Here is a 57671-nt window from a genome sequence, read left to right on the forward strand (position 1 = left end):
CCTCCACAAACAAAAAAGAAGCAAAGTCCACCTCACACGGACTTTGCTTCTTTCAATCCACTATCCTCTACCTCGCATACACATGCTGCCCAATCGTCTTAATCACGTCACGCGAAAAAATCCACTCATCCGAAACGCCGCTCGGATTATAGTAATACGTCGCCCCTTCAGATGGATCCCATCCAAAGTACGCATCTTTCGCTGCTCGGTAAGAAGACGCATCAGGTGTGAGCCAATACTGACCATCATTTAGTGCAGTAAACGCATTCTGCTGAAAAATCACCCCGTATGTACTCCCTGGAAACGCAGAGGATTGAACGCGATTCAGAATAACAGACGCCACAGCAACCTTTCCTTCATAAATCTCACCGCGTGACTCACCGTGAACCACGTGCGCGATCATCTCAAGGTTACTCAGCATATTTAGCGTATTCGTACCGGCAACGCCATCTGCACTAAGTCCGAAGTCTACCTGGAAATCGCGAATTGCTTGTTCCGTCACTGAACCATAATAGCCCGTTGGTGTCGTATGGAAGTAATCCAGTTTCTCCAACACCCTTTGCATGTGCTCAACCTCTGATCCTCTCGAACCGGTGTCCATCATCGCAGCTGCATTGTCCTCTAAGAAGAATAAATAAAAGCAAGAAGCAAGAACAAGAGATCCAAGAACGTGTAGAAATTTCATTAGCAAACTCCTCTCCATAAGTTATTCCCCATTATAATACAGGAAAGGAAGGGAAGATATGGAACAGAGTACCTTTCCTAAAATAAATGAGCTAGCACTGATTATCTAGTGTTATCCAGATAAAGGGAGGGAAAGAGGGCTATGTTCTTATTTTTTAAAGGGGGTCAGGCTCGAGCCTGACCCCCCTTAAAGACAAAACCCTCAAAAAATCCACCCCACACGGACATCCCCCTCACTCTGAAGTGCTATCCCTACCAATTGTCCCATATACTGGTTGAGGGAAATCTGAGTTGCTAAGGGGGCAGAAAGGGTGGAGCATTGCACCAATTGCGGGAATAAATTAGAACGAAGTCAATTCTGTACAGCTTGCGGCCAGCCGGTACAACAAATGGAGAAGATCACGCCAACAAGAGTGAAAAGAAAAGGACCATACACAAAACCGTTGATAGGATTCGCTTTATTCATCCTCATTGGTCTACTTGTAGGCGGCGCATTCTATATGGGTAAGCTTGCTACAGAAAAGCCGAAGAGTAACGAGTCGGCACTAAAACAAGACGAAAGCTCCAAGAAGGAAGAAAAAACTGAAGCAAGCCAAACAAAAGAAGAGCCACAAGAAACATCAGAGCAAAACAAAGAAATCAATCAAGAAACCAAACCAGAGAAAAACATCACTGAAACAGAAGTGAAAATCACAGACATCGACAGCGCCATGAAAGAGCTTAACAACCTCTCGATTCAGGCAAACGGAAGAGAGATTTCCTTGGGGCAATGGGATATCACAAAGAACGATGGAAAACTCCTCATTCAAGCAAACGACATCCCATCTGCTAACCTAGAACACATATTTACCCTCTACGATCAACAGAATTTAGCTCCGATCAAAAAGTGGTCAATCGAAGTGCTGCAGGTTGCCTATGAATTAGAAAAACAAATGCAAATAGATTGGAACATCAGCGTCGGAAATGAATGCGTCGCTCAGTATCCAAAAACACTTCCATCAGCAGTTATTAGCGGGTACTCTGGCTCCTGCGGCTATTCCATTCCTGTGTTAGAAGCGTCCAACTGGGGAGAAATGACGTTATTTATTAATGAAAAAATGATGACCAAATACACCGCAGATCCAGTGTTTGATTACATCGAGAGCACAACTTCCTATCTCTTACCACACAGTGACGTTATCAAACTATCTGAAAGTGAACTCACTTCTTTCAATAAAGACGAACTTCGTTTAGCCAGAAATGAAATTTTTGCTCGCCACGGGTATGTCTTCAAATCGGATGAACTAGCAAGTTACTTCGCGGAAAAAACCTGGTATTTTCCGGATCCTTACTATGATGGCTCATTAACTAACGTTGAAGCGTACAACGTGAAGCTCATAGAAGATTTGGAGGAACTTTATTAGTGAGAAGCAGAAGAAAAGTAGCGATAATATCTGGCTCGATCCTTCTCGTTGGCCTCTTCCTATCCATATTTCTTTTCTCCTACAACGCGCAGGAGAGTGAAGTGGGTCAAACGCCAGCACAGCCGGCCTTTGAAGGAGATCAAACCAAAAAGACAGTAGCTCCTAAAAAAGAAGCCGAACCCAAAAGAGCACTATCTTCTCCCAGTCCTAAGAAAAACTTCACCATCGTCATTGATCCCGGTCACCAGCAGCTAGCCAATGACGATCAAGAGCCCGTTGCTCCAGGAAGCAAACAAATGAAGGATAAAGTTTCCTCAGGTACGAAGGGAGTTAGCACAGCAAAACCCGAGTATGAACTAACGCTCGAAGCAGCTCTGATTTTAAAAGAATACCTGTTAGAGCAAGGATTTAATGTTGTTCTAACAAGAATGGAGAATATGGTGGATATCAGCAACAAAGAAAGAGCAGAAATAGCAAACAAGCATCAAGCAGACTTATTTATCCGATTACACGCCGATGGATCAAATGATCGCAGCGTAAAAGGATTTCATATTCTGACTCCAGCTGAAGCTCATGCCAAGCATAAACAAAGTCTCGAAGCTTCCAAAGTTATCTTCAGCGCTGTTCAACGTAATCAGTCAATCGACACGAACGGCATTTCGTTCCGAAGTGATATCACAGGATTTAATTGGTCCCAAGTCCCGACAGTGCTGATTGAAATGGGGTTTATGACAAATAAGGAAGATGATCACAACCTCTCAAATCCAGCATATCTTCGCAAACTTATGACTCATATAACAGAAGGCATCGTTGCTTATAGCAAATAGAGAAGAGAGGAGGGGGGTCAGACCCGAGCCTGACCCCCCTCAAAGACAAAACCCAAACAAAATCCACCCCACACGGACAGTCAAATACGACTCAACATCAACCGCCCCTCGTAAAAAAAGGACAGTGCACCCGCACTGCCCTTTTCATTATCTATCTCAACTTACCACGCTCAACAAAATCTTACCCCACCCAAACAAAGCGATCCAGAGAGGAATACTTAATGAGACGCCCCATACCATACCGACAGCGAAGTTGCCTTCTTCCTGGTAGTGCATTTCCTCATCTCCCTTTTAGAAACCCTGATCATTTATTCGTAAAGAATCTATCACAACTGTGAAAGCATCCGAATGCAAAACTTGACTCTACTATACGCGATACCGCTATCAAAGTCTGTCGTTCCGCGGAAAAGAAAAACGCTAATTTTGTATCGCTTATATGATGATTACTAGTTTTAATATACCCACGAACGGGTACAAATATACCGAAATTAGCATATTAAAAGTTTGCCACCTAAAGGAACTTCTTCTTAGACACACCTAGTTTACAGATAATTAACAATCTTTCTATAGGCACTTCTTGAAATAAATGGTATAATCGCAAAATAGTTTACTAGAAAACGGAGGATTTGAAATGAAAGGGAAAGAGGTTCAAAACCCCATGTGGGATGAATTACAGCAATTTGTGCAGCAAGTTGAAGGAGAAGCGAAGCAGGCAGGCGAAGCAAAGCCGTACATAGACCAGATTCGAGATATCCTATCAAAGAACATGTCGCTATCTAAACTAGAAATCGAATAGCAAAAAGGAGGCCTCTTCCAAACGAATTGGAAGAGGCCTTCTTTTTCTAGTGTGCTAGCTTAGCTCAAGATGATCTTTCAATTTCTGCGTAATCGACTGCTTCTCTTGATCAGATACGATGTAATACCAGAGACCGTCGATCATTTCACCACTACCATCAATCTCGAACGTCTCCATGTTGTTACGCGCACCTTTATAATTCTTGAAAATATCATTCATTTCTTTAAACGTCATATTCGTCTTAACGTTGCTGCCGACTGCTTCAAGTAGGTCGTCAATCTTGTTAATGCTACCAACATTCGCACCTTTGTCGATGATCGCTTTAATAATCTCACGCTGGCGATCGTTTCGACCAAGGTCGCCTTTCGGATCTTCATAGCGCATGCGAGAGAAAGCAAGTGCTTCATCTGCATTTAAGCTTACTTCACCTTGAGGGAATGTATAGCCATCATAATCAAAGGCAAATGGGTTATCGACTGTCACACCGTTCAAAGCGGATACCACATCTTCGAATGCTTCCATGTTTACTTTAAAATAATAGTCAATGGGTACATTGAGGAAGTTCTCGACCGTATCCATCGCCATTTCAACCCCGCCATAGGCATACGCATGGTTCATTTTTTCTACTGTTCCACGACCGATAATTTCCGTTCTTGTGTCGCGTGGAATATTAAACATCATCATCGAATTGTCATTTGGGTTTACGGTGATCATAATCATCGTATCAGAGCGACCCTGGTCATTTTCTCGTTCATCAACACCCATTAAGAGAATCGATATTGGATCCTTTTCCTTTGTCTCTACTTTCTCCGTTCGGAGCTTTGAGGTTTCCCGGTTAATCGGCTCATGCATATCGCTTGCGGTGTCTTTCACAGAGTCATATAAGTAATAGGCGTAGCCACCACCGGCTACGACAAGAACGCCGAGAATCACGCCAACGATGATAAGGAACTTCTTCATTTTACATTCCATCTTTCCATAGAGTAGTTGTCTTCTTGAAAGGTTAAAAGTCTACCTTTCATTATAAGTCGAACTATTTTGTAAAGTAAATACCTTCCATAAAATCACTGATTCAAGATGCATGAAGTTTCATATTATGGTAACATCATTAAAAGACGTTCTTCAAAAAGAACACATTCACGTATCTTAAAAAAACATATATATACCGCTCAGAAAGGGGAGGAAAGCATGATTGATATCCACTGTCACATTCTACCGGGGATTGATGATGGCGCTAAAGATTTGAATGATAGTCTTGAGATGGCGCGTCAGGCGCAATCTCAAGGGATCACGCGCATCGTGGCCAGTCCTCACCATAAAAATGGAACCTTTGATAACAACTTTCAGGACATCGTGACAGAAGTAAATCGATTAAACAAAGAACTAACGAGAGAAGGTATCGACATCGAAATCCTTCCTGGACAGGAAGTGCGAATATACGGAGAGATGGAAGAGGATCTTGATGTGGATCTTCTCACAGTAAACAACTCAGGCGTCTATATGCTGATCGAGTTTCCATCAAGTCACCTTCCGCGCTATGCGAATAAGCTACTGTTTGACCTTCAGCTTAAAGGGATCGTTCCCATTATCGTGCACCCTGAGCGGAACAGAGAAATCATGGAAGATCCATCAAAGCTCTATCGTTTAATTAAAGAAGGTTCACTAAGTCAAGTAACAGCATCTAGCGTAACGGGAAGAATGGGCAAGAAGATAAAAAAATTCTCACTTGATCTGCTTTCACATAACCTCGCTCATTTTGTTGCATCAGATTCACATAACACCACAACGCGTCCGTTTGATTTAAGAGACGCATACGACGTGGTGGAAAAAGAGCTTGGCATGTCAAAACGGTATGAAGTACAGGAAAACCCAGAAGAAATGATCAAAGGTAAAATGATCGACAAAGACATCCCAGAACGAATCAAAAAGAAAAAGGTCCTTGGTCTATTTTAATAGCGAAAAAACACGAAAATCCGCTTATCTACAAAATAAGCGGATTTTCCTATGAAGAAATTTCGTGAAGTTTATGTAAAGGAAGCGTTTTCTTCGACAGTGTTCGACATGATTCTATGTATCTATCTTACTATTTACGATTTTAATGGTTTTAAGCTAAAAAAAACCCTAATTTTAACTGATTTTCTGTGTTATAGTAAAAACTGTAATTATTTCTGTATTAAAATAAATGACGATTGCGTTGGAGGCACCTTATGGAAGAAACGATTAGTTTAAAGGAAATATTTGAAGTACTCAAAAAGCGTCTTGCACTCATTCTACTTATTACTCTACTTGCTACAGCAACAAGCGGTGTTGTCTCTTATTTCTTTCTTACCCCAATTTATGAAACTTCAACCCAAATTCTCGTAAATCAAAAAGCAGATTCTGAAAATGGCTTTGATTACAACCAAATTAAAACAAACGTGGACCTGATTAATACATATAGCGTTATTATTAAAAGTCCAACGATTCTAGATGATGTAAAAGAAGATCTTTCACTGGATATGACAACAAGCGCACTTAACAATAAAATTTCAGTAAGCAATGCGCAAAATTCTCAGGTTGTTTCATTATCGGTTACCGATCCTGATCCGGCAGTAGCAGTCGATATAGCAAATACAACAGCAAGCGTATTTGAAAAAGAAATTAGCAACATCATGAACGTCGATAACGTTAGCATTCTTTCAAAAGCTGGCTTTGAAGGCACACCTTCTCCAGTGAATCCAAATCCGGTCCTAAACATGGCAATTGCATTAGTAGTAGGCTTAATGGTTGGTGTTGGACTTGCATTCTTACTTGAATACCTGGATAACACGATTAAAACCGAAGAAGATATTGAAAAAGTTCTTGGCTTACCAGTTCTAGGTACAATCGCTGTCATTGAAGATCGCGAAGCAGGTATCTCAAAGAAAAAAGGCAAAAAGACAGTAAGGGGTGAAGCAGTTGAGTCGTAAAGAGCGCGGAGCTGTTAAAGTTGACAAGGAAAGAAGTCTTTTAACGCACCAAAATCCAAAGTCACCAATCGCCGAGCAATACCGTACGATCCGTACAAATATTCAATTTGCTTCGGTTGAAGAAGACATGCGTACGATCATGGTCACTTCTTCTGGTCCAATGGAAGGGAAATCTACAACGATTGCGAACCTTGGTGTTGTGCTCGCACAGCAAGGAAAAAAGGTTCTGATTGCTGATACGGATCTTCGTAAACCAACAGTTCACTATACATTCCGCGTGATGAACACAAGAGGATTAACAAATGTGCTTACGCGTCAAGCAGAGTTAACGGATGTTACGACGGCAACAGAAGTACCGAATCTAGACGTGCTAACAAGTGGACCAGTTCCACCGAATCCATCTGAGCTTCTTGGTTCAAAAGCAATGGATGCACTAATAGAAGAGGCACTTTCGCACTATGACATTATACTCTTCGACTGTCCTCCTGTACTTGCGGTGGCCGATTCGCAAATAATCGCAAATAAAGTTCAGGGAACCGTACTTGTCATTAGTAGCGGAACGACAGAACGAGAAGCGGCAGTAAAAGCAAAAGAACGCCTCGATTCAGCTAAGGGAAAGCTGCTTGGGGTTGTGCTTAACCGTAAGAAGATGAAAGACGGTAGCTATTATTACTACTACGCGCAGAAATAAATAAGAAAATACTTCTTTAGAGAAGTATTTTTTTGGAACATTAGCGTGACTTAAGGCGCGTGTCATAAGTCACCGTAAGCGTTTATCAAAAGGGGGAGTGGTGAAATGAAGGGGACGGATCAATTACCTAAATCGATTCGAAAAGCCATTCGGTACATTAAGCAAGATGCACCAGATCAGAAGCTGCTAGAAATTCAGGGGTTATTAAACCGGTCCATTGAAGAGCGAATGACAAAATCAAAAGTGGGGTGCAAGTAAATGACTTATCGAAAGCGGTTATCGTCGTTAATCGTGATAGATTCATTGATTGTAGCTTGTGCGATTTTTATTAGTAGCTTTCTTTTAAATTATAATGATTTTCTTTCATCAAAACCGATTATCGCAAGCTCGATTGTACTCTTACTTGGTCATCATTTCTTTTCATACTATTACAAGCTGTACAAACGAGCCTGGCAGTATGCGAGTATCGGGGAGTTAGTCGTTATTTTCCGAGTCGTGACGTTCTCGATCGCTCTAGCAGCACTCGCGCAGTTCGTCATGCTACAGGATATTTACTTCCGAGCGCTATCGATTACGTGGATGATTCATATGCTACTGATCGGTGGATCACGCTTCGCATGGCGCATGTACCGAGACACGTATATGAATACAAAAAATAAGAAAAAGCGCGTTCTCGTTATTGGTGCTGGATCAGCAGGAATGATGATTGTCCGACAGTTAAGACAAAGTATTGATTCTGATCTTAATCCGATTGGCTTTATTGATGATGATATTAAAAAGCAGCACCTTGAGATTATGGGTGTTCCTGTACTTGGCTCAACGGTCGATATCGAAGAACAAGTAAGAAAGCTAGAAATCGATACAATCGTCATTGCCATTCCATCTCTTTCAAAAGTAGAGATGAAGCGCATCTATGAAGAATGTTCGAAAACAAAGGCGAAAACGCAAATCATTCCAATGATCGAAGACTTAATGACAGGTAAAGTATCGATTAACAGTTTCCGTGATGTAAAAGTAGAAGATCTACTAGGCCGCGAGCCAATTAAATTGGATACAGAAAACATTGCAGAAACGCTCACTGGAAAAACGGTTCTTGTTACAGGTGCTGGTGGATCCATCGGTTCCGAAATTTGTCGTCAGGTTTCAAAGTTTAATCCAGATCAAATGATCCTACTTGGTCACGGAGAAAACAGCATTTATACAATTGAAATGGAGCTGCGCAATACATACGGTGATACTATTACGTTTATTCCAGTCATTGCAGATGTGCAGGATCGTGAACGAATTGGTGAAGTGATGAAAATCCATCGTCCAAATGTTGTGTATCATGCAGCAGCGCATAAACACGTACCTTTAATGGAAGCAAACCCGCATGAGTCAGTGAAAAATAACGTGATTGGCACAAAAAATGTTGCCGAAGCCGCAAGCGATGCGGATGTTGATACATTCGTGATGGTTTCAACAGATAAAGCTGTTAACCCTACAAGCGTCATGGGTGCAACAAAACGTCTGGCGGAAATGATTGTGCAACAAATGGACAAGATCAGCGCAACAAGATTTGTAGCCGTCCGTTTTGGTAACGTTCTTGGAAGTCGCGGTAGTGTGATTCCACTCTTTAAGAAGCAAATTCAAAAGGGTGGACCAGTTACCGTAACGCATCCAGATATGGTTCGTTACTTTATGACAATTCCGGAAGCATCAAGACTAGTGATTCAAGCTGGCGCCATGGCACGAGGCGGAGAAATTTTCGTTCTTGATATGGGTGAGCCGGTTAAGATTGTCGACCTCGCGGAAAACCTCATTAAATTATCTGGTTACTCCGTTGATGAAATTGGGATTAAGTTTGCTGGAGTTCGACCTGGGGAGAAGCTATATGAAGAACTTCTTGGCAAAGATGAGGTTCATGATGAGCAGATTTATCCTAAGATCTATGTTGGGAAGTCGATTAATGCGGATTTGAGCATTGTGATGGATTTTGTTGGACGGTTTGAGGATATGGATAAGCTTGGAGTTAGAGAGAAGGCTTTGGATATTGCCCATAATCGCATCAATTCTGAGAAAGAGTTGTTGTATGCGAAGTAATCATTCTTAAATACATTTGAAACGTTAAGGTGCTGAGTGGTCATCCACCCAGTGCCTCTAACTTTGATGTTTTAGTGGATTAGTAGTTAGTTTGAAGAAAATAGTTTCAGTTAAGTACTAAGCAACAAAACGTAATACAATCATACATAGCAAAAAATAGACTACAGCATGGAAGGAAGTACTTAGCAATGGGAGATCGGATTTTTCTCTCGTCACCTCATATGAGTGATGAAGGATATGAACTGCAATATGTGAATGAAGCGTTTGAAACAAACTGGATCGCTCCTCTTGGAACGAACGTAAATGAATTCGAGAATGAGCTCGCTTCGAAAGTAGGATCTAAATCGGCGGCAGCTCTTTCATCAGGAACTGCTGCCATTCACCTTGCCTTAAAAGCAGCTGGAGTGGAGGAAGGAGACATTGTTTTTTGTCCAACTCTCACGTTCTCAGCTACAGCGAATCCAATTATCTATCAAAATGCCACTCCGGTCTTTATTGATAGTAATGAAGAAACATGGAACATGTGCCCGAAAGCGTTGGAAGAAGCATTCAAAAAATATCCTGACGTTAAAGCTGTTATCGTTGTTCATCTTTATGGACTATCAGCAGATATGGATCAAATCGTAGCACTTTGCAAAAAACATAACGTAACACTTATTGAAGATGCTGCGGAAAGCCTAGGTACTTATTACAAAGGCCAGCATACGGGAACATTTGGTGATTACGGCATTTTTTCTTTTAACGGTAATAAAATCATCACTACTTCCGGTGGTGGAATGCTCGTTTCAAATAATGAAGAAAAAATTGCTAAAGCGAGGTTTTGGGCTACACAGTCTAGAGATACTGCAAGACACTATCAGCATAGTGAACTAGGCTTTAACTATCGAATGAGTAATGTAGTAGCTGGGATTGGGAGAGGCCAGCTTAAGGTTTTGGATCAGCGGGTTGAAAAGAAGCGAGCAATCTATGAATTTTATAAAAAGGAACTTGGCGCACTAGAAGGTGTAGAGTTTATGCCAGCAAATGAATGGGACTACGCCAATCATTGGTTAAGTGCGATGACGTTGAATGGTAGTGTTCGACCACTTGACGTGATGGAAGCATTGGAAGCAGAAAATATTGAATCGAGACCAATTTGGAAGCCGATGCATTTGCAGCCGTTTTTTGAGAAGTATGATTTTGTTGGGACGGATGTTAGTGAGCGGTTGTTTGAGAATGGCGTTTGTTTACCGTCGGATACGAAGATGACGGATGAGGATCTAAAGAGGGTTGTTGATGTTGTTAAGGGGTTGTGGTGAGGAAGATGCATCAGTCTAGTAATGGAATCTATCAAAATTACATAAAAAGACTTATGGATATTGTCTTATCACTTCTTGCGATAATAGCTCTTAGTGTTGTTTTTATCATTGTTGCTCTGTTAGTTAGGTTCAAGCTAGGTAGTCCAGTTCTTTTTACACAGAATAGACCTGGTATGAATGAAAAAGTTTTTAAGATGTATAAATTTAGAACGATGACAGATGAAAGGGACAGTAACGGCGAGTTACTTCCAGATCACGTAAGACTTACTAAGTTTGGTAAGTTTCTAAGATCGACTTCACTTGATGAGTTACCGGAGCTATTTAACATTTTCAAAGGTGATATGTCAGTCGTTGGGCCGAGGCCACTATTAATACAATACCTTGAATTATATAACGATCATCAAAAAAGACGTCATGAAGTTCGACCAGGATTGTCTGGGTTAGCACAGGTTAATGGAAGAAACGCAATTAGCTGGGAAGAGAAGTTTAATCTCGATGTGAAGTATGTTGAGAGAGTTAGCTTTGTAGAAGATTGGAAGATTATTTTCTTAACGATTAAAAAGGTTTTTGTTAGAGAAGGGATTAGTTCGGATTCCTCTGAAACAATGGAGCCTTTTAAAGGAAATAAAAAGGATGAGGAATGATTTGAGAGAACGTCTTATTATCATTGGTGCGAGTGGTCATGGGAAAGTCGTAGCTGATATTGCTTTGAAAATGAATAGATGGAAAGAAATTGCTTTTTTAGATGATGATGAGCAGCGTAAGTCGGCACTTGGGTTTGAAGTTGTTGGGAAGTCAAATGATGTTATTAACTATATTGATGACTCAGATATTGTGGTTGGTATTGGGAATAATGAAATTCGTCAGAAGATACAGAGTGAAATAGAGGAGATGGGTGCTAGTATTCCTGTGTTAGTTCATCCGAATGCGGTGATAGGTGAGGAAGTTGAGTTTGGGGCCGGTACAGTAGTAATGGCCGGGGTTGTGATTAATTGCTCTACTAGGATAGGTAGAGGGTGCATTATTAATACTAGCGCTTCGGTTGATCATGATAATGTTATTGAGGAGTATGTGCATGTTTCGCCAGGGGTTCGATTGGCTGGTACGGTAAAGGTTGGGTATAAGACATGGTTAGGCATGGGCAGCTTGATTACTAATAACGTGAATGTTGTATCAAACAGTATAGTAGGAGCAGGGAGTATAGTGCTGAAAAATATTAATGAATCTGGCAAATATGTTGGATCTCCAGTAAGAAAAATACACTAATGGTAATCAAATTAAGGGAGAATAAATATGAAATTATTCTTTGAAATCTTGTTTTATGTAAGTGGTTTTATTATATTTTGGGCAATGATTGGTTATCCGATATCGCTAAAGATAATTGGGAAACTACATAGTGGCAATCAAATGAATAAAGATTATTCACATAAGCCTTCGGTAACAGTGATGGTAGTAGCTCATAATGAGGAAAAAGTAATTTTAGATAAATTAAATAATATTATCGAACTGGATTACCCTAAAAACAAAATAGAGTTTTTAATTTCATCAGATAATAGTACAGACAGCACAAATAAGATTGTTGAAGATTTTATCAAGAATAATAAAGTTCAAAATATGAGACTTTATGAAGTGAAAGCCCGTAAAGGTAAGACAAATGCTCAAAATGAAGCACAAAAAACTGTTAAATCAGAATATCTTGTGATGACTGATGCAAATTCAATAATGGATAAAAATTCTGTAACGGAACTAATGGCAGCATTTACTTCTACAGATATTGCATATGTTTCAGGTCGGTTGGCTATAGTCAATCAGGAATCTAGTGACGTTAGCGGTGCTGAAGCTAGTTATTGGGATAGCGATATGGTAATGCGTGAAATAGAAGGAAGAATACAAACTATTACAGCTGGTAATGGAGCAATATACGCATGTAGAACAAAAGACTATTATGATTTTAATCCAATTCAATGTCATGACAGCGCTATGCCACCTTTATATGCTCTTCAAGGTAAACGTGCAATTGCTAATCATGATGCTGTGGCCTATGAAAAGGCTGGTGAAGTTATTGAAGATGAGTTTGGTAGAAAAGTTAGAATGAATAGAATTATATTGAAGCATATTTTACCTGATTTAAGAATACTTAATATATTTAAGTATAAATGGTTTTCTTATTTTTATTTTGGACACAGAACTTGTAGGTATTTACTATGGATTTCACACTTATTTGTATTAATATCAAATGCTTTTATTATTTCTGAGTCTTGGGTTTACAGTGTTACATTTATAGGGCAGGTAGCTTTTTATCTATTGGCACTCGTGAAATTATTTACGAAAACTAACAATAAATATTTAACTTTAATTTATTACTACTGTGCGACTGTTATAGCTCAATGGGCAGGAGTTTATAGTATATTAACTGGAAAAGCAAAGCCGTTTTGGGAGAAAGCAGAGAGCACAAGATAACTCCCTTAAAAATCAATAATAATCAAATTATCTAGTCACCGTAGACTTTAATTTGTACCTTAAAAAAGATGAGGCTGATAAGTAATTAAAAGTTTGGTATCTTACCAGATGAAATTTAGAAGAGTAAACAAAGTATCCTTGAAAAGGGAGTATATAATAAATGAGTTTTCATAAGGTCACCTTATTATCTGTTATTTTAACACTTCTTTCTGGAACTTTTTCGCTACAAAGGATTCCAAATTTAGATGTTAATTTGGAAATTAGATTTGTTTTTATATTTATTTTACTACTTTGTTTGATATTGTCAATTCCTGGAAAAGTAATAGGTTATCAGGGTAATATAATACCTGAAAATATGAAAATATTTTTAGGTATTAACTATATTTTTGCTATACTACTAAGTTTATCCGCAATGTATAGTGAAGATAAAAAATTATCCTTTCTAGGTATATTTGATATTTTAGTAATAATATTAATTATAAGTATTTCAATTTACTCGTTAATAAGTATTGTACAAAAGGACTTAATCAAATTCATATCTTTAATATGGATAATAATTGGAATACTGTACTTTATTCCAATTATATTAAGCGTGATCAATGGTGATATGAGAGGTCAGAGTATTAGTGGTCCCAATGTATCAACAAGAATTCTTTTTTTTGCAACATGTTGCGCATTATATAGTTGGTTAACTAAAGATAAAAAATTATACCTCCTTATATCGTTGATGTTTATTTCAGGAATAATACTATTGGGTTCAAGAGGAGGAGTAGTTGGAGCTCTTGTAACACTGTTAATATTATGGGTCATTCACAAGTTCTCAAATGTTAAAAAAGTGAAAATATCATTTGGAATAAATTTCAGGATGGTAGCAATTTTCGCATCATTATTAAGCATAATAATCATTTTTGGTAGCTCATTAAAGAAGGTTATAAACGAAAGGATTATTGGAGTTACTTTTCGATCAACGGGAGAAATTTATACTTCTGGACGTGACACAATCTATTCGGATGCACTAACAATGATTAAAGAAAATCCTTTGATTGGATACGGTATTAACTCTTTTGGGTATTATTCTAATTATGGGTATCCTCATAATTTATTATTAGAATTAATGCTAGATATAGGTTTTTTAGGATTGATATATTTTATTATTTTATTATTTTATTCTATAAGAATCATAGTTGATTTCAGAAATAGTCCTTTATATGTATTATCGGGAATTCCATTATATATGATTGTAGTGCAAATGTTTTCTGGTGGTCTTTATGATTTTAGATATTATTTTTTTTGGATATTAATATTATTTTATTATCAACAGACTAGTGTCCTTCTAGATATTAAGTCAAAGAGAATAGTTGGAAATCCACTGAGAAATAATCGTGTTATTATAGAAGGTTAAATAACCTTCTATAATAACAATATTATGAGAAAGTGGAATTTTTGTTAGAAAATACATTTATCATATGGAAGTCGGTGAAATGATGAAAAAAGTATATGTTGCAACAAAAGCTAGGGGTTTTTTAGTGAGTCTATTCAACAGTAATATTAAGAATATTGAATTTATCTATAAAAAAGATAAATTATATGAAACTAATTCAAAATTAAAGAAGTACATATCTAAAATAGTGAAATCGAAGTTTTCAGATCATGTAGGTATTATAAGAAGGTTGGATATTCCAGATGGAAATTTTGATATTGCTTTTAGTTACAATAGGTTTCTTAAATCCTCAAAAAAATACATTATCTATCTTGAAAATCCATTAGCACTAATGCACTATTCCACCGGGAGAAATAAGTCCTATTTAGGAAAGGCGAAATTAAACAAGTATCTCAAAGATCCTAATTTAGTTTCAATAATTTGCTTATCTAAAGCGTGTTTCGATACACTTAATAATTTCTATTCTATACCTGAAAGAATTATTATTGAGCAAATATACCCATTAATTCCTAATGACGGAAATCTAAATCCTGAAAAAATAAGTTTAAAATGCCATAACAAGGAAATTCGATGTTTATATATATCATCAAATTTCAACCTTAAAGGTGGAAAAGATATCATTGAAACATTTAAGAGATTGAAGATTCAAGGTATAGATAATATAAAGTTGAAAATAGTTACTCAAATTGAGTCGGTACATAATAGTTCATTAAAAGAAATTAACAATAATAAAAACATTGAGCTATACAATTTCAATTTTAATAAGGAAGAACTGAATGAAATTTACTCTTCATCAAATATCCTATTAAATCCTACGAGACAAGATAGTTTCTCTCTAGTTGTGTTAGAAGCTATGAAAAATGGAAACACAATTATTACTACTGATTTATATGCAATTCCTGAAATGGTTAAAAGTAACATTAACGGGTATTTGACAGAACCCAGATTCAGATTTTTTAATTACGATAATATGCCTAACTTAGAAGTATGGAATAACAGAAAGAATACAATTTATTCGGATTATACAGATTTTGAAATAGTTAATTTTATATATGAAAAATTACTTAGTTTAAATAACAATAGAGCTGAACTGGAAAGACTCTCATTAAATTCTTATAAAGAAGCAAATACAGGTGCATTTAATGAAGAATCTATAAAAAATAAGTGGAGTAGTATAATAAATGGTATTTAATTGGAGGAAACAATGATAGGAATAATAATATTAAATTATGTAACGTGGGACGAAACTGCAAGGTGTATAGAAAGTATATTTATTAAAGAAAAAAAAAGTAAGTATCATATTTATCTAGTGGATAATGCCTCAAAAGTAGATGCCCCCCAAAAAATAAAAGATTTATTAAAAGACTCCAGAGTAACCCTAATAGAAAATAAAGAAAATAATGGATATTCTGCCGGCAATAATGTAGGTATTAAACGAGCAATACTGGATGGTTGTAAAGAAATATTAATTTCAAATAATGACATAATATTTACCCAAAACAGCATCTATGAAATGAAAAAGTATCTAGATGCTAATAAAAAAGTAGGTATAGTTGGCCCAAAAATCTTCCTACCTAATGGAGATATACAAATGATTAATATGGGGGTAAAAACTGGTTTAAAGGAAAAATATAAGTATCTTTTGAGGAAAACAATCTTCGCACCATTAGTAGGAGAATTTTTAAGAGAATTCTGTGCAACTGATAAGGATTTAACTAAACCGTTTGAAGTACATTCAGTTTCAGGTTGCTGTTTTATGATGAGTGAAGAATGTGCAAAAGCTATTACTCCATTTGATGAGAATACATTTCTATATCAAGAAGAATTGATAATAGGTATGAGAATGGAGAAAAAAGGTTATAAAACTGTTTATTTACCTGCTAGCGAAATAACCCATGCTCATGGACAAAGTACTAAGCATATAAAAGCTTTCTCGTATACTTGCTTAGTTAGTAGTGAGTTATATTATTTTAAAAGGTATATTAATGCTTCAATACTTGTTTTAACACCTCTGTATATATTTCGAACATCAAAATATTTATTTTATGCTATAAAGTATAATGACTTCAAGAAAAACACTAGGAACTATTTTAAAGAAACTCTAAATACATTGATATTGAAAAACTAGCAACTCCTAATATTTCTTTATCGTCAAAGAAAACAAAAAAACAAATAGAAATTAAGGATCGTTTTTAAATGCGAAAAAGTTTAGGTTTTAAGAAGTTTTATAGTAATTTAATTTTTGCTTTTATTGCTCAACTTACATCTTTTTTATTAAGCGCAACAATGGCTCTTATCGTACCTAAGGTTCTTGGATTGGAAGGATTCGGATATTTTCAGCTTTACATTTTTTATACTTCATATGTTGGATTGTTTCACTTAGGACTTAATGATGGTATATATTTGAAAAATGGAGGGGCGAAATATAACGACCTTAATTTTGAAAAAATCGGTCCTCAATTTTGGGTTGCATTTCTTTTACACTCTTTCTTAGCTGTAATAATAATTGTATTAAGCATTGTATATATTGATGTATGGGATAGGGTTTGGGTGTATATCTTAGCTGCGATAAGCATACCATTAATAAACTCAATTGGTTTTTTAGGGTATATATTCCAAGCAGTTAATAAAACGAAGATCTTCTCGATTTCAGTAATAATTGATAAGCTGTTTTTCATTTTAGTACTAACTATATTGCTAGTACTAAAATGCGATAATTTTATAATATTTATTGTTCTAAATATATTAGGGAAGGTAATATCTTTATTTTATTGTTTGAAGCATGGATCAAGAATCATTTTTGTAAAAATGATATTGAGTAAAGAAGTTTATAAAGAAATTTTTGAGAATATTTCAGTGGGTGTTAATCTATTATTTTCTAATTTAGCAAGTTTGTTAATCATTGGTTTTGGTAGATTTGTAGTAGATAGACAATGGGGAATAACAGAGTTTAGTAAATTGTCATTGGCTTTAACACTTGCTACATTTTTGCTTGCTTTTATTACTCAAATTAGTATGGTTTTATTTCCAGCACTTCGTCAGTCAGGGGAAAGTCAGCGTAGAAAATTTTATGTTCACTCTCGAGATTTTTTAGGCGTGACTTTGTCAGGATTACTGCTTTTATATTTCCCTCTAAAGTATTTTCTGCATTTTTGGTTGCCTGAATATCAGGATAGTTTAATTTATTTAATTATATTATTACCTTTGTGCTCTTATGAGGGGAAAATGAATATGCTCTGTACTACTTATTTTAAAGTAATGCGTAAGGAAAAATACTTGCTGAAAATTAATTTTATTACGTTAGTTTTGAGTGTGGTACTTAGTTATATTTCAGGTTTTATAATTCAGAATATATTTGCTGTGACACTATCAATATTAATATCAATTGCTTTCAGAAGTATCATATCTGAAATATACTTATCAAAACTGATGCAAAGTACAGTTGTTTCAAATATTGTCAAAGAATCAATACTTGTAATAGTATTCATTTTATCGAATTGGTACTTCGATGTACTCATTAGTTTTTTTATTTATCTATTAGCATATATGATTTTTCTATTGTCTTATAAAAAAGTTCTAATTCGTCAACTAGGATTATTAAGAAAAATGGTGAAAGGATGATACTTATGAAAGGAATAATCTTAGCGGGTGGTAGTGGTACGCGTTTATATCCATTGACTATGGTAACTAGCAAACAATTGCTACCAGTTTATGATAAACCCATGATATATTACCCCCTATCAACTTTAATGCTTGCTGGCATTAAAGAAATATTAATTATATCAACTCCGGAGGATACCACTCGATTTAAAGAACTACTAGGAGATGGGTCTCAATTTGGAATAAGTTTAGAATATAAAGTTCAACCAAGACCAGATGGACTTGCGCAGGCTTTTATAATTGCAGAGGATTTTATTGGAAGCGATTCTGTTGCTATGATTTTAGGAGACAACATATATTATGGTAGTGGTATGAGGAAAATACTTGAAAAAGCCTCGTGTAAAATTAAAGGTGCTACCGTATTTGGATATCATGTAGCAGATCCCGAACGTTTTGGTGTAGTAGAGTTTAATGAAGCTGGTAAGGTAATTAGTGTGGAGGAAAAACCTAAAGCACCAAAGTCTAATTATGCAATTACTGGTTTATACTTTTATGATAACCGCGTTGTAGATATTGCAAAAAAAGTTGAACCTTCTAAACGCGGTGAACTAGAAATCACATCAATTAATGAAGAATACCTTAAAACAGGTGAATTAGAAGTTGAACTTTTAGGGCGTGGTTTTACATGGTTAGACACAGGAACTCATCAAAGTTTGGTAGAAGCGACAAATTTCGTTAAGACTGTCGAAGAGCATCAAGGTATAAAAATTGCTGCTCCCGAAGAAGTGGCATATATATTTGGCTGGATTGGAAAAGAGCAACTCATTGAATCAGGTGAATTATTTTCTAAAACTGGATATGGAAAATACCTGTTAAAAGTTGCAAATGGAGAAATAAAATATTAATCCTAGAGGTGCAGTATGAAGATTATTAAAACAAATTTAGAAAATGTAATAGTAATTGAACCAAGAGTATTTGGTGATCATCGTGGGTGGTTTATGGAAACTTATAACGATAGTGAATTTAAAGAAGTTGGACTTGATTTGAATTTCTTACAAGACAATCATTCTTTTTCAGCTACAAAGGGAACTTTGAGGGGATTGCATTATCAAATGAATCCAAAAGCACAAACAAAACTAGTACGATGTACAAAAGGGTCAATATTTGATGTTGCCGTAGATATTCGAATTGGAAGTCCCACTTATGGTGAATGGTATGGAGTTGAATTGACTGAAGAGAATAAAAAGCAATTGTTAGTTCCTAAAGGATTTGCACACGGCTTTATGACTTTAACTAGTAATGCTGAAGTTCAATATAAAGTGGATGAATTATATGCTCCTGAATGTGATCGTGGCATCATTTGGAATGATCCGGATATTGGTATTGAATGGCCAGTTGATATTACACCTATATTATCTTCCAAAGATGAGACAGCTCCACTACTAGAGAAAGCAGAGAATAATTTTAAATATGGAAAATAATCCATTGAAAATATTGGTAACAGGTGCAACTGGTCAACTTGGTTATGATGTAGTTCGTCATGGTGTGGAACGGAATTTAAACGTTATTGGCGTAGGTTCTAATGAGTTGGATGTTACTAATGAAAAAAAGGTAACTGAATATATCAATCAATTAAAACCAGATGTCATTATTCATTGTGCAGCTTACACTGCAGTTGATAAGGCTGAAGATGATAGGGATGCATGTTGGAGTGTGAACGTAGAAGGTACCAGGTATCTTGCCAATGCAGCTAAAAACGTCGATGCAAAATTTATATATATAAGTACTGATTACGTATTTGATGGTGAGGGGTCAAATCCATTTAAAGAACAAGATACGCCTAATCCAATTGGGTATTATGGGCTCACGAAATATAAGGCTGAAGAAATAGTAAAACAAGAATTAGATAGATTTTTTATTGTTCGGATTTCTTGGGTATTTGGAATAAATGGGAAAAATTTCATCAAAACAATGCTCGGACTGGCCGAAACAAAAAGTGAATTAAATATTGTAGGAGATCAATATGGTTCCCCGACTTATACGTTTGATTTATCAAGGTTATTAATTGATATGATTCAAAGTGATAAGTATGGAATTTATCATGCATCTAATGAAGGTTTTTGTAATTGGGGAGAATTTGCTAAAGAAGTTTTCATACAAAATCAGAATAAGGTAGAAGTTAATCTTGTTACGACGGAAGAGTATCCTACTCGGGCTGTTCGACCTAAAAATTCTCGGATGTCAAAAAGTAAACTGATAAATAACGGATTCCATCCTTTACCAAAATGGCAAGATGCTGTTAAGAGATATCTAGAGGAACTAAAACAAGAGGTGAGATAGTTGAAAAGAAAAAAAATGTTAGTAACAGGTGGTTCGGGCTTTATAGGTGGTAATTTCGTTCAATACATGGTTAATAAATATCCTGAATATGTTATTTATAATTTAGATCTATTAACTTACGCTGGTGATTTAACGAAACATAAAGACATTGAAGTGAAAGATAATTATTTCTTTGTTAAAGCAGATATTGCAGATCGTGAATCAATCATGTCTCTTTTCGAAAAAGAAAAATTTGATTTTGTAGTACATTTTGCCGCTGAGAGCCATGTGGATCGCTCAATTACAGATCCAGGTGTGTTTGTACAAACTAATGTAGTAGGAACACAAACCTTACTTGATGCGTCAAAACATGTAGGTATTACTAAATTCTTACATGTATCAACAGATGAAGTTTATGGTGAGCTAGATTTTGACCCTACCACTTTCTTTACAGAGAACACTCCATTACAACCAAATAGCCCATATAGTGCGAGTAAAGCATCTTCGGATTTTTTTGTTCGAGCATATCATGAAACATTTGACTTACCTGTTAACATTACACGTTGTTCAAATAATTATGGCCCCTACCACTTTCCGGAGAAGTTAATTCCATTAACAATTTCCAGAGTATTAAATGAAGAAAAAGTTCCTGTGTATGGTGATGGTAAAAACATTCGTGATTGGTTACATGTTATTGACCACTGTTCAGCAATTGATTTAGTGCTGCATGAAGGGCAAATTGGTGAAGTATATAACGTTGGTGGGCATAATGAAAAAACGAACTTAGAAGTTGTAAAGTCCATTATTAACACACTTGGTAAATCAGAAACCTTAATAGAGTTTGTTGAAGACCGATTAGGCCATGATAAACGTTATGCAATTGATCCTACTAAATTGGAGCAATTAGGATGGGAACCGAAATATAATTTTGAAACAGGCATTGCTCAAACTATTCAATGGTATTTAGATAATAAAGACTGGTGGGAGCAAATTATAAGTGGGGAATATAAAGAGTACTTCGATAAGCAGTATGGTAGAAAATAAAAAAGACAAAATGGATAGAAGGTAGTTGTTCTATTTAAGGCTTATTAAAGTATTGGTTATATCATTGGGAGTGTTAAGTATACATGAAAATAACAATTGCAGGGACAGGCTATGTTGGATTATCAAACGCGATATTACTATCACAAAATAACGAAGTCATAGCATTAGATATTCTTCAAGAAAAAGTGGATATGATTAATAAAAAAAAATCACCTATAATAGATGATGATATTGAAGAATACCTCGCGACAAGAGAACTAAAATTAACTGCAACTACAGACCATTATAAAGCATTTAAAGATGCTGAATATGTTATCATTTCTACGCCTACCAATTATGATCCAGAAAAAAACTATTTTAACACAAGAACTGTTGAAGCTGTGATTGCTAATGTATTATCTATTAATCCGGATGCGGTTATGGTCATAAAATCTACAGTACCTGTTGGTTATACAGAGGCAGTGAGAGAGAAATTTGAAACAGAAAATATCATATTTTCACCTGAGTTTTTAAGAGAAGGTAAAGCTTTATTCGATAATTTAAATCCTTCAAGAATTGTTGTGGGTGAACGCTCTGAAAGAGCAGAAGTTTTTGCAAACCTATTAGTAGAAGGTGCTACAAAAGAGAATATTGAAGTTTTGTATACGAATTCAACAGAAGCTGAAGCTATTAAACTATTTGCAAATACATATTTAGCAATGAGAGTTGCGTTCTTTAATGAGTTAGATTCTTATGCAGAGGTTAGAGGACTAGATACTAAACAAATAATTGATGGTGTGGGTTTAGACCCTAGAATAGGCACTCATTACAATAATCCATCTTTCGGATATGGTGGATATTGTCTACCTAAAGATACAAAGCAATTATTAGCTAATTATGAAGATGTTCCAAATAATATTATGGCTGCAATAGTTGATGCCAACAGAACAAGAAAAGATCATGTTGCTGATATGATTATAAAACGAAAGCCAGAAGTTGTAGGAATCTATCGTCTTACAATGAAGATGGACTCTGATAATTTTAGACAGTCAGCAATACAAGGTGTTATGAAGCGTATTAAAGCAAAAGGAATTGAAGTTGTAGTTTACGAACCTGCGTTTAGTGATGATGAATTTTATAATTCTAGAGTTATCAATGATTTCGAAAAATTCAAAAAAGAAGCCGATATCATTATAGCGAATAGGCTATCTGATGATTTACTTGAAGTTAAGGATAAGGTCTATACAAGAGATTTGTTTAGTAGAGATTAAAAACAAGAAAGATAGTAATAGCGAATAAAAGATTAGATGGATTACGTATAACTCAATAATCACCCGGAAACTATTATGATGGTTTCCGGGTGATTTTTCTATGAAAATAAATCATTGGTTTAATTGATTCGGAAACTCATATACTCCAGCTTAATGGAGAATCATATCGCTTTAGACAATTTATGAAACAAAGGGAAGAAAATAATCACTAAGAAGGTGGCGCGAGGGGCAAATTCCCCTAAACCCCATTCCTCTGATTACGGCCAGTGAAATATACCACCAATGACATTCTATTTACCACCTAGTGACAAGAAATGTACCAGCAAATGCCAAGCTGTTTACCACTATGCCTTCTGTATAATTAGTGAGCACACCTTCAGGTGTGTCATTATTATTCAGGAGGTATTTTTGTATGATTCATTATCGAAAGATATTGGAATTACATGATGAGGGCATCAGCCTTAGAGGCATTGCTTCAAGCACTGGGCATTCTCGTCAAAAAGTAACACAGATCATCGGCCTTGCCGAAAAGAAGGGGTTAGTCTGTCCGTTAGAGGAAGAAATGACGGGTAAATGGATTGAGGAGTTTCTTTTTTCTGAGAAGACAATGGAGGCTTCGGGTCGACACCCGTTGAGTTTTGACTATATTCACGAGGAATTGGCAAAGCCCAATGTGACGCTTTCACTTCTTCACCATGAATATGAAGCCGAATGTAGAGCCAATCAAAAAATCCCATACTCTTATCGAAGCTTTTTGCGTCACTACAGTAATTATGCAGATAAGTACAAAGCTACTTTGCGCATTCGAAGAAAACCAGGCGAAATCATGGAAGTCGATTGGGCGGGTTCAACAGCTTTCATCATTGATAGAGATACTGGAGAAAAGGTGAAAGCCTATATGTTCGTTGCGACACTGCCGTGCAGTCAATTTTCATACGCAGAAGCAAGCTGTAACCGTCAACTAGAAATCAACAGTTTTCAGTAAATAAGATCTAACAGTTTCCGATAATTAAGAATCAACACCTTGGCTTTCGAACAATACCTTTCGGTATTTCATACGTATGCTGTGTTGTTTTTCACTAAATGTCAGGATTTCACTTCGGTGAAGTAAACGATCTAATATCGCAGTTGTGAGTGTAGTGTCTCCTAAAAACTTTCCCCATTCGTTAGGCCCTTTATTTGATGTAAGAATAAACGCTGCTTTATCATACATTTCGTAGATAAATTGAAAGAATAAATGGGCATCCTGAGGCTCATAAGCCATATACATGACATCATCGATAATAATTAATTCTGAATTCATAATGCGCTTATATCTGGTTTTTGATTTGCTGATATATTCTTTAGACTTTAATACATAAATTAATCGCTCCATTGATACAAACGATACCTGGTATCCACGCTCAATGGCGTGGATACCGAGTGCTGTTGAGAGGTGTGTTTTGCCAGCTCCTGTAGGACCCATCATAATCAGTGTGAAACATTCCTCAATCCAGGATAATTCTTTTAGTACATTAAGCTGTTTTTCACCAATTGCTGACTGTTCTTCAAGGCGAAATTGATCAAATGTGAGGTATTCAGGAAACTCAGCCCATTTCATCAATTTCTCACTGTTTTTACGTTCTCTACACTGGGTTTCATATGTCAGGATCTCATAGATAAGCTCATGGTAAGTCCAGCTTTTCGCCTCTGTTTCTCTTAAAAAGCGTGGCAGCTCTTTGGCCGTTTCTGCGAGTCGTAAGGCTCTGCACTTTTCTTGTAATGACTCGTATAATTCACTCATTACTTAAGCCCCCCTTGTAAGACATGAAGATAGATGTCTTCATGTCGTTCAGGCGCAGCTAAACTTTTATACTTTTCATTTTCGCTCCCTATAAGTTTAACTTGTTTCTTCTTTTCAACTTCAAGTGATACCGCAATGTCCCTGAGCTCATGAGAACTTTTCATCTGTAGTTTTTTCATCTTTATGATGGCTTCTTCGATTGAGTCTGGATAACGCTTGGAGATATCTAATACAACCTTTAATTGATCTGTTAGATGTCGTGGATACTGTTCTTGTAATTCCTTTACTAGCCATGTAACCAGATCCTCGTTAGGTAGATTCTGATATAGTTGTTGAATGAGAAGATCACGTTTTGTTCGATTGCGTTCACGATGTTCAGGACTCGTAATGACTAATCCTTTTTCAGAAGAGATCGTATGCTTCGCAATCAATTGACCGTTTCTTTCTTTTCGAATGATTAAATAGGGTGCTTCAACTTGTAGATACACATGGTTATGATGGTCATTTCTGAAAGTACCTAACGGTACGCTATAACGGTTTCCCTCATAACGAATGACATTGTCCTTGTGTACCTTTCTTGTTATAATATCTGTAGATACATTTTTGAAAATGTAGGTACCAGAGACCTTTTGAAGATGCGGCTTTTCCAGGGCGTGCACTTCAACTGGTCTTTTTTTCGTATTATGATGTTTTTTATAATTTCCGGTTCTTTCAAGCCATTTCATACAAGAAGATTGCCAGTCTAAAAGATTATCAAATGTACGATTCTTGGCAAAGTTATGTTTTACGTATTTAACTAACTGCTCTACTTTTCCTTTTGATTGGGGATCGGCTTTCCTACAGAGGTATACTTTGAATTTTCTTGTTTGGTGATACTTTGTAAAAGCAGCTGTGAAGATGATATCTCCTGCATTTTCACTAACAGCTAGTAAACGATCCTGATCATAAACAATCTCTTCTGTTATGCCCCCAAAATGCTGAAAAGCATTTTCTTGCATATGTATTAGGTCTTCTGTTCGAAAAGGACGGTTCAACCATTCAACGTATTTGAATCTAGAGTGTGAAAGCACAAAGCCTACAAAGTAGAGCTTTACTGAATCCCCATTTGTACTAGGAACTCTCATTTCTCCAAAGTCCGCTTGCATTTGTTTGCCCATCGGCAGCTCTGGTATCGCTCCAAATGTTCTGGTAGATACCTGCTTAGGAATGTGATAAAGCTCTCTAATTTCCTTTACATAATTCCTCACGGTGCCCTCTGAAACATGCTTAACGTTTAGTTTCTCCTGAAGCCAATCATGAATTTGTGCACTACTCAAATCATTGTGTTCATTTAACCAGGTTAGAATGTGATCCCGATAGGGATCAAGTTTCTTTTCTCTAGTCTGTAAGGAATGAACGAATGCCATAAACTCGTCTACTGACAATCCTAAATACTCGATGACTGTGTTTCTTGATACCCCTAACTTCCTAGAAATTGCACTATTAGTGAAACCTTCTTTTTTCAATTGATGAATCTCGTGATAAACCATATATCTTTCCACTCCTGTGTCCTCACCTTCAATAAACTGCTTTAAGTATATTGAAAGTGTTACTAGATTGACCAGTAACTGTTGATTCTTATTTGTGGAAACCTGTTTAATCTTATCTGATGAAAACTGTTAACTCTAGTTTAGCGTTTACACAAGCTTATCTATGGATTCGCATTCATGGATTACACTTCATAATAATGCTTATAAATACTTCGGTGGCACGACTCAAATTGTCGTTCCAGATAACCTAAAAACGAGCGTTACGAAACATACGACACGTGAACTGATATTAAATCCTGCCTACAAAGAAATGGCGGACTACTACAACACTGTCGTCATGCCAGCCAGGGTACGTACTCCGAAAGATAAAGCTAGTGTAGAAGGTTCAGTTGGCGTTATCTCTACCTGGATTATTGCAGCATTAAGAAATACGCATTGCTTCACAATTGATGAATTGAACGAAGAAGTTAGAGGAAAATTGGATGAATTTAATGAAAGACCCTTTACTCGAAAAAAAGGGTCTCGTTTGTCTGCATTTAAAGAAGAGGAGAAATTTGCGCTTTCTCCCCTTCCGATCGCACCTTATAAAATTTCTGAATGGAAAAAGACAACTGTAGCCCCTGACTATCACGTTTCTTTTGATAGCATGTTTTATTCCGTACCATACGAATATATCAATCGTGAAGTCGAGGTGAGAGTGTCAGATAACCTCGTAGAAGTATTTTTTAACCATATGAGAATTGCCTCTCATAAACGATTATATGGGAAATTTGGACAGACTACCACTATTCATGACCATATGCCAGATAATCACAAGTTATTCGTTGATCAAACCCCAGAAGCTGCGATTGAATGGGCAGAAAATATCGGAGAATCAACATTAAGTGTGATTCGTTATCTACTAGATACTTCACAGACAGAAAAGCTAGCTCTACAGTCCATATTCTCTTTGAAAAAGTTTGAACGTCGTTACACCAAATATGAGATTGAACGCGCTTGTAAAATGGTGCTTTCAATGACTAAAAGACCAACGGTCAAAAGTATTCAAACGCTACTGAAGACAAACAAAAAGAATGACGCAGAGCAAGAATTGAAACGGAAAACAGAAATCAACAAAAACAATTATGGCTTTACACGTGGAGCTTCTTACTATGGGGGAACGGATAAATGATGAATGAACAAACATTAACGAAATTAATCGAAATGAAACTAAGTGGGATGGCGGAAGCCTATAAGGAACAAGCAGCAAATAAAGAGTTTCAGAAAATGACTTTTGAAGATCGATTTAGTTTACTTGTCGATTTAGAACATGCCCGTCGAAAGAGCAATAAGCTTCAACGATTAATCAAAACAGCAACTTTTCTTAACTCCAATGCATGTATTGAAGACCTGGAATATCATGAGGATCGAAGATTAAACAAAGAGTTGATTTTGAAGTTGGCTAGTTGTACCTATATCCTCGATAGTCACAACATTATATTAAAAGGTCCTACAGGTTCAGGAAAGTCATTCATGGCTTCTGCCTTTGGAGTATCTGCTTGTCGCCAGTTTTTCAACGTTAAATATATTCGTTTACCAGAATTACTGGATGAACTCTCACTCGCGAAATTAGCTGCAGACGGAAGCTATCGGAAGAGCATAAAAAAATATACGAAAGTAGACCTCCTTATCCTAGATGAATGGCTTTTGACAGATTTAACAACGGATGAAGCAGCCATTCTTTTGGAAATTACAGAAGCTCGTCATAAGGTTGGTTCCACTATTTTTTGTTCACAGATTGATCCTAGTGGATGGCATTTAAAATTAGGAAATGAAACCATTGCGGAAGCAATTTTAGATCGCATTATTCATGACTCCTATCAAATTCTACTGGACGGAGAGGTTTCTATGCGTGAGCGTCATGGATTAGGCAGGTAACTATAAATCACATTGACTCCGAATGAGATTAAGAAAATTGTAGAATACTAATATTGGATGGGTTTCTAAAGCTAGATTCCTTTCCCACTAAGTAATTAATCAACAATAAAAGCCCTCCAGATTCCTAAATTGTTAATCTGTAGGGCTTTCTTATCCATTGGTAAATGTGTTGGCGTTGCCTGGTAAATTCCTTGGCGAACTGTGGTAAAAAAGATGGCGAGGGTGGTAAAATCTCTTGGCTGTAATCACCCTCCCCCACATATGGTAATAACTTTGGAATGCCCTTATTAAAATAAGTGCAGAACACTGCATTTTTCTGTTGCAAAGGTCTAAACTTCTATTTTGCAATAAACAATTTATACGAACGAAGTTAAATCATCTGTACAAATGCATTATCTAAAAGAAAATAAAGAGTATGTATTAAGGGTGACAAACCTCTGCACTTTTCTATTATAATATACAGTAGCATTGTGTATCATTCGCGCTTTGGATTAAAATGTACGACTGACGAGGGGTATTCTACTTTTTCAGGAACTTTGTGAAGCGCAGCGGTTAGTGAAGTTAAGAGAAAAACACGAAGCATTTCTTAGAGGGTCACAAGTGACTGCTATTCTTGAGTACTGCCAGGAACCAAGGGACATAAATAAAAAGATTTATAAATAAAAGGTATACAGAAAATTTTGGTAGAATAAGATAGAGGTTCTAACAATCTGACAATTACTAAATAAGGATAAATACCCCACAGCATATAGAGATGACTGTTAATTAAATATAAATTTATTTCAAAGTTATGGTAGGTGAGATTATTGCATGAAAGAGTGGATTAAAAGAAATTTCAATGAGGGTTTATTTGAATTCATTTTTCGTCCTATTAGGAAAGCTTTTAGGTTTAAAGAGATTGAGCAAAAAAATAAAAACTTTTATTGGTTCTACTTTATTACGTTGTTGGTTTCGTTTAACTTGCTAGGTATGGGACTGACAAAATTAATAATGGCTTTTAAAATGCCTCTTATAGATCTTGATGTAATAAAGTCTGATTTTATAATTTATGGTGTAGCGTTATTTGTTTCTGTAATATTTATAGTTGGATTTTTCCAATGGAAGGCTCCAAAATGTATAAAGGGGTGTTGTTCATGGGTTGTTGTGCTTTTTGAATTAGGTTCTGCGATATTGATATTATGTGCTACGTATAAACTAGGCGTATTTCTTTGGGTCACTACTAATTATCAGCCAATATTTATTTTAAAGCATCTAGCATTTTGGATTCCTTTTTCAATGGCATTTTATCCAATTTTATCTCGAATCTTTCGTCGACTTAAAGTAGGAGCATATATTTGGGTAGTTATTGCTATTATAATCATTCTCCCCCTTGCTGCAAAATTCGGTTGGTTTACAGGTATTACTTCCTATAATTCATATTTATCAAATAGTGGTGACGGAGTTGCATTAGTATCTTTTGGTTTACTCTTATTAGAATTTTCTCTGAGAAAGGCAAATGAATTACTTAATATTTAATAAAATACAGAATTTACAAGAAATAATTCAAGAAGCAATTTGACCATTTAGGGTCAACTTCATTGAGGAGAATTTACATAGTTTGAACAAAATAGCACATTGCGAAGTTATTAACTCTTTTGAATACGATGTATTATTACAAGTATATTTACAAATGAAGCAAGTTCATAGTTCCTGAGCATATCTTCATAAATGACTTACAATTTGGAACACTTTATTAATCCCCTTAAGTAGGCAGCTGATAGGAATAGTGGTAACTGCTACATAAGGGAATTTCTTATGTGTAGTTGGGAATATTTTGAGGAAAAGGTTTTATATAGTTTGGTTTATATTTATTCGAGTTTTTATATGAGATTGACAAAGTGATCATTACATATGTTTAATTCTTTAAAAGAAAAATTGGAGGGCTTATATATGAAAGTGAAAAAGGCAATTATCCTGCTGCAGGTCTAGGAACTAGATTTTTACCAGCTACAAAAACACAGCCAAAAGAAATGCTTCCAATCGTAGACAAGCCAACGATTCAGTATATTGTGGAAGAAGCAGTAGCTGCAGGAATTGAAGATATTATCATTGTAAGCGGTCGTGGAAAACGAGCGATTGAGGATCACTTTGATAAGTCTTATGAATTAGAAGAGACACTAACAAAGAAGCAGAAAGATAAGATGCTTGAAGAAGTAAAGGGGATCTCTAACCTTGCAAACATTCATTACATTCGTCAAAAAGAACCAAAAGGTTTGGGACATGCGATTGGGTGTGCTAGCCGTTTTATCGGTGATGAGCAATTTGCAGTGTTATTAGGTGATGATATTGTTCGTTCTGAAACACCATGTATTAAACAATTGATGGATGTGTTTGATCGCTATAGAAGTTCCGTTGTTGGAGTTCAACAAGTAGCCGAGCAGGATGTGTCAAAGTATGGTGTGATTGCACCTAAAGGTAGTGAGATGGAAGAAGGAACGCTTCCGGTTGAAACACTGGTTGAAAAGCCTGCAGTTGAAGACGCTCCTTCAAACTATGCAATCTTAGGGCGTTATGTACTTACTCCAGAAATTTTTGAGATTCTTGAGACATTGCCAACTGGTGCTGGTGGCGAAGTACAGTTAACAGATGCGGTTAAGGTGTTGAATGAGTCGCATGCTGTGTTGGCTCATGAATTCACGGGTGATCGGTATGATGTTGGGGATAAGTTTGGGTTTATTAAGGCGACTGTGGATTTTGCTTTGAAGAGAGAAGATCTTCAGGGTGAAGTGATGGCGTATTTGAAGAATGTTGGGGAGAAGGAATTGGCTTATAAATAGATTTATTTTTACAAATCAACAAAATGTGAGTTGAAAATATTAAGGATTGGTGGTCTGCAATTGTAAGAGGTCTATAGCTTTTTATGTACAAAATTTAATAATAATTTTCAATGTATAAATTTTATTTTAGATCACATGGTATGAAGCCAATGGTGGTTCTATCTATATCAAAAAGTATACTGGGTTGCTGATTCCAATTTTTTCAATAGGTATATTTTCAGCCGCTTTTTTGTTAAATATGGCTTTTTGTCATATTATAATGTACCTGTTATGTATATGAATATAAATATAAATAAATATAAATATATCTTATTTAGCAACAAAACTTCCACATATATGTGGTGGACTTACTATTTTATATTTACTAGTGATTATTATCGATAGTCAATCAAAATATACATTTACTGAACTTAAACCTTACAAAAGTATTAATGTAGATGGAGTGAAGGTTAGTAAAATAGAATGGTATATAAACTTTATAGTAGAAAATAAAAATAAGAGAGCCATGGTGACAGGTACCTCGTCCCAATCAAAAGGATATGCTATGAGTTTAGCCACACCTCTACCAGCTTTTTGATTCGATAAGGACAAGAAAGTAATCCACTTTTGCTGTAATTGAACCACTATCTAAAGGATAGTGGCTTAATTACTAGCATTAGGAAAGAGCGACTTGTGCGGACGTTTAAGCACCAAGTGCTGATGATATAGCCACTTAATGCATCTCGAAGAGCCAATATCTCCATTGTGTATTATATTAGCCATTGAAATTAGATACATCGATTGCTGTGAGTTATTTAAAACTCCTTCCTTCTAACTGGCATCTATGGAAAGTTTAATGTTATCGTTCACTTTAGTTGGGTATACCTTTGTGATAATATATTTTATTATAAAGAAATATATTCCCAAAGGGGATTAGTTATGAATAGGGAACAACAAAAGGAAATTTTAGAATTAACTAAAATATTCGAAAAGCAATTTTCTATAAACAGGTATAATGGTATGCAGATTTCAAAAGCTCCTTTTGAAGTATTGCATGGATCTATTCCGATATTAGTATCAGCTCCTCATGCTGTAAATCATACTAGAGAAGATAAAATAAAGATTGCCGATATGTATACCGGTGCTCTAGCAAAAGTACTACACTTAATGACTAATTGTTTTTGTATTTATTCAACTAGGATTTCGAATGAAGATCCAAACTATATAAAAGGTGGTAATTATAAGAGAGCTATTAAAGAGATAGCGGAAAAAAATAAAATAATGTTTGTTATTGATCTCCATGGGTCATCCGAGAAAAGAAACTTTAACATAGATGTTGGGACGATGTATGGGGAATCACTCAGAAACGATTATACAAATATCATTATGGAAGCTTTTCATAGTAGGAATATAGGAGCAATTTACAAAAACCACACTTTTTCGGCTTCTTTTCCAGGAACTGTTACACATTACGCATCAAAAATATTATCACTTCAAAGTGTCCAAATAGAAATAAATCGGTATTTTCGTGATCCATCTAATAATGAGAGCTTTATTAATTTATTTTTGTCATTATATGAAGTGATAAAAGCGTTGGAGAGTGAGTAATGGAAAATAATTCTTTTTTTGTTTTGGAAGATTCTATTTATACTCCAAGATCAGAGGTATGTCTCAACCCCAATGATATTTCATCACAAGGATTAGTTACCTTTATATATGTGAATGTTATTGCAAATAATGGTAAGGAAGTAAAATGTCTACTAACATCAAGTGGAGAAATTCCACAAGGAAATGCAAAAATTTCAAAAAGGAGTAAAGAATTATTAGGGGGAACTATTACCAATATAAACATTATTAAACCACAATTCGAAAGTTTTAATAGAGGAATACCTAAGGTTGAAAATATAAGCAATTCTTTTGTATATGCTTGTACTGACTTAGTAGATAAATATTCTAATGATGTGGAGATAATCAACCCTAAAAATGGGTTTAGAATTAATATAAAAATCAAAAGTTACCCAAACGCTAAGCCAAAAACAATTTATATTAATAGATATACCTTATTATTACTCGGAGTTCCCCCAGGAGAAAAAAATCATAAGCTCATTATTACTTCAAATAAAACAGAAAATAGAACTAATATTCTTGCGAAAGTATTCGTGTGTTTTACTTTCATTAAAAAAATACCAAGAATAATATTACATAATATTGGGTTTTTTTTAGTGGGGTATAGAGAGCTAAGCATAAGGATAAGCTACTTGTATCCATTTGATGAAACGCATAACTTAGCAAGATTACATCCTAATACAAGAAAAGTGATGGGGATTGAGGAAACAGATAAGTTAGTTGTTTCCTATAAAGATAAAAAAGTAGTTCTTCCAGTATTAGATATTGACACGAGACATGTGAAACAAATATTTAAAATTGAAGATGAGTTTATTGACAGTCATTTGTATATTGGTATTCCTGCTGCGTATAGGAAGGAATTAGATATACCAAATATAGGGACTGTGGTCAAAGTAAGAAGGAGTATGAAATTTCTATTATTTAAACATGTAAACAAATTGGTTCTTCCCGTTCTCGCTTTATTATTCACTATTTTGCAATTGTTCGTTAGTTTTGACATGTCTTTCTATATGTTAGTCTCTATCATCACAGTGTTTGTTCCGATTATCATTTACTCTGCAGTTTCTGAGGAAAGGGCTAAAATAAAGTAATTAAAGGTGGGATTATGGTGGAGATTAGAACACAAAAAGAAGCGGAAGACTTAATATATCAATCTTATTTACGTGCAATTAATAACATATCAGAATCATTAGATGAAAAAGTGAAGAAACCTGAATTAACGAGAAAGTTACTAGACTTAATTGGTTCTCCTGATAGAGGTCAGAAATACATTTTAGTTACAGGTAGTAAAGGGAAAGGTTCTACTTCACGATTTATTTCTTCACTATTAGCTCATTTGGGTTACAAAGTGGGGCTTTTTACTTCACCGCACCTTGTCAATTTTAATGAGAGGATACGAATAAATGGAAAAGCTATTTCAGAGAAGGATTTTGTTAGAATAAGTAATTTAATAGAACCGCAAGTTTCTAAAATAGAAAAAGACTTGAATTCAGATCAATATCAAGGGCCAGTTGGTATTGCTTTATCAACTGCAGTAACTTATTTTAAAGAAAATAAAACGGATATAAATGTTATTGAAATTGGCCGTGGCGGATTATATGATGATACAAATGTTCTCGAAAACGATTGGGCTGTAATTACCCCTATAATGAAAGAGCATACTAACAGCTTAGGATCTTCTATTAATGAAATAGTTATACATAAACTGGGGATAATTAAGAAGAATACCAAATCTGTATATATAAGTAGGCAAGAAAATGAAGTAATGGCTCAAATTCAAAACAGTCATCTCTTAAAAAATACTAAAAACAGATACTATAAAGAAGATTTCTTGGCAAATAATATTGAAATGACAGAAAAAGGAACAAGTTTTGAAGTAAATACAAAGAGGGATAAATACTCTAATTTAAGTATTCCTTTACTTGGTGAATTCCAAGCAATAAATGCCGCAGTAGCCATACAGTTTTGTGAAGATTTCGTAGGTGGGAAAATTGATCAATCTATAGTTAACAAATGCTTTAGTAGTATCCAATGGCCAGGAAGAAGTGAAATTGTTAGTCATAATCCAACTGTAATTGTAGATGGTGCTATTAACGAATTTTCAGCAAATTATTTGAAGAATGTTATAAAGGTTATAGGAAGTGATTGCCGAATAGCTTCTATAATTGGGGTTCCAAAAGATAAGGATTATAGAGGTGTTATAAATGTGCTGAATGATGTTTCTAATCAGATGATTCTGACGAAGCCCGATGTTAGCCATCTGATATTTCCTGAGGATGCCTTGAAGTACGCGAAATCATTAAATGCAAATAGTTTAGAATTTCCATATTTAAACGATTCATTAAAATATGCTAAGGACGTATTGAAAGCAGATTTAATATTAATAGTAGGTACTCAAACATTAATTGGTAATGCAAAACGCATAATGGGACATTCCCTACTAGATATTGGTAAATAAAAGCATAAGGGTTTACTCCCTTATGCTTTTAATTTGAGAAAAACGATGGAGTAATGCCTCATTATAAAGTTTTGAAACCTGACTTTTAAAATCAGGATCTTTTTTTGAGTATTGTTCAAGCATAACTTGTTCATTTATCTCTAAAACCTTAAAACCTTCCGAAGTTTCTAAAATATCAACAGTGCAAAAATCGAGTTGAAGAGTTTTTGCTGCTTTTTTAGCCAAGTTATCCAGAATAGGGATTTTCTCACTCTCCACTTTTTTTGGTAACGCTCCTTTAATTAAATTATGTTTCCAATTATATGTTCTTTCTTTGGCAAAATAAATTTTAGGTATGTTACCTAGTGTAACGATACGATATTCCAGATTAGATTCAAAATATGGGGATAATACAGCGTTAACTTCTAGAGAAAATATATGATTTAATTTCTCCTCTAATTGTGACAGGTTAGTGATTTTAAACACATTATTACCTTGCCGCCCATTATCTGGCTTTAATACTATCGTATTATTGAATTTTTCGAAAAGTTCTTTTGCAAGATTGAAAGGATTATCTTGACAAAATCTAGATTTGTTATTAATTAGGAAGAAATGTTCTATGGCAGGAATCTCTGCGTGCTTAAGAGCTTCAAAAGTTCCTGACTTACTCGATGCTAGTTTGGTTGATGTGCTGTTATTTAATCCAATATCGACATCGTACATTATAAAAGAAAGCTTTCCCTTTTTTACATGATGTAAATAATTGGGTTCAATTTCTTCGAAAGTAACTCCATCTTTCAATGCAGAGTTTTTAATCATTTCTAAATAAGGTCTAATCATTAAATTTACCTCATCTCATATTATTATTGACTACTTAAGAATCACAATACGGGTTTGTATATTGTTGTACGATTTTAAGTTGTGAAGTTAACGTAATGAATCTAAAACTATTGCATTTATTAAATTAGGAACGTTTTAATCATCACTCAAGTTGGTTATCCAATATTCAGTTTTGTTAAACTCTTTATCTGTTGGCATACACTCCCGGGTAAATTAATAGCTATCTATCAGCAAATTAAGGTGTAATTTACTGAACTAGATTATATCATGTTGCTTTGCCAAGGTACCTGTGCTCATATCCGCTAGTACAAAATAAACCGTCCCCCTCTCTATCAAATGAACCCCAATCTCCTTCTTCCTTTCTACTTGCTCATTCATCGCTTGTAAGAATAAATTTTGCCCGATGTTAATCAAATTCATTTCAATCGTTGTGATCTTCATCATCATGAAGATGGGTTGATTATCAAAACCGATCAATGCTAAGTTATTTGGTACATTTAGTCGCCTATATTCACAGCTTACAAGAATTCCGGCAGCCACTTCACTTGGTCGCTTGTCACGAGAAGAGCTGTTGGTGGGTCTTCCATCTCTATGATTTGATTCACTACATGTTCTCCGTCTTCGAAATATAAGCAGTCCTCAAAAACATGATCTTCTCGAAGATGACCGTTTGTTCTTTGGATAAAATCTTTATAAGCTCGTTCACGTTTTTGGCTATTTGCTCCAGATCTACGTCCAATGCAGTAGCCTATTTTGGCATGTTTGTTTTTATGTAAATAAGACAATGCCATCATGAAAGTTTGATAATGATCGACAAAAGTAGAGGAAATGACCTCTTCCTTCGTGTCTTCGCATAGAACAATTTGGCCGAAATCGAAATATTCTTTTATTGTCTTTAAAGGTGAGGTTCTTGAGCAAATGAGTAAGGCATCGATTTGCTTATGTTTGAGCATATTCAATGCTTCGATTTCTTTCTTTTCCTGGTAGTTTGTCTGAAATAATACCAGGTTGTAATGATGCTCGATGGTCATTTCTGAAATACCTTCAATTAGTTGGCCGAAGTAGGGATGGTTGGTAAATGGAATAACAACGCCAATTAAGAAGGTTTTTCCTGCTTAAATGAACGGCGTTAATATTTTTGCGATACTTTGTTTCATTGATGGCCTTCCAAACAGCCTCTTCTTTCTCCTTGCTAACATAAGCATAGCCATTTAGCACTCTTGATACAGTTGAACGAGAAACTTGCGCCATTTCTGCGATTTTTCGAATATTCCTCACCTGATCACCTCGCCATGATATCTCTATCGTATCACTAGTTTAATCGAATAACGCCTAAACTTTAGTATGTGGAAGTTACTTTTCATCTTAATAAATGCCCTTTTAAAAAAAGCTTGCGTTGAAACGCGTTTCATAAATTATAGTGTGTTTACAAGGTTGATAGCCTAATTTAAAGGAGGAAGACGAAATGAGTAAAAGCGTGAAAAACAAAGGAAATCATGATTCGCTACAAATTACTCAGTCCCTAAATCAACGAGAGAATAATGAGCCATTACGAGTGCTGAGCGAAAAAGATTGGGCATTCTGGAAAGAAAACGGGTACGTGGTGATTCGCAACGCTGTTCCACAAGAAAATGTGGAGCGTCTAGTCGATCTTATTTGGGAATTTGAAGAAAAGGATCCCGATGATTCCTCTACCTGGTATACACAACCTAATAGAGAAATGGAAATGAAAGAACTGACAGGTACAGGGATGGTGGAATTATACAATCATCAATATTTATGGGATAAACGTATGTATGAGAAAGTATACAATGCGTTCGTCGACATCTGGGACACAGAGAAATTATGGACGACCATTATTGATCGGTGCAATTTGAATTTCCCGATTAAACCGAAACATACGTATAACAGCTTTATTCATTGGGATGTTGACACATCACTTGATCCAATCCCTGTGAATGTACAGGGCGTCTTATCACTAGTGGATACAGAAATCGATATGGGCGGATTTCGATGTATTCCAGAGTTGTATCGCGATTTTGATGAATGGGTGAAAACACAACCTGAAGATCGAGATCCACATAAGCCGAATACGGAAGGATATACGCCGACGAAAGTGGTAACAAAAGCAGGCGATCTCTTAATTTTTAATAGCATGCAGCCCCATGGAATTCGTGCGAACACTTCTGATAAACCGCGTATCGCGCAGTACATCTCGATGTTTCCAGCGCAGGAACAGGATGAAGAGCTCAAAGAAAGCCATATCGGAGAGCCATGGAGACAGGTACTTCGTCCCACTATCTGCTGGATTGCACTTACTACTTCTATGTAAATTACGTCGTAATAAAGAAAACGTAAAAAATATGACTCAATCAAGGGAGAAATCTATGAAAATGTGTAATCGTTGTCAGAATAGAGAAGCTACAATTGTTTTAACAGATGTTAAGTAGGAACGGCTATGCAATCGTTGTTTTAACGAGATGGTTCCTGTTGAAATAGTATTTAGGTTAGAGTCTAACTCCTATTTCATTTCCTTTTCCCGGGTTACAAAGTTCATAATTAAAACCCACTTGGCCACTTTAATAAGCTTAAATGCCATACCTACATTTGGCAGTAAAGTAAGGTTTTATACCGTGGCAGTATTGGTGAACAAGCTAATAGATGCCAATCAGACTGGTACCCTGACAAAGGTCATGAAACAGATTGAAAAACTTGACTTACTGGTACTGGATGAATTAAGATACATCCCTTTGAACAAGGAAGGCGCAGAGCTATTATTCCAAGTTATTTCCATATGTTAAGAAAACAATAGCATTATTATCACTACTAATCTTCAATTTGCTCAATGGAATCACGTATTCGGAGATCCCATCCTTACTGAAGCAGTCATTGACCGACTGATTCATCATTCTCATCTGTTATTGTTTACGGGAGATAGTTTTAGGTATAAGGAGTCATTACAAAAACGCTAATTTGGAGGAGCAAGTGGCATGCATAATTAAATGCCATTTCATACATTTTTCACTTGCCAAATACAAGCTAACGTGCAATCAAACAGAGTTAGTGGAGAGATTAGTAGATAAAGTGAAACTTGGTGTTTCAACATGGTTTATAAAAGAGTAGGAGAATTTCCGAATGGCCAAAAATATCAATCTATCGTTGAAGAAGCGGTAGTTGGACGTATTGATTAGGATGAGATGAGCCCTTCTTCCCCTATGGTGGTGATCGATGTAAAACCTTATACCTGGGAACAGCTTGGTGAGATGGTGAAAAGTTTGAAAGCGTAATTAAGAACCCACTGAGTTGGCTGAGCCGCTTGGTTGGTGGGTTCTATTTGTTGGATATTTCTCTATGATTTACAATTTAATACCGTGATGATGTGGGACATTACATGCACACTCAGAATCTGTACAATACTCGAATACTTTTAGGTATGGACTTATAGAGTCTGCAATGGGGCGCACTTCATCTGTTCTTTGCTGAAACTCAGAGATTTCGTCTGGGTATCTTTTAGCCACTAAGTCACTGAAGTCGGGATCTTCAAGATCTTCTAGGTGGTAAAAAAATTCAGATGTTCCATCAAATGAAGGAGTCTCTGTTCCAATATAAATGATTTTTGCTTTAGGATGTTTTTTCTTTAGTACAAGAGCGGCATGGAAAGCTGTATCATCTTTTGGTGGCATAGCCATTATTAGTACATCAATTTTATCCTTACTTCTTATTGTGCCTACTGCGGATTCTTCAGTAACACCGGAAGCGAAAATTTTCCATTCTTCATCTAGAGCTATATCATACCCGCCCTTTTCCCAACAATGGCTGTCGGTTACATTCTTGTCATCCAGTGCAAGGTATGTCATACCCAGCAAACCGGATCCCGCACAGACTTCAACTACATGGTCTTTGTTAATCTTTTTTTTGTTTAGCCATTTATTTATTCCTTCAATAAAGTGATGATTGATTGCTATGTAAGAAGGTCTGTTATCAACCCTATACTGTTCTTCTTCGTAACTATCGTTTGATTCGTCATCATAAATCTCCAACTTATAATCCCTCCTGGAATTGCTGGGACAGTTGTCATTATTCAATAATAATTGTTCCTTTTATTTTTGTTGTGGAATTAAAGGAACCGTCCCAGCGATTAATTATCTTCAAGAAAAAATCCGTTTAGCTAAGACACATATCTATAAGACTATTGTTCGCTGCTGTTACCTTTCTCTATTTCTCCCCTGGCACAACATTAGGATTATGACAGAAAACATTTTTAGGATCATACATGTTTTTAACATTCACTAGACGCTCGTAATTCCCACGGAACGCAGCTTTCACCACTTTTTCATTTGGCGTAATGCCATTTAAGTAAGAGGCTTCGTGATGGGAGGATGGCAATAGACTTCCATAAACCGAATCTGCCCACTGTTTGCATAGATCGAGTTCCACATCCATCGCCATAATGTCGGTAAGAAGAACGAAGTTGGCATCGCGGATGGCGTATGGTGTTGCGTTTGAAGCGACACGGTTCATTTTGCCGTGAAGTGACCAGAGTTGAACCAGTATACTTGGCGCTGGTGCTTGATCAATTTTCGTTAGGAGCGTATCGATTATATCATCTGTTAGACCCTTGAAGTAGAGGGAAGTTCCGTGTACAGGAACGTGCTCAGGGACCATGACGTCGAGCTTGCTTTGAAGCTGGGTATACGGCATGATACCTGTTCCATCAACGATTGGCTCTGCTAGTTCTCTCAATGGTTTGATCACCTCTTCGCCAATCGAAGGAGTTCCAGCGAACATGCCGGTCAACATGATGACTTTTTTCATATGTAGAAATTCTGGGATGAACGGTGCAGGTGGCAAGGTTGTCATCGTTATGTTAATTGACACCTCGTCAGGGGCATCGTTCATGTAGGCTTGTGCTTTCTTGATAACGTCTTTCGCGTCTTTGTAATCATACATCACATCAAGGGCTAACACTTCAGGCCCCACTTCATGTAGCTGATAGACAAATTCAGTGACGACCCCGAAGTTACCGCCGCCTCCACGGAGTGCCCAGAAGAGATCAGGGTGACTCGCTTCGTTTACTTCGATTAGCTCACCTGATGCTGTAACGACCTTTGCTCCAACGAGGTTGTCACACGTTAGGCCATATTTCCCTCTTAAATAGCCGAGTCCACCATTTAGTGTTAAGCCAGCAATCCCAGTTTCAGATACGGTTCCAGTTGGTGTGGCGAGCCCGTATTTTTGTGTTTCGTTATCTACATCCTTTAATGTAGCTCCCCCTTGGACATAGGCCACTTTCGTTTCAGCATCTATCGTTACCTTGTTCATGGTAGATAGGTCGATCAATACAGATTGATCACCTACCGCGAGACCACCGAGGTGGTGTCCGCCAGCTTTTACTGAAACGGTTAAGTTGTTCTCATGAGCGAAAGCAACGCCGGCTTTTACATCCTCTTCGGTTTCACAACGAACAATCACGCCCGGTATACGATCAATTGCACTGTTCCATACCTTGCGTCCCTCATCAAAACTCTCGTGGTTTGGCAAGATTAATCGCTCGCCAACCTGCTTTTCTAATGTTTGAAACATAAAATCCCCCCAATTGGATAAATAAAACAGACGTTCATTATAACATACGGTGGATAATATTGGATGGGAAAATATAATAAAAAAAGAAATAAAGGGGAATTTTATTTGGAGATTAAAGAGTGAATTTGAATCGGCTGGAAAGTTCTTTAGAAAGATACTTGGAGTACCAGAGAAGGTTATACTATTAGAATCGTATATACATAATTAACAAACAGCATATTAAACAAACGTTTGATTGAATATCTGGTGGGCAATCCCTCATTTCAGGAAGTAGTGATAGAATCTAAATAATAGTGTGAGAAAGGGGAGGAAGAATGAAGGATAGAAAGATTAAGATGAACAAAAACTATGTTCCATTGGTTTGTAATGTCGGAGATGAGATCTTTCGAAATGGCTTATTTTATTTCAATATAACTCGAATGACAGAGGACATTCATGCCGGTCATCTTCATGTTGATATAGAAATGATTGATGTAAAAGAGTGGTTCAACTCTCATTTTCATAGCAGTATCAACGAAGAACATCTTCCGTTAGTCAATGTCGATAGCCCCATCATTCAGGCGGAAATTAGACCTGGAATGTATGAGATTATAGATGGAAATCATAGAATCGAGAAAGCATATCGTGAAGAGCTGCCTACAATTCAATCATATAAATTAAAAGGCGAGCAACTATTACCCTATTTTAAAGATAAGGAGCTGTATGTGGCGTTTGTGGAGTATTGGAACTCGAAATTGATTTGAGGACTTGGATAGGTTCCCCACCCCTTTAGTGTTGTAACAGAAGATATTCTGGTTTGGGGGTGCCTGTTCCCATAGCTTCAATTAAAAAACAGGTGGCATCTATTAATTAGCTCACCTCATTTTCAGTGTGTACAAATGAAGCAGTAGAACCGTCCCGGCAATTCACCGGCAATTCAAACCCTGTTGAAAAATTCCCTTATAGTGGTAATATTATCTATGTATATTTATTTTGGCTATCATTGGCTTTCAATATGGTAGTATGTAAAGAATGGATCATGAAAAAGCCTTCAGAGATGCGCTCAGAAAGTCTCTAATGAATCTAGCCCTTAAAATGAGAAGGTATTGTACAAAATTAATTCGGTCATGGTCCTCTCTTTATGGGAGTAGAGCTTGATCAATCAGAAAAAAAGCGGCTCTTACTGAAAAATGGACAATTAACAATATAAAGGAAGATATGAATGCTTGCACAAAGAGAACGAATTGAAAGAAGTCATCTTGCAGTAAAAGATGTGATATGGGATGGAGAAACATTAGGTTTTACGATTGAAAATGAGGAAATTGAATCCTTAGAATCTCTGAATCTATGTATCATAAATCGACAAAACCAGGGTTGTAAATGGTTAGAGTTTAATCAATACCATATTGGAGATCATATCAAGATCAGTATAGCTAGCGACGATTTAATGGGATTGGATACAGGGAAATGGGATTTCTTTATGGTTGAAAGAAATAACAAGAGCGTAAGTAAGATTAGAATTGGTGTCTATGAAGCACCGATTGCTTCACGAGAGCATCGGTATTTAAAACCGATCATTGAATCAGAAGACAATTCTTGGATCCCTTATTTGACCGAACGGAATGGACTTTCATTACACGTTGGGAGAACGAGTGAACTTGAAAAAGTAAGTTTTGAAATCATCAAATTTGAAAGTCTCATCAACTATTTAGAAGAAGATGATGATCGAATCGTCTTCACGATTGACCAGAATTTTCCTTCTTCACCGCTGGCAAATCTCAAAAGTGGAACGATCTCTTGTAAAATATTCTCTGTTTATAACAGCTTGGAAGGTACCATAACCTTTCAAAAAGAAGAGGTAAAAGATTTTATTGATGGACAAGGGAATCTCTCACTTCATCTGCAAAGAGGAAATATTCTAGAAGTTTATTCATTAATCAATGATTCGATCAACGAAGGGAGAACCAGCTCTTCCGTTACTAAGCGTTTAGGTACTGAAAGGTCTTCAAAGGTTATCAAGGGACAACTTCATGCTCAGAATCTGAGGGTTTCGGATGGGAACATTTTGTTTGATGTTCCGAAAAGTATCATTGAACATGCAACCGAGGTTCAATTTTATTTACAGAAACGTAAAGGGAACGAATTAGTGAATCTGTCCATTCAACGTTCTTTAAAGAGCGAATTGGAAGAGATATGTATTCCAGCAAGCCAGTTCATACAGGTCTTTATGAGCACAAGCCGTTGGGATTTGTATGTAGAAATTCATCATACGAATCTCATTGAAGTAAGGCGCGTTGGCGAATACAACAATCCTTTTCTCCATAAGCAACGATATGTTGGCCACCTGCCGATCTCAGAAGAGCTCTACGTTTCCCCTTATTTAACGAATGACCATGAATTCTCTATCTATGTCAGTACGGAGGAGCAATACCTTAAGAGTAAGCATCCCGGAAGCGTCTCTCTTCATCGTCTCAACCTTAGAAAAAACGGTGAGCTCCACCTGACAGCCTCTGTTATGATGAAGAATCGTGATGATTTTGAAGTGGATCGGCTCATTTTACGGCTTCGAAGTGATAAAAGTAAAACAGTGAGTGTCCCATGTGATAAGGTCTTTGCACCTTCAGGGCATAAGCAAAAGGTCCGCTTTCGAATCAATTTGAATGAAATTGAGTTCGAACAGTTCTATTGGGACTTTTTTATTTCTGTTAAATTGACTAGTCATGATAAAACAACTTTGATTAGGGTGGTTAGTGATAACTTCCTTATTCATAAGCAATTAAAACATCGAATGATGAAATTCACGATTAATCAGTCCAATGGGTATATGATTTATCCTTACATTACAATTAACGGTGGCGTGAGCATCACCTATCGCTATAAAGGAGAATATGAGGGCCTCAAATATAAGTTCAACGAGTATGTTGCTTATTATTTATATCTACTTTTCTACTGGAATGCGTTTTGGAAGCCAACATGGTTGATTCATGAGAAGTATTCTGAAACAGCACAGGATAATGCCTATTATTTCTTTAAACATTGTTTTGAAGAGCACAAAGATAAGAAGGTTTATTATGTGATCAAGAAAGGATCTGAAGATGAGCGGAATCTAGCTCCTTATAAGGAACGCGTCGTCTATTTTATGAGCATTAAGCACCTCTTCTTAATTCTTTCTTCAAAAGTGATCGTTTCATCTGAAGCAAAAGGACATGGTTATGCGTGGAGAGTCGCTAGAGGTCCAATTCGCGATTATTTGAATAAGAAGCGCTATGTCTTTTTACAGCATGGCGTTCTCGGCCTGAAAAAGGTAGAAAACACATTCAAAATAGGGTCAGCGAATTCAGCGGATTTATTTGTCGTATCGTCGGATTTTGAAAAACAAATCGTCATGGATCATTTTGGATATAAGGCGAAGAATATCATCGTTACTGGACTTTCACGATGGGATGTGGTGGAAGATCGATCGCATGAACCTACTGAGAGTGGCAAAAAAGAAGTATTTCTTATGCCCACCTGGCGCAATTGGCTTGATGAGGTGGAAGAAGGAGAGTTTATTCTCTCAGACTATTATAAAGCTTACAATGCGCTATTGAACTCCAATAAGCTACATGAAACGCTGAAGAAAAATAATCTACTCCTTAATTTCTACGTTCATCCCAAATTCATGCCTTATGTGTCTCATTTTACTAGTGAGGACGAACATGTGAGGGTCATTCAATTTGGCGAGGAGAAGATCAACGACCTTTTAATGCGATCAAGCATGTTGATCACGGACTACTCGAGCGTAGCGTGGGAAATGTACTACCAGAAGAAGCCCGTTCTCTTTTTCCACTTCGATCTAAGTAAGTATAGTGAATTACAGGGAAGCTACATGGACCTTAATAAGGAATTATTTGGTGATGTCGCGTATTCCTCAGATGAGCTTGTAACGAAATTCGAAGACTACGCCAGGACGAATTTTGCTGAGAAGCCGGAGATAAGCAGCAAGCGATTTGACTACTTTAACTATATCGATAATGGAAATAGCTCACGAATTTTTGCTGAAATCAAGAAAAAAGAAAAAGAAGTAACGAGAAAAAAATCATTGAAAGAGATTCTGAAAAGCAGTGACATCGTAACCACGATGTGGAGAAGGTATAAGAAGTACCCCATTATTAGACAGTTTGGTGTTAAGTTTCTCGCAACCTTAAAATCACATTAGGAATCGGAATCGTGGGGACGGTTCTCATGATGCAATCTATATTTAGAAAGAACAATAATTATTCAATAGTTATTGTTCTTTTTATTTTATGGTATTGAATCAGTAGACCCGTCCCAGTGATGCCGAGCTAACCACTTTGCTAAGTAGCTCAACTGTTTTTATGCAAGAAAAGTGAATCAGTAGAACTGCTGTAAATATCAACTAGAATTCAACGGTATCCTATCATTAAGAATCAACATGTAGAATCACTGGTCACGGACTGTACCATTTGATTCTTCAATCGTTTTACGGATTCTTTTAATGTTCTCTATTAATATAGCGAAACCCATTATTAGAGCAGAAAGAAAAATCCCTCCAACTATTGATGCGATACCGAGTAGCCAACCGTGAGGATCCAATGTAATGATTAACGTAATTGCTAGAATAAACCCTCCGAAAAACGATATCCAACCAAACGTACGTAGCGCTCCTACATTTGTATTTGATTCCATTAACAAACCCCCTATATGAATTTTTGTTCCTAATACGAATTTTATTTTGAGCACTAAGTTAATAGAACCCTGGCAGAGTGATTTTTTATGAATAGCGGTGACAATTCTCACTGATTTGTTCGCCATGAGGTAAGACAAGAGATGCGAACTGCCAAATTACGTCGATGTCCATTTCTTTAACTTTTACATATCCATAATTAGTGTGGCCTCCGCTTAATAAACGCATTTAGGGAGAAGTGGATGGTGAAAATAATTCCATTCCCAAAACCTAAAATCTATTTATCTGAAGAAGAAATGAAGGAATATTATCTTATTAAGAAAGAAATTGAAGAATCCAAAGGACAGTGACTGTGGGATTTATATCATTATTGTAAAAGAGATTGCACCAAGCGGAAAAGCATTCCAAGAGGCTCCGCGTAAATGAGAGTAGAAGAAATATGGGAAAGCTGAATTGAGTGAATTAGGGGAGAAGTTGTTATAGAAGTGGTGGATCACCGTTCTTTCTATGCGGTGATCTATTTTGAGGATAGGTCGCTAAACTATCAGTTGCTATGTTAAAGAAATCCAATTAATAGCATGAAATGTGTAGCTATATTTATAGATTATGATTTAGGGATAAAGTATTAGTATAAAAGAATTAATAAAAAGGTATATTATGTTTTTATTATCCATATTTATGATATTTTTAGTATATAATAGTAATAGATTTTGTATTTAATCGTGACTTAAGGGGGACTATTAGTGGGGTTAAGCTGCTATGTTCATGAAGATCAAACATCCATTGGGACTTGTGTAGGTTGTGGTAAATTTATTTGTCAGGAATGTAATACAGAAGTAAAACGGAAGAATTACTGTAAAGCTTGTATTGGTGAAATCATGATAGAAAATCAAAGTAAGATTGAAAAGCTTGAAGAAAGTAAAAGTAATTCAAATCCTATGGTCTTTATGAATGCAGGAGGCGGAGGAGGAGGAGCTTCGAGTTCTGCAGCTAGTTCAAGTGGGTCAATTGGGCGAGATCAACCAATCTTTTCTAAGAATCGAATTACGGCGGGTGTGTTAGCTATTTTACTTGGTTCCTTTGGTGCACATAAGTTTTATCTTGGTCGATGGGGATGGGGAATTATTTATCTATTGTTCTCATGGACCTACATTCCGACAATTGTTGGCCTTATTGAAGGAGTTATCTATCTCTTCTCGAGTAATGAGTCATTTGCATCAAAGCATGATCGCAACTTCTTTAGGCGTGCAGCTTGATGTTAACAAGTGGACAATGTCCCTAATTCTTATAACTTTAATCGTGTAATTGGACCACCGAGTAAGTTGACTCACAGGGACGGTTCTCATATTTCATTTTTTAAATAGATAAATAATATTAAGTCTATCTATATAAAGAAGGTGAACGAATTATGAATATGATTCGTTTACCCTTATGATCTTTTACTTTAATGAATCAACAGAACTGTCCCGGTAATTCTAATTCTATTTTTTGTTCCATAAAAAGGAATATTTTTAAACTGCGTTTAATGTACTATTAAAAAAAGATGAATGGAGCTGTTTAACATTGTCATTATTTAATTACAATAAACAAAAGCGTTCACGTTCCAATATCATTGGCTTAGTCATGGTACTACTATTTAGCGTGAATATTTTGGTTGCTTGTGGATCGGAAACGACCTCAACAGAACCAGCGAAAGAAGTAGATGCTGAAGAGAAGAAAGTTACTGATGAGGAAGAAAAGGCTAAACAAGAAGCAAAGGCTAAAAAAGAAGAGGAAGCAAAGAAACTAGAGGAAGAAGAAGCCAAGAAAGCAGAGGAAGAAAAGAAAGCTGCAGATGAGAAGAAGAAAGCTGAAGAAGAAGCCGAAGCTGCTAAAGCTGCTGAAGAACAAGCCAAGAAAGATGCTGAAGCTAAGGCTAAGAAAGAAGAAGAGAAAGCGAAAAAGAAAGCCGAAGAAGATGCTAAGAAAGCAGCTGAAACCCCTAGCATGACACTCTCACAGGAAAACGCAATCTCTCAAGCAAAGAGCTACCTGGATTATACTGCATTCAGTAAAACTGGACTTATTGAGCAGCTAGAGTTTGAAGGCTATAGTAATGCCGATGCGACATTCGCCGTAAATAACATCACGGTCGATTGGAACGCACAAGCCGTTCAAAAAGCGAAAGACTATCTGGATTACAGTTCGTTTTCCCAGAGCGGATTGATTGATCAATTAATTTTTGAGGGCTTCACCCAGGAACAAGCTACTTATGCAGTAAACCAAATCGGACTCTAAAAGAATTTCAGAGAGCCATGGTGACAGGTACCTCGTCCCACTCAAGAGAGAATCTGGGAAACAAACCGACATCTGTTATCTTTTTGCTCCACTTTTGCCACTAGTGAGCCACTATCATAACGATAGTGGCTATTTGCAGTCCTAACTTATTATTGAGACTAGGTACCTGCCCCTCAGTCGCTAGCAGGTGAGGTGAATCACCAGACTCGTTCTGCTGATTACGAGAGGGTTAATGATCACAAGGTTATTCTTCTAAGCTGTCTCCTAATATTTCTTCAAGTTCTGCTTCAATTTCTTCCTGGGTCATATCTTTAACAGGTTTATATTCTCCATCGGAATTATAGTCCTCAAGATTAGGAGAAGGTGTTGAAGTAGTGCCTGAATTGTTTGATTCATAGCTTGATCCAGATGAATCATTTTCCTCATAATTTATATCTGCTTCCGAATTACAACCAATCAAAACTGTTGTTAAAGAAATACTCAAAGCTAAGGTTGAAAAAAATGGACTTTTCATCATTTGTTCGCCCCCTATTTTGTATTCAAATAATTATACATTGGAATGAGTGGATGCGGAATACTGTATCATGCAAGAAATTTGACTCGAATCACGGGGATTCTCCTGATTCATTTTTTAACAAGAAAAATAATATTAAATCAATCCAAATAAAGAAGGTGAACGGTTGATGAATATGGTTCGTTCGTTCACCTTCTTTTAGATCTTTTACTTTAATGAATCGAGAGAACCGTCCGAGACCAGTGAAAAAGTCGGATTAAGACCAGACCGGTGAGTAAAATTTAAAATTCTCCATGAAAAAACCCCCTGAATGGTATAAAGGGTACGACCAAATACCGACCATTATTGATTTTTCTTTCATTAACGATCTTTTGAAAGATCGTTACTCCGAGCGTTTTGGCCGCCCTGCCAAAGAACCAGAGTTAATGTGTAAGCTTCTATTTTTATAACATTTATACAATTATTCCGATGAACATATGAAGGCAGAAGCGGAACTGAACCTCGTGTTTATGTACTTTCTCGGTCTCAATCTAGAAGATTCTCTGCCAGATAAAAGCCTCCTGTCGAAGTTCCGAACGCAGCGACTAGGAGAAAATGCGCTTGATGAAATGATGACTGAAATGTATGGGGATATAGCTTATTTCAGAAAATCGATCTTGGATGATATACTCTCCATGGAACAACTTGAGAAGAACCCAAACGTGTTACGTGTGTGTCGCAGCGTACCATCGCTTATCATCCTTCATTTAAACAGAGGGCTATCTTAGAATATCAAATCGGCAAATTTCCGAGTCAAATCTTTGGGGAACATGGATTTAATGTAAACATAATTGGGAAAGGCCAACCCAATCGTTCATTAAAAAGATGGCGTCAAACTTTTGAGAAGTATGGAAAAGAAGGATTAGAGGGGGAACGCAGAGGCAAAGGAAATCCTGGTCGTTCCCCACAATGGGAACTTTCGACCGAAGAAAAACTTAAGAAAGCCGAAGCACGGATTAACTATTTAGAGGCTGAGAATGAATTCCTAAAAAAGCTAGACGAACTCGAAAGGCGGGCGTTGAAGAAGAAAAAATAGCTCCCCAAGAGGTCTATACACTTATCGAGCGCGTTATTGAAAAGTACTCATTAAAGAACATGATTTCCTATCTGTGTGCTTTTACCGGGGTGAGCCGAAGTGATTATTATGCTTGGTTAAAATGTAGGACTAAAAGAGCATGGAAAAACACAAAAGATGAACAAGATGTCACATTGATTCGGACGATCTTTCAACACGATGATGAAAAAGTAGGCGCTCTTCAAATCAAAATGATTTTAGAGAATGATTACGAGGTCATTATGATTCATAAAAAAATCAGAAGGTTAATGGGAAAGTTTCACCTCGTGACGAAAATTAGAAGAGCGAATCCTTATAAGCGCATGATGAAAGCGACTCAGGAGCACCGGACATGTCCAAACCTACTCAACCGTCAATTCAAGCAGGAAAAGCCTAGGCTCGTCTTCTTAACGGACATTACCTATATTTATTATGGAAAGGGGCAAAAAGCTTATCTTTCTTGCGTAAAAGATAGTACAACAAATGAAATTGTCGCTCATCATGTCTCCACTTCACTCGGAATGAAAATGGTTTATCGGACTTTAGAAAAGCTCAAGCTCATTGAAGGTGGTTTCCATCCAGAAGCCCTCATTCATTCGGATCAGGGTTTTCATTACACGCATCCTTATTTTCAACAGAAAGTAAGAGAGGCTGGCCATCAACAATCTATGTCTAGAAAGGGAAACTGTTAGGATAACGCGCCAATGGAATCATTCTTTGATCATTTTAAAGATCGTGTTAATCACAAAGCATGTAGGAATTTGAAAGAATTGAAGAAGAAAGTAGATCATTATATCCAACGTTATAATCATCAAAGGTATCAATGGGGATTAAATAAAATGACCCCGGTACAATACCGAGGTCATTTACTAGCTGCATAGGTCTTTTTTATAAACTGTTCATATTATAGGTTACAGTTCAACGATTTACAAAAAAAATTCTAACTGACTATACTCAGATGCATTCACAATTACTTTTTTTCATTTGATATAGAATCTAGTTTATTCTTTAATGGATATATGTTTGCTTTTTTCAATCCTTTATGATCAATATACATACACTCATTCTCTTTATATAGTCCGTTGGTTTTTTCCTTGGAAAATTCAGTTTCTGCTATAGGAACTAATTTATCTTTTTCTTTTAAATAATGAAATGTGTTTTAATGGTTTTTTCTTTTGAAAAACTCCTTTAATTAGATAAAATTAAAAAATATTTCCTCAGATTCATTAAAACCTTCCCTAACGGAATTAATATCCTAGCAGGTATATACGGAGAGATTGTGAATGGTTTGAACTCCGATTGGATCATCGTCTAAGACAATTATTTTCCTGTCCATTAAATTCATTACCACCTTTTGTTGTTTTCTGGATTTCAAAATAATTCAATTACTATTTTATATGAGCTCCATAATGCAAGGACTGTAGTTCCAATTAATACAATATTTTCAAACCAATTATTAAGAAATTGAGTCGGTAGATATTTTTTTCTTGTAGCTAGAAACAGCAATCCAATTGCTATAGCAGGAAGGCATGCTGCTTGTAGAATTGTGGTCATTAAAGTTAATTCAATGAAGCCGGGCATTCCAGGTATAAACCAAATAAATGCTGAGAACATGAAAAATATAGCAATGTACTTGTATAAAGGATCGCTCTCAGTTGTGAAATACTTTTCTTTTCTTTCGGGATTTATAATCCATAGGTTATCCATGGCAACATTGTTATAGCCGTGGATAATGCCAAGTATTGTACTATATAATGCACCGAAAACTCCTAGGTAAAATGCAAGTCCACCAATACGTCCAAACTCTCCTTCTAATGCCCTTGCGATGTCACTTAATGATGTTACTTCAATACCTTGCGGACGAAGAATTTCGGCACCCACAACCCAAATGGATAGATTGATAATGATCATAAGAATAATGGTGAAAAGCAATTCATTTCTTTGTATTTTCTTATATGATGAATCATTCCAACCTTTTGCACGGATGGAACGTGGATATAGAAAGTTAACTATTGAACCAGCTACTGCACCAATCATTGATAATGTTATCGCTAACGAACCAAACAAACCGGTTCCCTCTGGCATTTCAAATGTAAATACGCCCTTTGCTAATTCATTTGGATCTGGAGTACTTGTAAGCGCTAGGTAGATAAATGCTATGGTCATAACAGCCAATAAAACTTTCATGACGTTCTCAAGTTGAGAATAAACGTTCGTTCTCAATAGGAAAAAACAAGAGATAATCACAATAACTGACCAAAAGAAAGGGCTTCCAAAACCGTTGAAAATATAATATAGTGCTTCACCAGAACCCTTCACCATATTTGAAATAGCCATATGCCCTAATACGATAGCCATTGTCATAAATAGGAATGGATAGATTTTACTAATTCTTGTATAGGCTTCAAATAATGATAATTTTTCGATGTTACAAAGTTCGAAACGAGTCAGAATATTGACCACGATAAATCGAATCATACAAGCAATTACTAAAACCCACATTAAAGCATATCCGTAATGTGAACCTGCAACTGAGGAATCTACTAAATCTCCAGCGCCAAGCCCTGTTAACATAAATATTACCCCAGGTCCTAGAGACTTCAAAGTTTGTTTCCACGTCAATTTTTTGAATTCAATTTTTTCTGGTTGAGGATTATGCTGTGGTTCTGCATTTATCATTGTTACCCCCCCTTAATTTTAAATATTATTAATGATTTGGATAAATTTTATTGAATTCTGATACCGTGTTTTTTGCCACTTCTCCTAAAGTCGTAGTATCAGACATCATAACCACAATACGATAACCTTTTTCATATAAATTCTTAGCTTGATGAACATTACTCGCAACTGTTGCTAGGACTTTGTCTGATTGGAATACTAACTTTTCTATTTTACTAATTGTCTCCTTAACTTCGTATGCCTGGGGATTCCCGAAGTAACCCATAGATGTTGATAAATCCATTGGCCCTATAAATATTCCGTCAATCCCTCTTACATTTAAGATTTCTGGTAAGTTATCAACTGCTTCCTTCGTTTCAATTGCAACAAACAAACTGATTTGTGCGTTTGCGTGTTCAAGATAATCTTTACCATTCATACCAAATCCTCCAGCCCTCGGACTTGGCGCAATCCCTCTAAAGCCTTCGGGGGGGTATTTACAAGCCTTTACTGCTTGTTTGGCTTGTTCAGCGGAGTTGACGTAGGGAACTAATATTCCGTGAGCTCCAGCATCGAGAACTCTTTTAATTATTACAAAGTCATTCCATGGTACTCTTACAAAAGGAGTTGCTTCATAACCTGATAGTGCATGGAGCTGATGAAGCAATGACATTATATCTCCTGGTCCATGCTCCATATCAATTACCAAAATGTCAAAACCAGATTTCGCCATAATTTCTGCCGTTATGGGACTTGAGGCTTGTAGCCACCCTGCGGACATTTTTTTATTACCTAACAGCTGATCCTTTACACGGTTTTTAAATACATTGTTTAACTTTAGCACTTGAAACCCTCCTCGATTGTTTTCATTTATTTAAGTAGCAAGAAGTATGCCAACTTTTATGATTGTAAATATTATTCAAAAAGCGCAGTTTATAAGGGATGGGGGTTTATTGAGGATAAATTTAGTACTTTATTGGTTCATAATATTGTTTTAATGAGACATATTTGTTTAAACAATTTGTGTCATAAAACAAGAAAGGAAGGGTATTTATGTTACGATTAAGAAAACTTTTAATTGGGCAATTTCATATAGTTTTTTGCGATTTTTTGTAAGCGCTATCTATTGCGTTCTTTCGTATTCTAAGGGTGAAATATAGTTACTATCCTATGCCCCATAATAAAAGCTACCATATGTACAAGAAGGGGGAATTTAAGTGATTAAAATAGCTTTAGTTGTTCCGTGCAAGGACTTTATCAAAGATGCTGCTACTATTTTTAAAGAACATGATGAAATAGATTCAGACCAACAAAAATATCTATTTGAATTTAAAGAGATTGTAATTGGTGAAGAAAATCAGCATGATAAAATCCATGCAGATATTATTATTACTCGAGGACTACTAGCTGAAATATTGGGGAGAATTTCAGGGGATATTCCAATTGTCGAAATCGCTGTCTCTTCCTCTGATATACTTCGTACCATCCGAAAGTGTAATGAGCAATTTGGTAGAAGAAAAATAGGTGTTATTGCTGCAAGTAATATGTTAACGGGTTTAAATAATATATATGATTTACTTGATACCCCAATTGAAACGTATAGATTGGGTACGAATTGGAATGGGAGTTCTTTGGTGAAAAAAGCTCAAACTAATGGTTGTGAAATTATATTAGGGGGCATGAATACGTGTAAATATGCTGAAGATCTACAAATTGATAATATGGTGATCGAATCAAGCCCTGAGGCACTATGGCAAGCTATCACACAGGCAAAAAAAATGATTATCACAGCGTTAAGAGAACAAGAAAAGGCGAAAAGACTACAGGCGATCCTTGATGGTTCTAGTGATGGGGTTATTGTGATAAATGCAAATAACGAAATCGTCATGCTGAATCCTAAAGCTGCTAGTCTAATGGGCCTCGACAAAACTCTTAATAAACAAAAAATTGATAACTCATCTATTTTACCAGAGTTTAAAATATTAATGAAGGATGCAAATGAATATACGAATGAGGTTTTTCAATACAACAAAATATTGTTAAATATCAATAAGCGTTTTATTAAAGTTAGAGATGTCGTATCTGATATTGTATTTACAATTCAAGCAGTTCAAGATCTTCAACAACTAGAGGGAAGCATTAGAAAACGAATATATAGTAAAGGTCATACAGCGAGTTTCACTTTTGCGAATATTATCGGGAAAACAGAAAGAATGAAACAAACAATAAAAATTGCACAAAGATATAGTCGTACAAATTCGAATATCCTTTTAATAGGAGAAAGTGGTACGGGAAAAGAAGTATTTGCTCAAAGTATACATCGTGAAAGTGACAGGTTTTCCAATTCGTTTGTCGCCATTAACTGTGCGGCTATACCTGAACAACTGCTAGAAAGTGAACTGTTCGGTTACGTGTCTGGAAGTTTTACCGGCGCTAATAAGAATGGAAAAACTGGACTTTTTGAGATTGCTCATCGCGGAACTATTTTTTTGGATGAAATCGCCGAAATACCCTTAACACTTCAGGCAAAACTTCTACGTGTTCTACAAGAGCGAGAATTAATGCGAGTAGGGAGTGATGAGGTTATTAAAGTAGACATTCGTATTGTCGCTGCTACGAACAAAGATTTAAGAACTTTAGTGAAAGAGAACCGGTTTAGAGAAGACTTGTTTTATAGATTGGATGTGTTGAGGATTGAATTGCCGACTTTAGAAGAACATAGAGGTGATATCCCTTACTTAGTAGAAGATTTTTTCCATAGAAATTACCCTGAGATTCAAATCACAGAAGAGTCGAAACAATTTTTAATGAATCATTCGTGGCCTGGAAATGTGCGACACCTCTATAATATATGTGAGAGATTAGCAGTATTATATACTCCAAATATTACTCTTCCAGATGTGAAAGCAGTTCTTCACAACACTTTAGAAGAAGAATTTGAGGCCCATTCAACCAATGAAAAAGAACTGATTCTACAAACCTTAATTAAAAAACAATATAACCGCGGCAAAACTGCTAAGAGTCTAGGTATGAGTCGATCAACACTTTGGAGAAAAATAAAAGAATATCAAATTACCGTAGATCCAGATTTGTCTCAATGACTTACATAGAGAACTGATTCGTGTTAGTGGAGTAAGTATGGATAAAAGAAGTTTATTAGTAGAATACATTTATACGTATTAAAAAAAACCAGGGTCTAATCGTTCTATTGGTTAGTTCACCTGGTTTTTTTAAAAGTTTTATATAATCAAGTGAATCAGTGGTCCCGAACCGTCCCTCTGATCCCGATTGACGATAACGCTTTCATATGATAACTTATGTTTATGTTAAATCACAATAGAGATTTAAAATCACATATGTGAATTGAGGAATTGGAATGTCAGTCAAATCAGCGAAACGCGTACTGGAGATCTTAGAGGTTATTTCTCATGTTCCATCTGGCTTAACGGTTAAGGAAGTGAGTGATCAGTTAGAGTTTCCTCAAAGTAGTACGTTTAATTTAATGAAGACGCTTCATCAGGAAGGGTATCTTTATCAGGATGCACTCAAGAAATATCGGTTGGGAGCGAAGTTGATTCATTTAGGGACAACGGCTATGGAGTCGTTGGATATTCATAGCATTGGATTAGCTTATTTAACTGCTCTAATGAATAGCGTCCAAGAAACGGTATTCATGGCGGTTTTATCTGGTGGAGAGTTGGTCTATGTCGCGAAGATTGATAGCAATCGCTCGATTAAAACGTCTGCTCAGTTAGGCTTTAAAAAGCCGTTATATTGTACGGGTTTAGGAAAAGCGTTTTTAGCCTTTCTTCCAAAAGAAGAAAGAGATTCCCTACTCGAAGGCATGACACTAGAACCGATTACGGATAAAACGGTTACCGATAAAGATGAACTAATGAAGCAGCTAGAGGTTTACCAGCAACAGGGGTATAGCATTGATGATGAAGAGAACGAAGAAGGTTTATTCTGTGTAGCGGCTCCTATTTTTGATAGTAGCAATAAGCAAATCGCGGCGATTAGCGTGGCAGGTCCGAAAGAACGAATGATCGCTAGAGTGGAGACAACGACGAACGAGTTGAAGAAAACGGCAAGAACGATCTCAAGTAAAGTTGGCTATCGAGGTTAAGAAAAGAGGTTAGGAAAATGGATGTTGTGGCGATTGGAGAGACGCTTGTCTCTCTTACACCAAAAGCGAATGGGCTTATGAGGCATGCGGAATCTTTTACTCCAAAAGTGGCTGGAGCAGAAACGAATACGTTAATGGGGTTAAGTCGATTAGGACACGAAACAGGATGGATTAGTCGACTTGGCGACGATGAACTTGGTGCGAGGATCCTCACAACGGTAAGAGGTGAAGGGGTTGATACCTCGAATGTGATGTTCGACCGTCAGCACCAAACGGGACTATTTTTTAAAGAAATGATTCATGGCGGAGAGGTAAGAGTGCATTATTACAGAAAAGGGTCAGCAGCCAGTCATCTTGAAATGGATGATTTGAATGAAGACTACATCGCGAATGCAACCTTCCTATACATATCAGGCATTACGCCCGCGTTAAGCGAGTCTTGTAAAACGGTTATTATGAGAGCGATCTCAATTGCGAAAGAACATGACACGAAAGTTGTGTTTGATCCCAATATACGTAAGAAGCTTTGGAGTGAAGAGGAAGCGAGAACAACGTTATTAGAAATTAGTAATCAATCTGATATTGTTCTGCCGGGAATTGCAGAAGGCGCTTTTCTTTTTGGCACAACAGATGACAAAGAGATTGCGCAGTCCTTTTTGAATTTGGATGACGTGTCGTGTGTGGTGGTGAAACGAGGTGAGCGTGGCGCTTATTACAGTACGCCTGAAAGTTCTGGAGAAGTTGACGCTTATGAAGTGAGGAACGTCATTGATCCTGTAGGGGCGGGGGATGGATTTGCGGCTGGGTTTTTATCCGGTCTTCTCGATCACTTATCCATTGAAAAAGCGGTTGAGCGTGCCTGTGCTGTTGGGGCCATGGTGACGACCATTCCTGGTGATTTTGAAGGGTTGCCAGATCGCGCAAGGTTAGAACAGTTTATGTCTTCCGATCAACGAGAGGATGTAGAACGATAATGAAGTGGAG

At 36.4% G+C, this 57671-nt stretch carries 51 protein-coding genes and 4 pseudogenes; 41 read left to right on the top strand and 14 right to left on the bottom strand.

The window, feature by feature from the left end; genetic code table 11:
* Positions 1-67: 67 nt before the first annotated feature.
* Positions 68-685, bottom strand: a complete 618-nt coding sequence (locus LCL91_RS08735) for a cell wall hydrolase (RefSeq protein WP_224881752.1) — start codon at positions 683-685, stop codon at positions 68-70.
* A gap of 310 nt (positions 686-995) precedes the next feature.
* On the opposite strand from LCL91_RS08735, the gene LCL91_RS22230 reads away from it, so the two are divergent.
* The 3 genes from LCL91_RS22230 to LCL91_RS08750 all read left to right on the top strand — a co-directional run bounded on the left by LCL91_RS22230 (position 996) and on the right by LCL91_RS08750 (position 3710).
* Positions 996-2087 (top strand): YARHG domain-containing protein, encoded by a 1092-nt coding sequence (locus LCL91_RS22230; protein WP_224881754.1) that lies wholly within the window; start codon positions 996-998, stop codon positions 2085-2087.
* A complete protein-coding gene (locus tag LCL91_RS08745; protein WP_224881755.1) occupies positions 2087-2914 on the top strand; it encodes an N-acetylmuramoyl-L-alanine amidase family protein in 828 nt (275 codons plus the stop codon). The genes LCL91_RS22230 and LCL91_RS08745 overlap by 1 nt, the downstream gene beginning before the upstream one ends.
* Positions 2915-3545: 631 nt before the next feature.
* Positions 3546-3710 (top strand): hypothetical protein, encoded by a 165-nt coding sequence (locus LCL91_RS08750; RefSeq protein WP_159785935.1) that lies wholly within the window; start codon positions 3546-3548, stop codon positions 3708-3710.
* A 54-nt stretch (positions 3711-3764) separates the two neighbouring features.
* On the opposite strand, the gene LCL91_RS08755 is transcribed toward LCL91_RS08750, so the two are convergent.
* Entirely contained in the window at positions 3765-4670 is a 906-nt protein-coding gene (locus LCL91_RS08755) for a LytR family transcriptional regulator (protein ID WP_224881756.1), read from the bottom strand.
* A 228-nt stretch (positions 4671-4898) separates the two neighbouring features.
* Here LCL91_RS08755 and LCL91_RS08760 point away from each other — a divergent pair, with 228 nt between their 5' ends.
* From LCL91_RS08760 to LCL91_RS08850, 19 genes are all read left to right on the top strand, one after another.
* Positions 4899-5663: a tyrosine-protein phosphatase gene (locus tag LCL91_RS08760; protein ID WP_224881757.1), complete on the top strand. Its 765-nt coding sequence runs from the start codon at positions 4899-4901 to the stop codon at positions 5661-5663.
* Positions 5664-5917: 254 nt separating this feature from the next.
* A complete protein-coding gene (locus tag LCL91_RS08765; RefSeq protein ID WP_224881758.1) occupies positions 5918-6658 on the top strand; it encodes a YveK family protein in 741 nt (246 codons plus the stop codon).
* Positions 6648-7349, top strand: coding sequence for a CpsD/CapB family tyrosine-protein kinase (locus LCL91_RS08770; RefSeq protein ID WP_224881759.1), 702 nt, complete (start codon positions 6648-6650; stop codon positions 7347-7349). Before LCL91_RS08765 ends, LCL91_RS08770 begins: the two co-directional genes overlap by 11 nt.
* 105 nt (positions 7350-7454) lie before the next feature.
* Complete coding sequence (locus LCL91_RS08775; RefSeq protein WP_159785920.1) at positions 7455-7607, top strand: hypothetical protein; 153 nt, start codon at positions 7455-7457, stop codon at positions 7605-7607.
* Positions 7608-9431, top strand: coding sequence for a polysaccharide biosynthesis protein (locus tag LCL91_RS08780; RefSeq protein ID WP_224881760.1), 1824 nt, complete (start codon positions 7608-7610; stop codon positions 9429-9431). It abuts the gene before it with no gap.
* 188 nt (positions 9432-9619) lie between these two features.
* A complete protein-coding gene (locus LCL91_RS08785; RefSeq protein ID WP_224881761.1) occupies positions 9620-10729 on the top strand; it encodes a DegT/DnrJ/EryC1/StrS family aminotransferase in 1110 nt (369 codons plus the stop codon).
* A gap of 5 nt (positions 10730-10734) precedes the next feature.
* A complete protein-coding gene (locus tag LCL91_RS08790) occupies positions 10735-11373 on the top strand; it encodes a sugar transferase (protein WP_255639982.1) in 639 nt (212 codons plus the stop codon).
* Between the two features lies 1 nt (position 11374).
* A complete protein-coding gene (locus tag LCL91_RS08795) occupies positions 11375-11995 on the top strand; it encodes an acetyltransferase (protein WP_224881763.1) in 621 nt (206 codons plus the stop codon).
* A gap of 27 nt (positions 11996-12022) precedes the next feature.
* On the top strand, positions 12023-13189 hold the full coding sequence (locus LCL91_RS08800) for a glycosyltransferase family 2 protein (protein WP_224881764.1): 1167 nt from the start codon (positions 12023-12025) through the stop codon (positions 13187-13189).
* A gap of 160 nt (positions 13190-13349) precedes the next feature.
* On the top strand, positions 13350-14591 hold the full coding sequence (locus tag LCL91_RS08805; protein WP_224881765.1) for an O-antigen ligase family protein: 1242 nt from the start codon (positions 13350-13352) through the stop codon (positions 14589-14591).
* Between the two features lie 79 nt (positions 14592-14670).
* Entirely contained in the window at positions 14671-15822 is a 1152-nt protein-coding gene (locus tag LCL91_RS08810) for a glycosyltransferase (RefSeq protein WP_224881766.1), read from the top strand.
* A 12-nt stretch (positions 15823-15834) separates the two neighbouring features.
* Positions 15835-16758 (top strand): glycosyltransferase family 2 protein, encoded by a 924-nt coding sequence (locus LCL91_RS08815; RefSeq protein ID WP_224881767.1) that lies wholly within the window; start codon positions 15835-15837, stop codon positions 16756-16758.
* Positions 16759-16826: 68 nt separating this feature from the next.
* Entirely contained in the window at positions 16827-18251 is a 1425-nt protein-coding gene (locus tag LCL91_RS08820) for a lipopolysaccharide biosynthesis protein (RefSeq protein ID WP_224881768.1), read from the top strand.
* 5 nt (positions 18252-18256) lie between these two features.
* Positions 18257-19135 (top strand): glucose-1-phosphate thymidylyltransferase RfbA, encoded by an 879-nt coding sequence (gene rfbA / locus LCL91_RS08825; RefSeq protein WP_224881769.1) that lies wholly within the window; start codon positions 18257-18259, stop codon positions 19133-19135.
* A gap of 15 nt (positions 19136-19150) precedes the next feature.
* Positions 19151-19711, top strand: a complete 561-nt coding sequence (rfbC, locus tag LCL91_RS08830; RefSeq protein ID WP_224881770.1) for a dTDP-4-dehydrorhamnose 3,5-epimerase — start codon at positions 19151-19153, stop codon at positions 19709-19711.
* 4 nt (positions 19712-19715) lie between these two features.
* A complete protein-coding gene (gene rfbD, locus LCL91_RS08835) occupies positions 19716-20570 on the top strand; it encodes a dTDP-4-dehydrorhamnose reductase (protein ID WP_224881898.1) in 855 nt (284 codons plus the stop codon).
* Complete coding sequence (gene rfbB / locus LCL91_RS08840) at positions 20571-21593, top strand: dTDP-glucose 4,6-dehydratase (RefSeq protein WP_224881771.1); 1023 nt, start codon at positions 20571-20573, stop codon at positions 21591-21593. It begins immediately after the preceding gene.
* An 83-nt stretch (positions 21594-21676) separates the two neighbouring features.
* Positions 21677-22843 (top strand): nucleotide sugar dehydrogenase, encoded by a 1167-nt coding sequence (locus LCL91_RS08845; RefSeq protein ID WP_224881773.1) that lies wholly within the window; start codon positions 21677-21679, stop codon positions 22841-22843.
* Positions 22844-23255: 412 nt separating this feature from the next.
* Positions 23256-23828 carry a transposase gene (locus LCL91_RS08850; RefSeq protein ID WP_224881775.1) on the top strand — a complete coding sequence of 191 codons (573 nt, stop codon included), beginning with the start codon at positions 23256-23258 and terminating at the stop codon, positions 23826-23828.
* Positions 23829-23852: 24 nt separating this feature from the next.
* Here the strand turns inward: LCL91_RS08850 and istB (LCL91_RS08855) are convergent, their stop codons facing one another.
* On the bottom strand, positions 23853-24626 hold the full coding sequence (istB, locus tag LCL91_RS08855; protein ID WP_224881778.1) for an IS21-like element helper ATPase IstB: 774 nt from the start codon (positions 24624-24626) through the stop codon (positions 23853-23855).
* On the bottom strand, positions 24626-26155 hold the full coding sequence (gene istA / locus LCL91_RS08860) for an IS21 family transposase (RefSeq protein WP_224881780.1): 1530 nt from the start codon (positions 26153-26155) through the stop codon (positions 24626-24628). The genes istB (LCL91_RS08855) and istA overlap by 1 nt, the downstream gene beginning before the upstream one ends.
* A 163-nt stretch (positions 26156-26318) precedes the next feature.
* Between istA and LCL91_RS08865 the strand changes: the two genes are divergently transcribed.
* The 7 genes and pseudogenes from LCL91_RS08865 to LCL91_RS08895 all read left to right on the top strand — a co-directional run bounded on the left by LCL91_RS08865 (position 26319) and on the right by LCL91_RS08895 (position 34951).
* Complete coding sequence (locus LCL91_RS08865; protein ID WP_224881782.1) at positions 26319-27326, top strand: Mu transposase domain-containing protein; 1008 nt, start codon at positions 26319-26321, stop codon at positions 27324-27326.
* A complete protein-coding gene (istB, locus tag LCL91_RS08870; protein WP_224881783.1) occupies positions 27323-28072 on the top strand; it encodes an IS21-like element helper ATPase IstB in 750 nt (249 codons plus the stop codon). The genes LCL91_RS08865 and istB (LCL91_RS08870) overlap by 4 nt, the downstream gene beginning before the upstream one ends.
* An 810-nt stretch (positions 28073-28882) precedes the next feature.
* A complete protein-coding gene (locus tag LCL91_RS08875) occupies positions 28883-29587 on the top strand; it encodes a hypothetical protein (RefSeq protein WP_224881784.1) in 705 nt (234 codons plus the stop codon).
* Positions 29588-30001: 414 nt separating this feature from the next.
* Positions 30002-30888: pseudogene (galU, locus tag LCL91_RS08880) on the top strand (UTP--glucose-1-phosphate uridylyltransferase GalU).
* Positions 30889-31806: 918 nt separating this feature from the next.
* Positions 31807-32475: a hypothetical protein gene (locus LCL91_RS08885; RefSeq protein ID WP_224881785.1), complete on the top strand. Its 669-nt coding sequence runs from the start codon at positions 31807-31809 to the stop codon at positions 32473-32475.
* Entirely contained in the window at positions 32475-33584 is a 1110-nt protein-coding gene (locus tag LCL91_RS08890) for a hypothetical protein (protein ID WP_224881786.1), read from the top strand. The genes LCL91_RS08885 and LCL91_RS08890 overlap by 1 nt, the downstream gene beginning before the upstream one ends.
* Positions 33585-33601: 17 nt before the next feature.
* On the top strand, positions 33602-34951 hold the full coding sequence (locus LCL91_RS08895) for a bifunctional folylpolyglutamate synthase/dihydrofolate synthase (protein ID WP_224881787.1): 1350 nt from the start codon (positions 33602-33604) through the stop codon (positions 34949-34951).
* A 12-nt stretch (positions 34952-34963) separates the two neighbouring features.
* Here LCL91_RS08895 and LCL91_RS08900 read toward each other — a convergent pair whose 3' ends face one another.
* The 4 genes from LCL91_RS08900 to LCL91_RS22245 all read right to left on the bottom strand — a co-directional run bounded on the left by LCL91_RS08900 (position 34964) and on the right by LCL91_RS22245 (position 37048).
* Positions 34964-35770: an ATP-grasp domain-containing protein gene (locus LCL91_RS08900; RefSeq protein ID WP_224881788.1), complete on the bottom strand. Its 807-nt coding sequence runs from the start codon at positions 35768-35770 to the stop codon at positions 34964-34966.
* Between the two features lie 255 nt (positions 35771-36025).
* Complete coding sequence (locus LCL91_RS22235; protein ID WP_369522941.1) at positions 36026-36310, bottom strand: substrate-binding domain-containing protein; 285 nt, start codon at positions 36308-36310, stop codon at positions 36026-36028.
* A complete protein-coding gene (locus LCL91_RS22240) occupies positions 36289-36867 on the bottom strand; it encodes a substrate-binding domain-containing protein (protein ID WP_369522944.1) in 579 nt (192 codons plus the stop codon). Before LCL91_RS22240 ends, LCL91_RS22235 begins: the two co-directional genes overlap by 22 nt.
* On the bottom strand, positions 36815-37048 hold the full coding sequence (locus tag LCL91_RS22245) for a LacI family DNA-binding transcriptional regulator (protein WP_369522942.1): 234 nt from the start codon (positions 37046-37048) through the stop codon (positions 36815-36817). Before LCL91_RS22245 ends, LCL91_RS22240 begins: the two co-directional genes overlap by 53 nt.
* Positions 37049-37235: 187 nt before the next feature.
* On the opposite strand from LCL91_RS22245, the gene LCL91_RS08910 reads away from it, so the two are divergent.
* From LCL91_RS08910 to LCL91_RS22325, 3 genes and pseudogenes are all read left to right on the top strand, one after another.
* The gene (locus LCL91_RS08910) at positions 37236-38102 is read left to right on the top strand and encodes a phytanoyl-CoA dioxygenase family protein (RefSeq protein WP_224881789.1); all 867 of its coding nucleotides are present in this window, start codon (positions 37236-37238) and stop codon (positions 38100-38102) included.
* 229 nt (positions 38103-38331) lie between these two features.
* Positions 38332-38742: pseudogene (locus tag LCL91_RS08915) on the top strand (ATP-binding protein); the annotation flags it as partial.
* 225 nt (positions 38743-38967) lie between these two features.
* The gene (locus LCL91_RS22325; RefSeq protein ID WP_425589670.1) at positions 38968-39057 is read left to right on the top strand and encodes a DUF7713 domain-containing protein; all 90 of its coding nucleotides are present in this window, start codon (positions 38968-38970) and stop codon (positions 39055-39057) included.
* 69 nt (positions 39058-39126) lie between these two features.
* On the opposite strand, the gene LCL91_RS08920 is transcribed toward LCL91_RS22325, so the two are convergent.
* A complete protein-coding gene (locus LCL91_RS08920; protein ID WP_224881790.1) occupies positions 39127-39810 on the bottom strand; it encodes a hypothetical protein in 684 nt (227 codons plus the stop codon).
* Positions 39811-39985: 175 nt separating this feature from the next.
* Positions 39986-41353: an FAD-binding oxidoreductase gene (locus LCL91_RS08925; protein ID WP_224881791.1), complete on the bottom strand. Its 1368-nt coding sequence runs from the start codon at positions 41351-41353 to the stop codon at positions 39986-39988.
* Positions 41354-41667: 314 nt separating this feature from the next.
* On the opposite strand from LCL91_RS08925, the gene LCL91_RS08930 reads away from it, so the two are divergent.
* Both LCL91_RS08930 and LCL91_RS08935 read left to right on the top strand, forming a co-directional pair.
* Positions 41668-42096, top strand: coding sequence for a ParB N-terminal domain-containing protein (locus LCL91_RS08930; protein WP_224881793.1), 429 nt, complete (start codon positions 41668-41670; stop codon positions 42094-42096).
* A 458-nt stretch (positions 42097-42554) separates the two neighbouring features.
* Complete coding sequence (locus LCL91_RS08935) at positions 42555-45530, top strand: CDP-glycerol glycerophosphotransferase family protein (RefSeq protein ID WP_224881794.1); 2976 nt, start codon at positions 42555-42557, stop codon at positions 45528-45530.
* 245 nt (positions 45531-45775) lie between these two features.
* On the opposite strand, the gene LCL91_RS08940 is transcribed toward LCL91_RS08935, so the two are convergent.
* Positions 45776-46021 carry a hypothetical protein gene (locus LCL91_RS08940; protein WP_224881795.1) on the bottom strand — a complete coding sequence of 82 codons (246 nt, stop codon included), beginning with the start codon at positions 46019-46021 and terminating at the stop codon, positions 45776-45778.
* A gap of 741 nt (positions 46022-46762) precedes the next feature.
* Here LCL91_RS08940 and LCL91_RS22250 point away from each other — a divergent pair.
* Both LCL91_RS22250 and LCL91_RS08950 read left to right on the top strand, forming a co-directional pair.
* On the top strand, positions 46763-47275 hold the full coding sequence (locus LCL91_RS22250) for a TM2 domain-containing protein (RefSeq protein WP_224881796.1): 513 nt from the start codon (positions 46763-46765) through the stop codon (positions 47273-47275).
* A gap of 307 nt (positions 47276-47582) precedes the next feature.
* Positions 47583-48296, top strand: a complete 714-nt coding sequence (locus LCL91_RS08950; protein ID WP_224881797.1) for an Ltp family lipoprotein — start codon at positions 47583-47585, stop codon at positions 48294-48296.
* Between the two features lie 244 nt (positions 48297-48540).
* On the opposite strand, the gene LCL91_RS08955 is transcribed toward LCL91_RS08950, so the two are convergent.
* On the bottom strand, positions 48541-48813 hold the full coding sequence (locus LCL91_RS08955) for a hypothetical protein (RefSeq protein ID WP_224881798.1): 273 nt from the start codon (positions 48811-48813) through the stop codon (positions 48541-48543).
* Between the two features lie 338 nt (positions 48814-49151).
* Between LCL91_RS08955 and LCL91_RS08960 the strand changes: the two are divergent.
* Positions 49152-49433: pseudogene (locus LCL91_RS08960) on the top strand (transposase); the annotation flags it as partial.
* Positions 49434-49498: 65 nt separating this feature from the next.
* A pseudogene (locus LCL91_RS22330) lies at positions 49499-50784 on the top strand (IS3 family transposase); the annotation flags it as partial.
* Between the two features lie 490 nt (positions 50785-51274).
* Here the strand turns inward: LCL91_RS22330 and LCL91_RS08975 are convergent.
* Positions 51275-52582 (bottom strand): Nramp family divalent metal transporter, encoded by a 1308-nt coding sequence (locus tag LCL91_RS08975; RefSeq protein WP_224881800.1) that lies wholly within the window; start codon positions 52580-52582, stop codon positions 51275-51277.
* A 28-nt stretch (positions 52583-52610) separates the two neighbouring features.
* On the bottom strand, positions 52611-53405 hold the full coding sequence (locus tag LCL91_RS08980) for an HpcH/HpaI aldolase family protein (RefSeq protein ID WP_224881801.1): 795 nt from the start codon (positions 53403-53405) through the stop codon (positions 52611-52613).
* A 373-nt stretch (positions 53406-53778) separates the two neighbouring features.
* Here LCL91_RS08980 and LCL91_RS08985 point away from each other — a divergent pair, with 373 nt between their 5' ends.
* The 3 genes from LCL91_RS08985 (at position 53779) to LCL91_RS08995 (ending at position 57661) form a co-directional block, all read left to right on the top strand.
* Positions 53779-55662: a sigma 54-interacting transcriptional regulator gene (locus tag LCL91_RS08985; protein WP_224881803.1), complete on the top strand. Its 1884-nt coding sequence runs from the start codon at positions 53779-53781 to the stop codon at positions 55660-55662.
* A 275-nt stretch (positions 55663-55937) separates the two neighbouring features.
* The gene (locus LCL91_RS08990) at positions 55938-56687 is read left to right on the top strand and encodes an IclR family transcriptional regulator (protein WP_224881805.1); all 750 of its coding nucleotides are present in this window, start codon (positions 55938-55940) and stop codon (positions 56685-56687) included.
* A gap of 17 nt (positions 56688-56704) precedes the next feature.
* Positions 56705-57661 (top strand): sugar kinase, encoded by a 957-nt coding sequence (locus LCL91_RS08995; protein ID WP_224881807.1) that lies wholly within the window; start codon positions 56705-56707, stop codon positions 57659-57661.
* Positions 57662-57671 lie beyond the last annotated feature (10 nt).

Origin of the sequence: Guptibacillus hwajinpoensis, from assembly GCF_020171785.1 — a bacterium.
GTDB lineage: Bacteria > Bacillota > Bacilli > Bacillales > Guptibacillaceae > Guptibacillus > Guptibacillus sedimenti.

Coding starts and splice junctions, on each gene's coding strand:
- LCL91_RS08885 (WP_224881785.1), top strand. CDS start 31,807: ATGAATAGGGAACAACAAAAGGAAATTTTAGAATTAACTAAAATATTC.
- LCL91_RS08750 (WP_159785935.1), top strand. CDS start 3,546: ATGAAAGGGAAAGAGGTTCAAAACCCCATGTGGGATGAATTACAGCAA.
- LCL91_RS08865 (WP_224881782.1), top strand. CDS start 26,319: ATGGATTCGCATTCATGGATTACACTTCATAATAATGCTTATAAATAC.
- LCL91_RS08815 (WP_224881767.1), top strand. CDS start 15,835: ATGATAGGAATAATAATATTAAATTATGTAACGTGGGACGAAACTGCA.
- LCL91_RS08810 (WP_224881766.1), top strand. CDS start 14,671: ATGATGAAAAAAGTATATGTTGCAACAAAAGCTAGGGGTTTTTTAGTG.
- LCL91_RS08785 (WP_224881761.1), top strand. CDS start 9,620: ATGGGAGATCGGATTTTTCTCTCGTCACCTCATATGAGTGATGAAGGA.
- istB (WP_224881783.1), top strand. CDS start 27,323: ATGATGAATGAACAAACATTAACGAAATTAATCGAAATGAAACTAAGT.
- LCL91_RS08975 (WP_224881800.1), bottom strand. CDS start 52,582: ATGATAAATGCAGAACCACAGCATAATCCTCAACCAGAAAAAATTGAA.
- LCL91_RS08900 (WP_224881788.1), bottom strand. CDS start 35,770: ATGATTAGACCTTATTTAGAAATGATTAAAAACTCTGCATTGAAAGAT.
- LCL91_RS08820 (WP_224881768.1), top strand. CDS start 16,827: ATGCGAAAAAGTTTAGGTTTTAAGAAGTTTTATAGTAATTTAATTTTT.
- LCL91_RS08990 (WP_224881805.1), top strand. CDS start 55,938: ATGTCAGTCAAATCAGCGAAACGCGTACTGGAGATCTTAGAGGTTATT.
- rfbC (WP_224881770.1), top strand. CDS start 19,151: ATGAAGATTATTAAAACAAATTTAGAAAATGTAATAGTAATTGAACCA.
- LCL91_RS08995 (WP_224881807.1), top strand. CDS start 56,705: ATGGATGTTGTGGCGATTGGAGAGACGCTTGTCTCTCTTACACCAAAA.
- LCL91_RS08805 (WP_224881765.1), top strand. CDS start 13,350: ATGAGTTTTCATAAGGTCACCTTATTATCTGTTATTTTAACACTTCTT.
- LCL91_RS08930 (WP_224881793.1), top strand. CDS start 41,668: ATGAAGGATAGAAAGATTAAGATGAACAAAAACTATGTTCCATTGGTT.
- LCL91_RS08755 (WP_224881756.1), bottom strand. CDS start 4,670: ATGAAGAAGTTCCTTATCATCGTTGGCGTGATTCTCGGCGTTCTTGTC.
- LCL91_RS08780 (WP_224881760.1), top strand. CDS start 7,608: ATGACTTATCGAAAGCGGTTATCGTCGTTAATCGTGATAGATTCATTG.
- LCL91_RS08790 (WP_255639982.1), top strand. CDS start 10,735: ATGCATCAGTCTAGTAATGGAATCTATCAAAATTACATAAAAAGACTT.
- LCL91_RS08910 (WP_224881789.1), top strand. CDS start 37,236: ATGAGTAAAAGCGTGAAAAACAAAGGAAATCATGATTCGCTACAAATT.
- LCL91_RS08845 (WP_224881773.1), top strand. CDS start 21,677: ATGAAAATAACAATTGCAGGGACAGGCTATGTTGGATTATCAAACGCG.
- LCL91_RS08800 (WP_224881764.1), top strand. CDS start 12,023: ATGAAATTATTCTTTGAAATCTTGTTTTATGTAAGTGGTTTTATTATA.
- LCL91_RS08925 (WP_224881791.1), bottom strand. CDS start 41,353: ATGTTTCAAACATTAGAAAAGCAGGTTGGCGAGCGATTAATCTTGCCA.
- LCL91_RS08735 (WP_224881752.1), bottom strand. CDS start 685: ATGAAATTTCTACACGTTCTTGGATCTCTTGTTCTTGCTTCTTGCTTT.
- LCL91_RS08940 (WP_224881795.1), bottom strand. CDS start 46,021: ATGGAATCAAATACAAATGTAGGAGCGCTACGTACGTTTGGTTGGATA.
- LCL91_RS08760 (WP_224881757.1), top strand. CDS start 4,899: ATGATTGATATCCACTGTCACATTCTACCGGGGATTGATGATGGCGCT.
- istA (WP_224881780.1), bottom strand. CDS start 26,155: ATGGTTTATCACGAGATTCATCAATTGAAAAAAGAAGGTTTCACTAAT.
- LCL91_RS08890 (WP_224881786.1), top strand. CDS start 32,475: ATGGAAAATAATTCTTTTTTTGTTTTGGAAGATTCTATTTATACTCCA.
- LCL91_RS08955 (WP_224881798.1), bottom strand. CDS start 48,813: ATGATGAAAAGTCCATTTTTTTCAACCTTAGCTTTGAGTATTTCTTTA.
- rfbA (WP_224881769.1), top strand. CDS start 18,257: ATGAAAGGAATAATCTTAGCGGGTGGTAGTGGTACGCGTTTATATCCA.
- LCL91_RS08775 (WP_159785920.1), top strand. CDS start 7,455: ATGAAGGGGACGGATCAATTACCTAAATCGATTCGAAAAGCCATTCGG.
- LCL91_RS22325 (WP_425589670.1), top strand. CDS start 38,968: ATGAGCCCTTCTTCCCCTATGGTGGTGATCGATGTAAAACCTTATACC.
- LCL91_RS08765 (WP_224881758.1), top strand. CDS start 5,918: ATGGAAGAAACGATTAGTTTAAAGGAAATATTTGAAGTACTCAAAAAG.
- LCL91_RS08850 (WP_224881775.1), top strand. CDS start 23,256: ATGATTCATTATCGAAAGATATTGGAATTACATGATGAGGGCATCAGC.
- LCL91_RS08935 (WP_224881794.1), top strand. CDS start 42,555: ATGCTTGCACAAAGAGAACGAATTGAAAGAAGTCATCTTGCAGTAAAA.
- istB (WP_224881778.1), bottom strand. CDS start 24,626: ATGAGTGAATTATACGAGTCATTACAAGAAAAGTGCAGAGCCTTACGA.
- LCL91_RS08875 (WP_224881784.1), top strand. CDS start 28,883: ATGAAAGAGTGGATTAAAAGAAATTTCAATGAGGGTTTATTTGAATTC.